44 protein-coding genes (1 of these 44 cut by a window edge) are annotated in these 43,622 nt (G+C 44.3%); 26 read left to right on the forward strand and 18 right to left on the reverse strand.

The annotated features are described in order from the left end of the window. The 4 genes from LZZ85_RS21885 to LZZ85_RS21900 form a co-directional block, all read left to right on the forward strand. Window positions 1-124: the 3' portion of an FG-GAP-like repeat-containing protein gene (locus LZZ85_RS21885; protein ID WP_237875500.1), read on the forward strand. 8,099 nt of this gene lie to the left of the window's left edge; the window shows 124 of its 8,223 coding nt (coding positions 8,100-8,223); its start codon lies off the left edge, out of view; the stop codon is at window positions 122-124. Between the two features lie 627 nt (window positions 125-751). Further along, entirely contained in the window at window positions 752-1,093 is a 342-nt protein-coding gene (locus tag LZZ85_RS21890) for a hypothetical protein (protein ID WP_237875501.1), read from the forward strand. Window positions 1,094-1,262: 169 nt separating this feature from the next. Continuing rightward, window positions 1,263-1,703, forward strand: coding sequence for a hypothetical protein (locus tag LZZ85_RS21895; protein WP_237875502.1), 441 nt, complete (start codon window positions 1,263-1,265; stop codon window positions 1,701-1,703). A 252-nt stretch (window positions 1,704-1,955) separates the two neighbouring features. Then, on the forward strand, window positions 1,956-2,174 hold the full coding sequence (locus LZZ85_RS21900) for a hypothetical protein (RefSeq protein WP_237875503.1): 219 nt from the start codon (window positions 1,956-1,958) through the stop codon (window positions 2,172-2,174). Between the two features lie 51 nt (window positions 2,175-2,225). Here LZZ85_RS21900 and LZZ85_RS21905 read toward each other — a convergent pair whose 3' ends face one another. Beyond that, window positions 2,226-2,555, reverse strand: coding sequence for a helix-turn-helix domain-containing protein (locus LZZ85_RS21905; protein WP_237875504.1), 330 nt, complete (start codon window positions 2,553-2,555; stop codon window positions 2,226-2,228). Window positions 2,556-2,700: 145 nt separating this feature from the next. On the opposite strand from LZZ85_RS21905, the gene LZZ85_RS21910 reads away from it, so the two are divergent. Together LZZ85_RS21910 and LZZ85_RS21915 are read left to right on the forward strand one after the other, a co-directional pair. Continuing rightward, window positions 2,701-2,904 (forward strand): SymE family type I addiction module toxin, encoded by a 204-nt coding sequence (locus tag LZZ85_RS21910; protein ID WP_237875505.1) that lies wholly within the window; start codon window positions 2,701-2,703, stop codon window positions 2,902-2,904. Between the two features lie 1,097 nt (window positions 2,905-4,001). Next, complete coding sequence (locus LZZ85_RS21915; protein ID WP_237875506.1) at window positions 4,002-4,370, forward strand: hypothetical protein; 369 nt, start codon at window positions 4,002-4,004, stop codon at window positions 4,368-4,370. Window positions 4,371-4,545: 175 nt separating this feature from the next. Here the strand turns inward: LZZ85_RS21915 and LZZ85_RS21920 are convergent, their stop codons facing one another. Continuing rightward, on the reverse strand, window positions 4,546-4,785 hold the full coding sequence (locus LZZ85_RS21920; RefSeq protein ID WP_237875507.1) for a hypothetical protein: 240 nt from the start codon (window positions 4,783-4,785) through the stop codon (window positions 4,546-4,548). A gap of 557 nt (window positions 4,786-5,342) precedes the next feature. Here LZZ85_RS21920 and LZZ85_RS28870 point away from each other — a divergent pair. Next, on the forward strand, window positions 5,343-5,531 hold the full coding sequence (locus LZZ85_RS28870; RefSeq protein ID WP_432422778.1) for a DUF1508 domain-containing protein: 189 nt from the start codon (window positions 5,343-5,345) through the stop codon (window positions 5,529-5,531). A gap of 380 nt (window positions 5,532-5,911) precedes the next feature. Here LZZ85_RS28870 and LZZ85_RS21925 read toward each other — a convergent pair whose 3' ends face one another. From LZZ85_RS21925 to LZZ85_RS21940, 4 genes are all read right to left on the reverse strand, one after another. Then, window positions 5,912-7,423: a T9SS type A sorting domain-containing protein gene (locus tag LZZ85_RS21925; RefSeq protein WP_237875508.1), complete on the reverse strand. Its 1,512-nt coding sequence runs from the start codon at window positions 7,421-7,423 to the stop codon at window positions 5,912-5,914. A gap of 466 nt (window positions 7,424-7,889) precedes the next feature. Beyond that, window positions 7,890-8,225 carry a hypothetical protein gene (locus tag LZZ85_RS21930; protein WP_237875509.1) on the reverse strand — a complete coding sequence of 112 codons (336 nt, stop codon included), beginning with the start codon at window positions 8,223-8,225 and terminating at the stop codon, window positions 7,890-7,892. A 478-nt stretch (window positions 8,226-8,703) separates the two neighbouring features. Next, complete coding sequence (locus tag LZZ85_RS21935; RefSeq protein WP_237875510.1) at window positions 8,704-9,012, reverse strand: JAB domain-containing protein; 309 nt, start codon at window positions 9,010-9,012, stop codon at window positions 8,704-8,706. A gap of 188 nt (window positions 9,013-9,200) precedes the next feature. Continuing rightward, window positions 9,201-10,040, reverse strand: coding sequence for a hypothetical protein (locus tag LZZ85_RS21940; protein ID WP_237875511.1), 840 nt, complete (start codon window positions 10,038-10,040; stop codon window positions 9,201-9,203). 158 nt (window positions 10,041-10,198) lie between these two features. Between LZZ85_RS21940 and LZZ85_RS28875 the strand changes: the two genes are divergently transcribed. Further along, on the forward strand, window positions 10,199-10,426 hold the full coding sequence (locus tag LZZ85_RS28875; protein ID WP_432422776.1) for a helix-turn-helix transcriptional regulator: 228 nt from the start codon (window positions 10,199-10,201) through the stop codon (window positions 10,424-10,426). A gap of 86 nt (window positions 10,427-10,512) precedes the next feature. Beyond that, window positions 10,513-11,436, forward strand: coding sequence for an AbiTii domain-containing protein (locus LZZ85_RS21945; RefSeq protein ID WP_237875512.1), 924 nt, complete (start codon window positions 10,513-10,515; stop codon window positions 11,434-11,436). Window positions 11,437-11,535: 99 nt separating this feature from the next. Here LZZ85_RS21945 and LZZ85_RS21950 read toward each other — a convergent pair whose 3' ends face one another. From LZZ85_RS21950 to LZZ85_RS21960, 3 genes are all read right to left on the reverse strand, one after another. Further along, window positions 11,536-12,027, reverse strand: a complete 492-nt coding sequence (locus tag LZZ85_RS21950) for an SPOR domain-containing protein (RefSeq protein ID WP_237875513.1) — start codon at window positions 12,025-12,027, stop codon at window positions 11,536-11,538. 633 nt (window positions 12,028-12,660) lie between these two features. Continuing rightward, the gene (locus LZZ85_RS21955) at window positions 12,661-13,227 is read right to left on the reverse strand and encodes an ATP-binding protein (RefSeq protein WP_237875514.1); all 567 of its coding nucleotides are present in this window, start codon (window positions 13,225-13,227) and stop codon (window positions 12,661-12,663) included. Window positions 13,228-13,372: 145 nt separating this feature from the next. Further along, window positions 13,373-14,377: a hypothetical protein gene (locus LZZ85_RS21960; RefSeq protein WP_237875515.1), complete on the reverse strand. Its 1,005-nt coding sequence runs from the start codon at window positions 14,375-14,377 to the stop codon at window positions 13,373-13,375. Window positions 14,378-14,608: 231 nt separating this feature from the next. On the opposite strand from LZZ85_RS21960, the gene LZZ85_RS21965 reads away from it, so the two are divergent. The 3 genes from LZZ85_RS21965 to LZZ85_RS21975 all read left to right on the forward strand — a co-directional run bounded on the left by LZZ85_RS21965 (window position 14,609) and on the right by LZZ85_RS21975 (window position 16,148). Beyond that, window positions 14,609-15,322, forward strand: a complete 714-nt coding sequence (locus tag LZZ85_RS21965; RefSeq protein WP_237875516.1) for a DUF5131 family protein — start codon at window positions 14,609-14,611, stop codon at window positions 15,320-15,322. Window positions 15,323-15,358: 36 nt separating this feature from the next. After that, window positions 15,359-15,649 carry a type II toxin-antitoxin system TacA family antitoxin gene (locus LZZ85_RS21970; RefSeq protein ID WP_237875517.1) on the forward strand — a complete coding sequence of 97 codons (291 nt, stop codon included), beginning with the start codon at window positions 15,359-15,361 and terminating at the stop codon, window positions 15,647-15,649. A 76-nt stretch (window positions 15,650-15,725) separates the two neighbouring features. Next, window positions 15,726-16,148 carry a GNAT family N-acetyltransferase gene (locus LZZ85_RS21975; RefSeq protein ID WP_237875518.1) on the forward strand — a complete coding sequence of 141 codons (423 nt, stop codon included), beginning with the start codon at window positions 15,726-15,728 and terminating at the stop codon, window positions 16,146-16,148. 169 nt (window positions 16,149-16,317) lie between these two features. Here LZZ85_RS21975 and LZZ85_RS21980 read toward each other — a convergent pair whose 3' ends face one another. Continuing rightward, window positions 16,318-16,494: a hypothetical protein gene (locus LZZ85_RS21980; protein WP_237875519.1), complete on the reverse strand. Its 177-nt coding sequence runs from the start codon at window positions 16,492-16,494 to the stop codon at window positions 16,318-16,320. Further along, complete coding sequence (locus tag LZZ85_RS21985; RefSeq protein WP_237875520.1) at window positions 16,484-17,008, reverse strand: hypothetical protein; 525 nt, start codon at window positions 17,006-17,008, stop codon at window positions 16,484-16,486. The genes LZZ85_RS21980 and LZZ85_RS21985 overlap by 11 nt, the downstream gene beginning before the upstream one ends. 292 nt (window positions 17,009-17,300) lie before the next feature. On the opposite strand from LZZ85_RS21985, the gene LZZ85_RS21990 reads away from it, so the two are divergent. From LZZ85_RS21990 to LZZ85_RS22000, 3 genes are all read left to right on the forward strand, one after another. Beyond that, a complete protein-coding gene (locus LZZ85_RS21990) occupies window positions 17,301-17,690 on the forward strand; it encodes an AAA family ATPase (protein WP_237875521.1) in 390 nt (129 codons plus the stop codon). 479 nt (window positions 17,691-18,169) lie between these two features. Beyond that, a complete protein-coding gene (locus LZZ85_RS21995; RefSeq protein ID WP_237875522.1) occupies window positions 18,170-18,562 on the forward strand; it encodes a hypothetical protein in 393 nt (130 codons plus the stop codon). Between the two features lie 704 nt (window positions 18,563-19,266). Next, entirely contained in the window at window positions 19,267-20,742 is a 1,476-nt protein-coding gene (locus LZZ85_RS22000) for a serine hydrolase domain-containing protein (RefSeq protein ID WP_237875523.1), read from the forward strand. Between the two features lie 178 nt (window positions 20,743-20,920). Here the strand turns inward: LZZ85_RS22000 and LZZ85_RS22005 are convergent, their stop codons facing one another. Then, window positions 20,921-21,814: a pirin family protein gene (locus LZZ85_RS22005; protein WP_237875524.1), complete on the reverse strand. Its 894-nt coding sequence runs from the start codon at window positions 21,812-21,814 to the stop codon at window positions 20,921-20,923. Window positions 21,815-23,054: 1,240 nt separating this feature from the next. Here LZZ85_RS22005 and LZZ85_RS22010 point away from each other — a divergent pair. After that, window positions 23,055-23,333 carry a hypothetical protein gene (locus tag LZZ85_RS22010; RefSeq protein WP_237875525.1) on the forward strand — a complete coding sequence of 93 codons (279 nt, stop codon included), beginning with the start codon at window positions 23,055-23,057 and terminating at the stop codon, window positions 23,331-23,333. 198 nt (window positions 23,334-23,531) lie between these two features. On the opposite strand, the gene LZZ85_RS22015 is transcribed toward LZZ85_RS22010, so the two are convergent. Continuing rightward, window positions 23,532-24,287, reverse strand: coding sequence for an SDR family NAD(P)-dependent oxidoreductase (locus tag LZZ85_RS22015; RefSeq protein WP_237875526.1), 756 nt, complete (start codon window positions 24,285-24,287; stop codon window positions 23,532-23,534). 116 nt (window positions 24,288-24,403) lie between these two features. On the opposite strand from LZZ85_RS22015, the gene LZZ85_RS22020 reads away from it, so the two are divergent. The 3 genes from LZZ85_RS22020 (at window position 24,404) to LZZ85_RS22030 (ending at window position 27,268) form a co-directional block, all read left to right on the forward strand. Next, the gene (locus LZZ85_RS22020; protein ID WP_237875527.1) at window positions 24,404-24,757 is read left to right on the forward strand and encodes a winged helix-turn-helix transcriptional regulator; all 354 of its coding nucleotides are present in this window, start codon (window positions 24,404-24,406) and stop codon (window positions 24,755-24,757) included. 135 nt (window positions 24,758-24,892) lie between these two features. Beyond that, window positions 24,893-25,819, forward strand: coding sequence for a hypothetical protein (locus tag LZZ85_RS22025; protein WP_237875528.1), 927 nt, complete (start codon window positions 24,893-24,895; stop codon window positions 25,817-25,819). 246 nt (window positions 25,820-26,065) lie between these two features. Beyond that, window positions 26,066-27,268: an aminotransferase class V-fold PLP-dependent enzyme gene (locus LZZ85_RS22030; protein ID WP_237875529.1), complete on the forward strand. Its 1,203-nt coding sequence runs from the start codon at window positions 26,066-26,068 to the stop codon at window positions 27,266-27,268. A gap of 183 nt (window positions 27,269-27,451) precedes the next feature. Here the strand turns inward: LZZ85_RS22030 and LZZ85_RS28610 are convergent, their stop codons facing one another. Then, window positions 27,452-28,012 (reverse strand): sugar O-acetyltransferase, encoded by a 561-nt coding sequence (locus tag LZZ85_RS28610; protein WP_432422779.1) that lies wholly within the window; start codon window positions 28,010-28,012, stop codon window positions 27,452-27,454. A gap of 230 nt (window positions 28,013-28,242) precedes the next feature. Then, entirely contained in the window at window positions 28,243-29,151 is a 909-nt protein-coding gene (locus LZZ85_RS22045; RefSeq protein ID WP_237875530.1) for an alpha/beta fold hydrolase, read from the reverse strand. Window positions 29,152-29,697: 546 nt separating this feature from the next. Here LZZ85_RS22045 and LZZ85_RS22050 point away from each other — a divergent pair. From LZZ85_RS22050 to LZZ85_RS22080, 7 genes are all read left to right on the forward strand, one after another. Next, entirely contained in the window at window positions 29,698-30,816 is a 1,119-nt protein-coding gene (locus LZZ85_RS22050) for an alpha/beta hydrolase-fold protein (RefSeq protein WP_237875531.1), read from the forward strand. Window positions 30,817-30,861: 45 nt separating this feature from the next. Further along, a complete protein-coding gene (locus tag LZZ85_RS22055) occupies window positions 30,862-32,028 on the forward strand; it encodes an alpha/beta hydrolase-fold protein (RefSeq protein WP_237875532.1) in 1,167 nt (388 codons plus the stop codon). Between the two features lie 719 nt (window positions 32,029-32,747). Continuing rightward, window positions 32,748-35,897, forward strand: coding sequence for a SusC/RagA family TonB-linked outer membrane protein (locus LZZ85_RS22060; RefSeq protein ID WP_237875533.1), 3,150 nt, complete (start codon window positions 32,748-32,750; stop codon window positions 35,895-35,897). A gap of 29 nt (window positions 35,898-35,926) precedes the next feature. After that, window positions 35,927-37,459, forward strand: coding sequence for a RagB/SusD family nutrient uptake outer membrane protein (locus tag LZZ85_RS22065; protein ID WP_237875534.1), 1,533 nt, complete (start codon window positions 35,927-35,929; stop codon window positions 37,457-37,459). A gap of 165 nt (window positions 37,460-37,624) precedes the next feature. Further along, a complete protein-coding gene (locus LZZ85_RS22070; RefSeq protein ID WP_237875535.1) occupies window positions 37,625-38,203 on the forward strand; it encodes a Crp/Fnr family transcriptional regulator in 579 nt (192 codons plus the stop codon). Window positions 38,204-38,559: 356 nt separating this feature from the next. After that, window positions 38,560-39,156 (forward strand): isochorismatase family protein, encoded by a 597-nt coding sequence (locus LZZ85_RS22075; protein WP_237875536.1) that lies wholly within the window; start codon window positions 38,560-38,562, stop codon window positions 39,154-39,156. Between the two features lie 59 nt (window positions 39,157-39,215). Continuing rightward, complete coding sequence (locus LZZ85_RS22080) at window positions 39,216-39,953, forward strand: pirin family protein (protein WP_237875537.1); 738 nt, start codon at window positions 39,216-39,218, stop codon at window positions 39,951-39,953. 431 nt (window positions 39,954-40,384) lie between these two features. On the opposite strand, the gene LZZ85_RS22085 is transcribed toward LZZ85_RS22080, so the two are convergent. The 3 genes from LZZ85_RS22085 to LZZ85_RS22095 are packed head-to-tail and all read right to left on the reverse strand — an operon-like array spanning window position 40,385 to window position 43,100. Further along, window positions 40,385-40,843, reverse strand: coding sequence for a ferritin-like domain-containing protein (locus tag LZZ85_RS22085; RefSeq protein WP_237875538.1), 459 nt, complete (start codon window positions 40,841-40,843; stop codon window positions 40,385-40,387). Window positions 40,844-40,864: 21 nt separating this feature from the next. After that, window positions 40,865-42,610: an FAD/NAD(P)-binding protein gene (locus LZZ85_RS22090; RefSeq protein WP_237875539.1), complete on the reverse strand. Its 1,746-nt coding sequence runs from the start codon at window positions 42,608-42,610 to the stop codon at window positions 40,865-40,867. A 34-nt stretch (window positions 42,611-42,644) separates the two neighbouring features. After that, window positions 42,645-43,100, reverse strand: a complete 456-nt coding sequence (locus LZZ85_RS22095) for a response regulator (protein ID WP_237875540.1) — start codon at window positions 43,098-43,100, stop codon at window positions 42,645-42,647. Between the last annotated feature and the right edge of the window lie 522 nt (window positions 43,101-43,622).

A 43,622-nucleotide genomic window follows, 5' to 3' on the forward strand; every position in this document is an offset into this window, starting at 1 on the left:
GCGGACCATTGTCAACCAGATGAGTGTGTCGATTGATGTCAGCCAGTTTCCTGCGGGGCTTTATTTTGTGATCATGAAGAAAAAGCCGGAGAAGACGGTTTATCTGAAGTTTGTGAAAAGATAGAAAGGGAGTGTAAATAATCGAGTTGTCTCCAAACTTTTTTAGTTTAGCAGTCGCGTCCGAGATGTCTCGGACGCGACTGTTTTTTTGGGCATTGTGAACGGGGACCAACGGTTTTTTTGTCTGGCTAATTGGCTGAGAGAAGGCGATGAAGGTTACAGCTGTTTTTTGTCCGTTTTATTCGGTAGCCTAAAGCGAGCCCGTATATCCCGCCAAGATACTAAAAGACTGTATGCGCCAGCCCTGGACGGCAATGAACCTTCTTTACAGTGAGAAGCCCGTCCATGTTTTCGGATGTTTCATTTTCCCGCCCTCATTAACCCGAAGGTGGTCGTGCTATTGTTCAGCATGAGTATCCTACCTTGTTTAGATGCTACAAACCATGCATTATATTTTTCGGTTTTACCGTCGGATCGCTTAGTAAGCGATACTGACCAGTCCGTCGTGATGACTGATCCTTTGAACTGCTGTTTATAGGATTGCACATTCCCTGTGGTGCCGTAGCCTCCGTTATTGAAAAGATTGGGATGCTGTTAAAAGTGGGGTTAAATCAATGTGGAATTATCATTCATCTACCCCTTTTAAGCAGCAGATTAGTGAATATATAACTCAGGCAAAAAGCTGGGACAATTGGGCGCAAGCCGTAGAGCTTTCTGTTCTACTTTTTGCTCCCGGAAAGGTAAATACAGCTTTGAAGGTAGAAAATGGAGCAGGGGGGGCATTAAGGCGGCAGGTGCTATCGAAGCGGAAACGATTGCTGCCGCTGGATTAAGAGATCAGTATATTGCTGCAGTTTCTGGATTAAAGGCTATCGGAGACAATCTGCTAAAGTTTGGAATTGAAGAAAAATATGTTGCTGAGGCGCTGAGTATAACAAGGAGGAAACTGGGAGAGGTTTTCAAAGATGCAACTCCGGCAGATCTGCGTGAGTGGATATATAAGTTTAATGAAATAGATATCAAGACAAATTAGGGCCAACTTATGAGTTCCTTAAGAACGTGCAAAAGAAAAGTGATGCATCTATAATAGAATCATCTTCCAGGCCTTTAGGTACAAAGGAACAGTTGGGAGCAGCTCTTTACAAAGAGTTCGGTGAGGCTGTTCGACCTGTACTCGAGAAATACGAAATGATATCCAAAAAATGAAAATAAGAATTTTACAAAAAAGCAGAGCCTCGAGTCAGGCATTGCTTGATCTATCTACAGGGAAGGTTGAGTTTTATATTCTTTCAGTTGATGATAATTCATTGTCAGAATTCCCTGTCAAAGGAGTTTATGAGATAATCAACAATCATTTGGTAATATTATATAAGCCTGAAGTTGATAAAGTATTGTTACGTGTTGACGTCGACGAATTTGTGATTAACGATAAGTTTTCTTTAAAGTATCACATAGAAGGGAATAGGGGAATTCTGATAATTAGAGACCATTCTAAAGTGATTTCTTTGGATATTTTTCTTGGGAACTTATTTCCTGTGAGCACTTTTCATTATTCCGAGGATGAGGAGGATGTGAATTTTTTACTCTGGTTGTCAAATGTTCTGAACTCAAAAGAGCGCTTTAAAATTTTATTAGACACATAGAAAGAAGTTACATCAGCCTGAGGCACTTTCTGCGCAAAGAAATGTATTGAAAGCGACTGCCAGATTGATGATGAAAGATAGAAAAGCTGCTGCAGCTCTTGATAAGAGTGATCCTATTAGACCTTTTCAGTATTACGTTGATAAGTATACACAAAAAGGGTATAGTGGAGAAAACTTGTGGTAGAAAATTATAACGGGGTCTGCAAAACCTAACGCAGAAGTAAACAAGAAGTTTAATATTAACTAGGTAATATGGCTGGTCAACAGGTTTTAGAAGAGCTTAAGAATATAGAAATAAAATGGCATAGAAACAAAAGCCATCATCGTTTTTATTACAGCGAATTAGCCGGGGAACTTCTATTGTTACGATTGAATGATTTTCCAGATGAGCCTCTGTTAACCCTTATTAAAGGACAGAATATTTGGGATATCGATGATGTTCCTGAGAAGTGGAACATTCCCTTTAGGTAGACGTAGTCTATTTCGAATAGCAAAAGCCGCTGAGAACATCAGCGGCTTTTATCATTTATAAGCGATCCTTGTTTTGGCGTGTTGGATAAGTCCGTCCAGGGAGTACATGATATGCGACTTATCTTCTTCGGGGAGCTTCTGAATGGCGATCACTTTCTCCAGGATATTTTTATCAAGTTCTACATCTGTATTGCCGACCAGGTAATCCAGCGATACGCCGAGAGCGTTCGCGATCTTGGCCGCTACTTCGACGGAAGGGGCGGCTTCTTCGCGTTCGTACCGTCCCAGTACATTGGCGTGGATGCCGACCTTATCGGCGAGTTCGGTCTGGGGCATTTTATGTTCTTTGCGGATGCGGTTGATCTTTGTTCCTACACTCATAATCGTTGTATTTAAGGCGGAATGGTTCCGTAAAAAAAAATATAGCCATCGGAAGTGTAGTAAAAATCTTGAAAAGTTTGTTTGAAACAACTAAAGTGGTGCTTTAGCACCTGACCAGTTGTTTTTAAATAAAATTTTTGTGGACATGGAAAAGAGAAAAAGAAGAGCAAAACTGCATGGCCGGTACCGCCCCTGCGACAACAGCACGACGGGTTATAAAGAAGTTCCCTGGCTGAACGTAAGCGGCCAGTGGCTGGCAAAGGCCGGCTTTGGCATCGGCGATGCGGTGGAGATTATCGTGGAAGAGAATGTGCTCACCATTAAAAACGCGGGCCATGTAGATCGCTGAGATCAAACATAAGTTATCGCTGGCGCAGGTGCTGCAGCATTACGGATTAAAGACGGACTAGCATCACCGCTTGTATTGTTCGTTCTATGCGGACAAAACGCCGAGTTGCCAAGTGTGTTATAAAACGAGACCTGTTACTGCTTTTCTGCTAACTGTGCTACGCATACGAAGGCCATGGACGTGATCGATTTTATTTTGCATAAAGAAGGTTGCAGCAAACATGAAGCACTGGTAAAAGCACGGAACTGAACGGTCATTATGAAGGCAAAGTAAAACATCATCAACCGTCAGCAACTGCACCTGTTGCAGCACCAGCAAAACCATCACAGCTATCACAGCGCGTGAACAGGTGCTGCAGAACATCTTCACGTATTTTACCAATGCGGTGAGCAACAGCAAGCCGCCGTAGGAATATATTCCATACAGAGGGCTGGAGTATTTACATGTTGATCGGGATTCGGATAGCGCTGCTAGCGCCCGGCCAGGGTACATGGAGTATTTACAAGCTATCGAACGCGCAAAGTTTAATCCCTTAGTGGAATGTTATGTGTTCAATTTTTTTTAGATTGCCAGAATCCTAGTTTGTTTATGTAATTTCATTACGTCAAAATCTGCACACACGATGGCGGAAAATTGGCGGACAAACCAAATAAAGTTTTGGCTTTTAAATACTTACGAATCCAGTTCTGGGCACATTAAAGCCTTCGTAAGAATTTGAGTATCAAATTTTTTCGAAGGTTTTCTGTTTCATGCCCGATGTATATCCACCGTTTATTTCCGCTTCTGCCCGCTGTTTTTTTGGAAGACAATTGGCGGACAGTTTTAATGATGAAAACGGCATTAATGGCAATCATTTTAACGGCAGACCTGAACCGGAAAGGTGACAAAAATTGGTACACTTTCGAATGGGGGTAAAGGGCGAGGGCAGCGGAGAGCCTCGGGAATTTTCACCTACACCAAACCAAAAGATCAAATCCAGAAACAACACAATGCTGAGGCCAAGCGGCTTCTTGATGTAAAATTGTTGGAGATCACGCTCGACCATCAATCAGTGGGTAGTTCGTTTACCCCGAGCCAGAGAATTAAGGAGAACTTCCTTGCTTTTTTGCATATTATGTAAAGCGAAACCGGACAGCGGGAAATCGGCAGATAAAAGTTACATTTACTTCGATCTGAATGCTAATGGAGATTTCCTACCCAGTAACCAGGAGAAGGGATTTTTCTTCAACGGATACGGATTTGAAAATGTTCCCGAAGACGAAAAAGGAAGTTTCAAAATAGATTATGATAAAGCTTTTATGAAAGCCCGGGAGTTGGGACTTATTGAAACAGACACCTCAAAAGCTTTTGGTTCCTTGCAATGGGAAAGCTTTCGAAAAAACAATACTTTCACCGGGCAATTTCGCTTCTACATCGATATCAAAACAAACGTAATTGAACACACCACTCCCGATGGCTACTATTAGAGCGTCGAATAAATGTGATGTTTATATTTTTAATCCATGGACTGGTGATTTTGTTGAGTTAAAAAAGATGAAAAAAGATCACTGGCGTTATAAAGACCGTAGCAGGTTTACAATGCTTATACCTGATAAAAATTAACGGGTAGATACATGGTTGAAATAAATTTACTAGATGTAATTAAGCACAGGCGATTCGGTATTTAAAGCTTGGTGACGCGAGGCGGATCTCTTTCATTCCTTTTGCTGCGCGGCCGAACTCGGCTGCGTTTTCACGTGTACGTTCATAACGTTCATCGTTTTTGATCCTCTTGCCATCGAGGCCCTGACTGTCGCGAGCCATAAACCCATCTTTGCTTTTGTAATAGGTTATGCCACCGATACGGCCAGTTAATTTGTTGGCAGATTTTTGTCTTCCCAAATTTTAAAAATTAAAAGTGTTAATCAATGCGGGATGTATACCTCCCTGGTTAATCGCAATTGCAACACAAAGGTAAAACCACGAGCAGGGGGCTCCAAGAGAGATGGACGTTTTGGAACCTATTGGTGCGTTTTGACTCCTTTTGGTACCATTTGACCGCAATCGTATGAGTGGAAGATTGCTTAAGCCTGGATAAGTGCAAGCTCAAACGCTTCCAGACGCTTCCCAAACGCTTCCTGAATACTAGCTGAACGAATAAACGACGCTTCCCTAACGCTTACAAGACGCTTACCAGACGCTTGCTCCCGCTGAAAAGAACGCTTCACTCACGAAGAATAACACAAATTCTATCGAAACAGGTTGCTTAGGTATGGGGTTAATTCTTTTTTTGGTGTGCTTGTAATAAAAAGGATTTCTTAAAGACTAACATATGTCGAGAGCTGCTGCCCCTCTGACTTCTGATACGGAGTTCGTTAAAAAAAAGTTTGTGGAGTGTGTAATAAAATCGCTTTTTCAAAGACTAATCTAAAAAGGAATTGTCTGAAGGTTCTCAAGTAGTGCAATGTGAAGAGAAACGCAATTTCAGCCGCCACAAGGTCGACCACAGTAAACATTTTTTCTGTTTGAATGATCCAAAAGGCGACGCAATAGGTTCGAGTCAAGGCTATGTAACTTTTGCCGGGGTCCGGAAAGCAATACGGGCAGTGAAGAAGCATTCTGTCATGGCACAGATTATCAGAGAGTGAGGCGGGTACACAATCTCTTGCAATGCAGTTTCGCCTACGAGGTGAAAGTTCGCAGGGGAGGTGCCTAGGAGGGCGACGCCCCTAAGGACAGATTTGTCGCTACGATCCTCCAACACTGTAGGATTTTAAAAGTAGAATGATTGTAGGTTAGTGGCGGAGTTACCTGAAATCTTAATCTATTATGAACAACAAACTGTCCTGAACAGAAAGGCACTGTCCGCTTGTAGAAAACAACCTGACTCGTATAATATTTATCAATTTTGCTGCAATGAGTGGTATGAAAGGTTTATAAGAAAGAGAACAGGCGAACAAAATTTACTAGATAAGCACCAAATGATGAACGCCTGTTAACTTCAGAATCATGAACGCCCTCTCTCCCTCTACAACTTCAAAAACTGCGCAGACCGGTCATTAACCTTCAGCAGATATTGCCCTTTGGGGAGCGATCGAACATCCAATGAATTATTTGTTGGGATGATTCCTGATTTTACTTGGAGCCCCATAACATTTAAGATCTGGTAAACCGGCGGCGCATCACCAGCGAGGCCTTTAACAGTTATCCAATCATTCGTGGGGTTTGGATAAACGGTTAGTGTGGTGTTTAGCGCTGCATGGAGCATTATCGTTTTTGAATACGCAAATTGTCCATTAATATCTACCTGTTTTAACCGGTAAAAGGAAGTCCCGGCGAGTGGTTGTTGATCGGTAAACCCGTAAGCCGCCCCATTGGCTCCGCCAGGTGAAGCAGGTACAATGCCGATCTTTACGAATGCCTGACCATCAGAGCTTCTTTCAATTTCGAAATGTAGGTTATCGCTTTCAGTGGCTGTCTCCCAGTCTAAACGATTGGTCCCCTCTAATACTCTACCGGAAAAGGAAAGCCATCTCACTGGTAACGGCCCCATCGTACCGGAAGTCATCACGCGTGTTCCATTGGCGGAAGGATTGATCGAGGTGGCTACCCACATACCGTTGCCATAGCCCAGTCCCCGCCACGGATTGTCCGCAGTAGAGGCTCGGCTTGTCCAGGCAATTCCATCCGGACTCGTCATGATGCGATTGCCGGTGCCATTGAGGGAGAGTGCTACAAATAGGCCGCCACCGTACTTAACTACGCGCCAGTTATTATCGACCGGGGTATTGCGGAGTGTCCAGGTGATGCCATCTGGACTGGTCATCACGCGTTGTCCTGTTCCTGCGGCTCTTACCGCGACGAAAAGGTTATTGCCAAAATCGACTCCCCACCATCCGGTTGTACCAGCAATCGCACGTACCGTCCAGTTGATCCCATCTGTACTGGTCACGACCGGCTCTGTCGAAGATTGCGAAACGCCGACATAAGTACCGTTACCGTAGGTGACAGCACCCCAGGTTGCTGCGGGGACACCTGTTCCTGCAGTCCAGTTGATCCCGTCGGTGCTGGTCATTGATCGGAGTGTTCCCAACTGAGCCAGGGCTACGAACCGGCCATTACCATACGTGAGCGCGGTCCATTGACTGCCATTGTCCGCAGACGAGCGAAGAGTCCAAGTGATCCCGTCCGGGCTTGTCATAACAGTATTAGGGCTCGCACTTGCTGTCCCAACTGCTACAAATAAATTTCCGCCAAAAGCCACAGCAGCCCAAACATTGTCGGCAGGCGTAGTTTGGGTAACCCAATTGATGCCGTCTACACTTGTCATGACCCTGTTCCCCGTGCCGGAGGATGCGGTGGCAACAAAACGACCATTGCCGTAAGCAACACTGAGCCATGCGTTCTCTGCAGGGTAAGAACGGGCAGTCCAGGTAATACCTGTTTGAGCACAAATAGAAGTAAATAAAAATGTCAGAAAGAAAATACTGATCAATAATCTTAAAAGTCCAATCTTCGTTTGTTGGTTGATTGCTGTCATAAGAAATGAAAGTTGAATGATAAATAGGTAAGGGTTAACACTGAGAACGATGGGAAAACCGCGTTTCAACGTTGTGTCAGGTGTATCAAAAATAGTGCAAAGCATTGCAAGGCCCATGAGTGCTCTTCTCGTGAGGCAGGTCGATGCTGTCCTCGATCCGCGTGTTGTCATCAAATATTCATGGGTAGGCGATAATAAACACCAATCAATAATAACGGTTGGATCATCTTTTTAATGGATGATAAGAAATGGTACCGAAGAAAAATAGAAGAAGAAAAAACGTCTCTGGTAAAGCTGAAGTCGCGCAACAAAGAAAAGAATTTCACCCGCAGAAAAATCAATCCGGGAAAATAAACACACCGCCGGGGATTTTGCATTGTCTCCTCTGACTTGGTCCGAGATAATATTTTCCACCATCGATAGAATTACTCCGCTTGCTCTTCCGCATAATGACTAGAGGCAGTACTCAATTTTTGAGTGTGTCCAGCCACTGTTTCGACATGGTTCGCAGTTGTTCCCAAAAAGGAGATTCCTGCAATTCTTCCAGGATTGTTTGCTGACTATTCTCCGGAGGGAACTGATCCATCCACTCATTGATCGCACTTAGTTGTTTCCATTGATCTGAACTAAAGGCATCAGGAAAATTTCCCAATATGACCTGGTACCAATTGTCAAAATCAAGCAACAACTCATCGGTCACCACCACGGAAGTTTCGTACAAGGTGGCTTGCTTATCTGCGGGAAGTGACAGAGCGACTACCGATTCTTTTAATAGTCTGATTACGTCTTCGCGAGTGGTCATGGAATGTTTTATCGAAGGTAAGAACGTATTCAGTGAAATAATCAAATTATAGCTGATCAAGCTATTTCATCAGTAACGTTTGTCCGCCATTTTTGTGCAATAATTCAGACAGTGTCGGAAATTATTAGAGGCATCCGTTTTTTGTTAGAAGAAGAGACGACGCAAAAGCTATTCTGAAGAAAGTTGGCCTGCCTGCGGAACTGACAGTTAAAACAGCTAAGTGAATATTTATCAGATTGGGATAAAAGCCATCACCCTGGTGGCTTTGTTGTTTGTGATGATGTGCTCGCCATTACTTCTATACTACGATGAACTAAAGTACAACGCCAGGACTTCATTAGTATGCTGCCTGGGCTGCCTTCTTCGCAGAAATTAATATCACTCTGCGAGAACATTTTTGAACATCATCGATTGTTCTGCAATCAGTATTTCGAAAACTCCTTCATCCATAAAACTGAAATAGCCTTCTCTGAAATGATCAGGTGAAAGCCTGCCCCGGGCTTGACCCGGGGAGCAGTCTGAGATTTACGAATTCACTTCCTTTCATCAATTGTTGCGTGATCGATTTGTCTGCCGGCGATGGTTTTAGCCGGCCGCTGGGATGGTTGTGAATGGCGACAATGGAGGAGGCGTTTTGTTGCAGCGCCAGGCTGTATACTTCACGTGGATCGATCAGTACTTTGTTCTGTGTGCCTAATGCGAGGAGTTCAAGAGCTTGTCCCGGGCAACGACCCGGGATGGCAGACAGTTTGCCCGGGACCGAGGCAGAGGATCCAGAAGTGTTCACGTGCGCGGTCGCGTTTGGAGCAGCGGCGGAGGATGGGCTGCATGAGGTGGAAGATGTCGGCGGAGGATTGGATGTGGATCTTTTGGTGGGGGCGGAGACGGATGGTCATGGGGTGTTGTTTTTGGAGTTAATGAATTGCGTAAGGCCCCCTCTAAATCTCCCCTGAAGGGCGAGATTTAGAGGGGGCTCTACGCCGCAGCAGTTTGCTTCCTAATCCAAATAAAACGTTCCTCCGGCAGTAATGCGTTCATTTGCTGTATGGAAACGGCTGGCTTGTGAATTTGAGTCAGTGTGTGTAACTGTACGTGATCATCTATAGCAGCCAGGCATACGATCTTATCGTGATCAATTCTCGCGAATTTTCCATTTGATACAATAAAGAAAAATCCCTGAATAGTCCCGCCTCCTGTCATGCTGTCTTCGTTACTCACTTCTACCGCCTCATTCGTGCCGGCTTCTTCCGCCGCCGGTATTCTCCCTGTGACGTACAGCAGCCAAACCGCATCCTGCAGGCGATGTAACAGGAGTACGATAAAGCCGATTTGCTTTTCAGACATGGTGGTGTATGGTGAACCTTCGCCTAGCGAGGATTCAAGGAGACCGCTGATAGCATTCTTCCAGTCGTCGATCGGTTGAAAGCGAAAGAATTCTTCGAGAACGGTTTCCGGGTTGCACCATTCATGCGGGTGAAGGTGGGAAGGAAAATCATCCCAATCGTTGAGCAGGGGATAGATGTGCTGGAGTTGTTTAAAGACGCAGGGGCGGTAGGGTGTCACCTGGTGAGGGAAATGCTGGTGAAGCAGGTGAGCGGCATCCAGGAGGCGCTGGAGGTTGTTTTGGCAATGGAGGAGGCGGGCGATATTGGGTGTATAGGTTTCTGTTTCTTCATCGTCGAATTCAGCATCGGCGAAGGCGGCGTTGAAGAAGTTGGAAAGGCGGATGGAGTGGAAATGAAGGGTTTCATCGCCGAAGAAGGCGAGGAGGAGGGAGTGGAGTCGGGTGAGGTTTTTATTGGTGTTGTGTGTCATGATGGTAAGGTTTAATGGTTGAGATTGTTGATAATGTAATCTACATAATAAAGTTTATATATTGTAAAATGCTATATAAATGTTATAATATGATGTATAATTCAGTGTCGCTGAATTTCTTAAAGAATTTTCTTTTCTTTAGATAGATATTGATCACGATGGCAAAACGTATAAGACCTAAGAAACACCTTTATATTAACAGGATAAAAGCGGTTTTAGCAGATAAGAATAAGACCAGCGAGGAATTGCGAGCGCATTTTGGTGTAGCGCAGTCAACGGTTTCGAATTGGGTAACAAATACGATACAGCCGGATGTCTATACGTTTTATGAGATAGCGAAGTTTTTGGATGTAGATATTAGGGAGTTGTTTGTGCCGACGAAGTAGTGTTGAATACCCCTGCCTGAATCTTGCCTAAACAACACGTACTTATCTTCCGAACTAATCTTTACAAATTTTAATTCTAAAAATTAATGGAGATTTCTAAATCAGAACATATAATAAGTCTCGCAAAAGAAATTATAGACGACATAGAATTGTCTCGTTTAGGCCCACAATCATTACTTCTTAAAGCAACAAGACTTGCTCGTTATGCGGATGATGAAGAAACTCGACAGTGGCTACGATTTGAAATGCAAGGTTACAAGAATACGGAATTGTCCTTAAAATATATGACTAAGACTGGAAGATGGACAGATAAAGAAAAAAATGAAGGCTATTGGTCCCCGTTACCGCAAATTCAAGCTAGTGCCGAAGCCCAGAAGCAAAAACTGTCTCTAATTAGAATTCCGGACACTAGTGGAGATCAGGCAGTGAGCGTCATCAACAGAGTTACAAATCAGATGAATGCTGTCACTAGAAACATATCGCAACTTGAGGGGATTATTTCGAGAGTGATCTCATTCATTCACGATTTTGCAACTAACGTGTATTATCAAAAAACATTTGATTTTGTTGCGGAGGGAATTTTTGATAGCTATAAAAAGGATGTTGATAACTTAATTGCTAAAAATTCAGGAGATATATTGGGGCAAATTCCGTCAGTTGTCGGCAGACTGTCTGATGGTGATAAAGAGTCAATTAGTCAAGCTCTGACTACTTGCAGGCGAATTATTGATTCTTTTGCGAATCACATATTCCCTGCTACAGAAGAAACAATAGAAATAGGCGGAAATACTTTATCGTTAAAACAGGATAAGACTCAAAATAGAATAAATGCGTTTATTCATCTGCATAGCAAAAGCGAATCTCAAAAAAAGAAGCTGCGACAAAACCTTTCTAATCTATATGAAAGAGTTTCTGCCGGTGTGCACTCAGATGTTGAATCGGCAGAGGCGAGAAGTTTATTTTTTAACACATATCTTTTGCTTGGAGAAATTTTGACGCTAAAAAAATAGTACTTGCAGCGTCACATCACATGCCGTCGTTGTAGGAAAATTAGTCCCTACTGAATTTCTTTTGGGTTGAGTTTTTTGAGAGTATTTTAAGTTTTACAACTATTGATAATTATTAATATATCGATGAAGTTCTGCAAGCGTTACCGCTTCTGTTAATTGGAGCCAGTCTTTTTTTTGTAAAGGCTTCATTCCTCTATGTATTGCGGTACTCGTTGCCCCTCCTATAAAGATCTGATAATGTACTTGGAAAGGTGGACTTGTGTCATCGGAGTTTGACAAATCTATATATTCGATATGCGGATAAGTCTCTATCGCAAGCGATATGACATCTTTCGCATGTCTTAATGGAAGTTTGTATCCAAGCCAGATACATTTATGATCTTTATGATTGCTGATACCTCTTAGCGGTTCATATATTTCAGCAGAGTAACCTTTTTTTCGCAGTTTCCGCACCAGAGCGTTTGCATTGGCAAAGTTTGAAACATGTACTACCGGCTCTTCATCGTTTTCCCCATCAGTTTCGATTATATCTAATTTTTCTCCCCGGGTTGCCATCGGTTGATTTCTAAATTTTTCAATTTCTCCTTCCATCCTTATAAATCTAGCTTCACTCTCTTCTAGCCTCAAGACGCTTTCATTGAGCATTTTAATTATCTGCTCTTGAGGAACCGATACTTGTACTTTTTCTTGCTTTACTATATCATACTTGAAGATTTTTATGTAGTTCTCTTCGTTGTTGAAATCTGACGGCGCATAAAGCGCTCGGTTATTAAAGTTGAGCGTAATGAAAAATAATATAACTAATATGCTTGGGAAGATTATTAAGAATAAATGAACGTTAATTGGTTAGTTTGTGAAACAAATGGTAACACAACTGTTCCGCAGACTTCAGCTATACCAGCGAATATAGCTATAATCGTAAGCGGGTTTTTAATAGGACCTATCTTTTCGGTCATAATGCTAATTAGTTCTTTTTAAAATTACGGTTTAATGAATTACGTCTGTCCGCATTTGTGCTCATTAATTTTAACTTCTCCAATATTATGCGACGTGATTTTGTGAGAGAATAAACCAATATAAGTATATTTTACTCGATGAAAGACCTAGATCGAAAGCAGAGATTTCTATGACAATTTTGATCATCCGGCAATATCCGGCAATTAAAAGTGAGTACTCTGATTCATAAAAGTTTATTTTACAGCTTATTAGTAAAATTAGTTTTGCCTATCCGGCAATATCCGGCAAAGAAACCTCCATTCGAGTATAAATTGTCTGCATCGCTTCGCCACTTTTACTCACCCATCCACCGTCCACCATACTACGAATATCATCCCGTGCCATCCGTTCTGAAATTGTCTTTTCAGTGAACGATAATTCGTAATCACGACGGGAAAATGATTCTCCAACACGAATAGTTCGCAGGAAACGAATGATCCGTTCGTTCAATTGGATTTTCCTTGCAGTCGAGTAAAGCGTCAAAGTCACAAATCCGTTTTTTACCTTCCACGTTGGCTCTTTCAATCCCAACTTCCCGCTTTCCTCAGTAATAAGTACAGTACCTCTCCCAACCTTTTCAATAATACCATGTACAAACACAGCCATCGTGATGTTAGGATTAGGTGGAAGTGATTCGTGTTTCTTTTTGAGTTGACTGTCACCCAGCGGAAGTGTTCCCCGGTTGATGATCTCGATCCGGTCAGGATAGATGCCGATAAATACTTCACTCGTTGGATCTGAATAGTCACGGTGTATCAACGCATTTATTACGGCTTCATCAAGACTGTTGATCATTTTGTTTGAGATCTGTCTTACCTGTGGCTAGTGGTTTTCTCAAAAAATAAAAGCCCTTGATAGGGCTCTTTATATAAGTGATACTAACTTTCTGATTATCCTTGAATGGATCCGCCAGAGATCTTGATGATATTTTTCATGTCTCTTAATTTTTTATAAAGATAAGGTTAAAGCCTTTTTCTGGCAACAGGAGATCATTATAAACTTTTATTAATTTTTGGCCAACAGCCTCTCCTGTAAATTTCTCATTTCCAATGGGTAAGAAATAGGTTGAAAGGTTGGCGGAATAGTTTATTTCGACTCTCATGTATTCGACCGCGCGCTGGTTATAGTGAGTATAGATATTGTCAAGATCAATATTGTAGGTTAGTCGCGACTTGATTACTAAATTATATTCTTTCTTTCCCTCCAACTTAACGTCTAATTTCTCTTGAATTCTGTTTACTGTTGTCTCGTTTTTCGTTATTGAAGCTAGATCCATGGTTTTGCCATCCACAGAGAAATGATATATCTCAATGAAAGATTTTTGATCAGTTTCTGAGAGCCTCTTTACGTAATAACAAAAGTCGTATTGAAAAGGATCTGTGTTATTTCTTATCATTTTGCTTTCGGTAATTTCTTCAATGCTAAGAAACCCGTGTTCGTCAAGGGAGACGTTTATTGTCATGATGCATGTTCTAAAGAAATGGCTGATGTTATTATTGTGAAAAAATATATTGCTAAGTTTTTCGTTGATCTTATCACTCACTTCATGAGGAAATTCACTTTTGAAGTAGCACCTGGTAACCCGTTTCCAAATGTCCTCAATGTCGCTTCGATTCTGTAGGAATTCGTCAGAATACAATACATTGTTAAATGAATCTTGTAGTTGTTCATTAAACTGACTTGATTTGACAATTTTATGCATTTCCTCTTTGAAGAAGCCCATAAATTGAAACCATTTCAGTACTGCAAGAAAAATTCCACTGCTCAGTATTGCTAGTGCAATTCCGAACATTTCTTTAAATCCGTCAGCGTGGGATATAAAGAAGGTTGAAAAGCCAAGTTTAAAGATGTAAAAAAGCAAGAGCAACGAAGTTGCCAACCCTAACAGGATCGGAAGCATAAATTCCAGCATTCTCTTTTTTGCCGATTGCCAATTGGGTGACATCTTGATTAGGTTAAGGTTTGTTATTTGATAAATCAAAACTACTAACTGTTTGAATGTTTTTAAAACACTTCCTTTTTCTAGTAGAGTTTAGACTTTGATCGATTAATTATGAAGTTGAGATTATGTAGCTTCGGTTGCTTTTTTGCGCTCGCGAATAGCTGTATTCAATATGTCTTTTGTATATAGTGAAGCTGATTTTTGGGTTCGATGAAAAGTGAAATACAAACTCTAATGGCACAATCATCTATAGAATGGACGGAAATGACCTGGAATCCTACAACGGGTTGCAATAAGGTTTCTGCTGGCTGTAAGTTCTGTTACGCGGAAGTTATGACACGGCGTTTAGAGGCGATGGGATTGGAGAAATACAGCGATGGGTTCAAACTCAGAATACATCCTGAAGCGCTTAAAATTCCTTATACCTGGCGGTCTCCCAAGACGGTTTTCGTGAATTCCATGAGCGATCTCTTTCATAAGGACGTACCGCTTTCATTTATCCAGCAGGTATTTGAAGTGATGAATGATAATCCTCAGCACGTGTTCCGGGTATTGACCAAAAGAAGCGATATTCTTTTGAAATATAATTCTCAGCTTAAATGGTCGCATAATATCTGGATGGGTGTTTCGGTGGAAAACGAGAAGGTGGCTTACAGGATTGATGATCTTGCAAAGACGGATGCCAGAGTGAAGTTTCTTTCATGTGAGCCATTGATCGGCCCGATACCCGGTATGAATTTGAAAGGGATAGACTGGGTGATAGTAGGAGGGGAGAGTGGGCGAAAGCCGCGGCCGATGGATGAAGATTGGGTATTGGATATTCTTGACCAGTGTAAGGCTGCGGATGTGAAGTTCTTTTTCAAGCAATGGGGAGGTGCGAATAAGAAGAAGACAGGAAGAGTTTTGCTTGAAAGAACATGGGATGAGATGCCTGTTTTGCAATATTGACATCGGTCTTATAATCTAATGCTAGTAATGTAATGTATGAAAGGTGAAATGACACGCTTTGATATCTGCCTGCCCGAATCCCAGATGGAATTTTTCCAGTACGCTGCCAACCTGGGTGGATACCGCACATTGAGCGAATTTGTCATTGTATCTGTTCAAAGCAAAGCAGAAGAAATAGTGGAGAAGCATAAGGCAATTATTGCTTCAGCAAAAGATCAGGAGATCTTCTTTGATGCAATCATGAACCATCCGGCGCCTTCCAAAAATCTGCGTGCAGCCGTGAAAAAATATAATAAACAGGCAAAGGGAAATGAGTTATTAGTATGAACTTTCAGTCGATTGCTATTAATGGTATACACGAAAAGAAAATTTTCAATGTGGAATACCGCAGCTGGATGACTATTTGCATAAGCAGGTCCGGCAGGATATAAAGCGAAAACTGTCCGCTTGCTTTGTATCAGCTGATCAGAAGATCGTCAAAGGCTATTATACACTCTCTACCGCTTCTCTTGACAGAACACAACTTCCTCCTGAACTTATTAAGAAACTGCCTCTTTCCTATACAAATCTACCGGTGACGCTATTAGGCAGGCTGGCTGTGAGTAAAGACTACCAGCGCCAGGGATTGGGAGAATTGCTTTTAGTAGATGCACTCAAGCGCAGCTACTTCGCTTCTTTGCAGGTTGGTTCAATGGCGGTGGTTGTTGATCCGATCGATGAGGATGCTGTTAGATTTTACGAACGATATGATTTCATTCAGCTGCCGGACAGCGGCAAAATGTTGCTGCCTATGGCCACGATTGCGCAATTGTTCAAAGATGATTGAGTTTAAGGCTTGATTATTTTCTGTATCGGTCTTACAGTATAAACGGGCTATGAGAGGCCGTTGTTTTGATTTTAAGGTAATACAGAGCTATAATCCGCCAAAACTCATATATCTGCACAGTTAATAAAAAAGCCACCCATTAGGTGGCCTTTCATTATAATAAAAGAAATTATTTTGCCTTTGAAAGACGCGGCTTCGATGGACGCGACACGACTTTTCCATCTTTCTTGGCTTTGATATATTTAGCAGTATCTTCCAAATCCTTTTTTATCTGCGCCTTGGATCTATCCTGGGTGCCGATAAAACCTATATTATCCAATCCATAGTATTGTTTTTTATTTGCCATCCAGGTAATTTTTATAGTACGAATTTACTAATTTTTTAGCAGATTTCCCGGAAATGCTCATGCGGTTGCGGAAGATCAATTCTGCTCCCAGTTGTTGCTGATAATGCTGGATTAGTTGCCTTTTCGCTGTGAATGCGACAACGCCGTCGAAGCCGAGATCAAAGCTTGACCGGCAGGCAAATGCTACAAGGTTTCCCGCAACACCAGCAAACTTTTTTGATTTGCCAAAGTTGTGCCTTGCAACTTCGATGAGGTGCATTTCAATAAAATCTTTCAAGCACTGGATGCTGATCATACCTTGAATGACATCGTTATTCTTTATCGCCAGTTTGAATAGTTTATGGTCCGCTTGCCTGAATTCGTTCTTCCAGTTGAAGCGCCATCCATTTTTCTTGAGTAATATTTTCAGATCCTCTTTGGTGATCGATAATACCTCTGTATCGAAATTTTCTCCAGACTTTACTTCTTCAATACTATTGGTTAGCTTATCAATGATAAAACTATTTTGCAGCATCGTTAGTGATTGTTTTTGGACATTAAATTTATCTCATTCTTCAAACAATATTTACTTCTTTGTTCATGTTTCAAAAACAATTCTTTTTTCTAATAGCAACATAGATTACAGTTGATGAATTATGAAATTCGAAGTGTGTAGCTTGCAAGATGTGTTTGTTATTGCCAGCAGTCAGGAGAGAAAGGCGTCATGACATTTCTAACAGTGCGGAATAGTTAGGAGAACGATATGGAAACAAAATTTATATTCCGCCAAAACGGCAATATTTACATCGATTTGGCGGAATATAATTATGAGTTTAATCATCGGACGAGACCCAGAAAAGCAACTGCTCGCAGAAATTCTCACTTCCCGGAAAGCAGAACTTCTTGCTGTATACGGCCGACGCCGTGTCGGCAAAACATTTCTAATCCGGACGTTTTACGCTAAAAATCTTGCTTTCGAATTTACCGGTATTCATAATGCCGGTTTCACTGAGCAACTGGATAATTTTTCCAAAGCGATGCGATCCGCTGCAAAGACCCGCTTTGACCGGCCTGCATCATGGTCAGCCGCTTTTGACATCCTGGAAACCTATCTTACCCCATTGCTCAAACAAAATAAGCAGGTCATCTTCTTTGATGAATTCCCCTGGATACATACACCACGTTCCAATTTCCTGCAGGCATTCGCTCACTTCTGAAATACCTGGGCTTCGAGGCAGTCTAATCTTATAGTCGTTATCTGCGGTTCTTCCGCGCCGTGGATGGTTCAGAAAGTTCTCAATGACCGGGGAGGTCTTCATAACCGTGTTACCAGGCGAATGCGGCTGTTACCTTTTACGGTCGCTGAAACGGCAAAATTTTTCCACCACCGTGGTATACGGCTTGATCAATATCAGATCATAGAGTTGTATATGGCCATGGGAGGAGTTCCTCAGTATCTTAAAGAAGTTAAAGCAGGAGAGAGTTCGGCCAGGCGATCAACCGTATTTGCTTTTCTAAGGATGGCTTTCTCAGGGGTGAGTTTTCAAACCTGTTCCGGTCGCTGTTTGACAATTCGCAATATCATACCGAGGTTGTTCGTGCGTTATCAAAAAAAGCAAAAGGCCTGACCCGTAATGAAATTATCGATGCATGTAGTTTCAGCTCAGGAGGATGGGCAACGCAAGTGCTGGATGAATTGACCGAATCAGGGTTTATCACTCCGTATGTTCCTTTTGAACGAAAGCTGAAGGATAGTATATATAAACTGACAGATGAATACTCGCTGTTCTATTCGAGGTTCATCAAGCCCGCGAAAGGATTTGATAAAGATGCATGGCAACGTATCAGTTCCGGTTCTTCATGGAAGGCATGGAGTGGTTATGCATTTGAAAGTTTGTGTATGAAGCATATTACTGCGATCAAACGAGGGTTGGGTATTGAAGGTGTTTATACCGAAGTATCGGTATGGAGATATGTGGGAGGCAAGGATGAGCAGGGGGCTCAAATAGATCTGTTGATCATTTTACCTTCTGACCTTCTGTCATCAATTTTTTTTTGCGGTTTTCTGGTCCATCTTTCTTTCATTTGAAGAGTGAATGAATCTTGTTGGTATTATTAATGAGGCGCAGCTTAGCAAGAGAATGGCTTGCATAGCGAGCGTTTCATATTAGTGATGCTGTAAATTACTTTGTGTTCAAGACGGTGCGGGTACCTATGTTGAGAGTGACTTGTCTCAGGGGTTAACGGTAGGTTTGGCTGAGTAAGGGATATTCGATAGTGTCCTATAGAAGAGATGCTTTCCGCGATCACTCCGCCCACGATTTCAATCCAATGTCGTTTAGTTTAGCAGCCTCGGTGCGTGCCTCACTACCACGTCAACTTTAGGTTTGCCTGGCGTAGAAGTAACGCGGCGGACGCGGCGATACGCAGCGGACGCAGCGAAAACAGCCATAGAACATCTTGTATTTTCGCCGCGCTCTCCGCGTATCGCCGCGTCCGCCGCGTTACTTCAGGGCTGCTTAACTAAACGACATTGGATTGAATTCGTGGGCTAGGATTTGAACAGTAGACGCTGCAATTTGCTGAATAGATGATGCATGGCTTTTTGATTGCATACGAAAGGGGCATTACGCAAAAGACACCTGGGGTAAAAAAATCCTGCCGTCTTTAAAAGTTCGCGGGAGAATTAAATTAGATCGTCTTTTACGGTGCTCATTTTCTTCAAAACAAAGTAATGCACCTATATCGTCTACGCCTTGTAACCTTTTCATAAACCCGCCCGTTCCAGAATTTATGAAGCAAATTGTTTTATGGATCGCCGGCACCCTTGCTCCGATGCTCACATACGGCCAGTCTGCAGCACTTAAACACCGCCTGGATTCAATAACACAGAACCACCAGTGGGCATTTGATATTCCGGGATATGTTGCGGCCGTGATACAAGATGGCCGGGTGATCCATCTGCGGGCGATCGGCGTGGAGAGTACGGCAACCGCCAAACCCGTCACCACGCGTTCGGATTTTCATATGGCTTCTGTTTCCAAACCTTTCGCAGCTACAGCGATCCTTCACTTGCGTGATCAGGGGAAATTGGACCTGGATAGTCCGCTGGTGTATTACCTGCCGTATTTCCGGATGAAGGAAGAGGAATATATAAACATCACGTTACGGCATATCCTCACTCATTCTTCCGGAATTCCTGATGTGACCGACTATCAGTGGGATCATCCGCAAACCGGGGATGGGAGTGCAGAAGTATATGTGCGTTCGTTCAGTGATAAGCAGCTGGATTTTTCGCCGGGCTCGGAGTTTCGTTATAGCAATGCGGCTTATGATCTGCTGGCGTCGGTAATTGCGGACATCAGTGGCCTTTCATTTGAGGAGTATGTACGGAAGAACATACTCCTTCCTGCTGGTATGAGGTCCAGTAGCTTCCTGTTAGCTGATATTACCGAAGAAGGAAGAGCCGCGCCCCACGAATTCGATGATGCCCTGCAATTGTCGCCTGCCGCTGTATATCCCTACAACCGGATACATGCACCCAGCTCTACTTTACATGCCAATCTCCTGGATATGATACAATGGGCGAGGATATGGTTAAATAAAGGAACGGGCAAAGATGGATCAGTGCTGCAGGCATCCACCTGGGAAGAAATGCTAATGCCACAACGCCGAGTCAACGATGAGTACCAGGTGTGTCTTAGCTGGTTTGAAACGATGATCGAAGGTCACAAAGTTTATTTTCATTCAGGTGGTGATACGGGCTTCCGGACCTTTGTCGGGTTTGCTCCATCGGAAAACGCAGCTGTCATCCTGATGGGCAATAACGATCTCTTTGATGGTGCGCAAGCGGGCTTCCGCTACTTCCGGGCATTATTCAGTGCAGCCCCGGTTGCACCGGTGGTCAAATCAATTCACCTGGAATTGCGAAAATTAATCCTGACCAGCGGTATCATCAGTGTCAAGGAAAGATATGAGCGCGAAAAGCAGAGTGATCCTTTAAAATATGATACCAGCTCAGGAAGTATCCTGCAACTGGCCGGGCTGTTATTTGACCATGGCCATCGAAAAGAAACAACAGACGTACTGCAATGGGGAGCGTCCCTTTACCCCGGCGATGGCAGCTGGCTGGAACACCTCGGTGATGTGCATGCTGCCTGGCAGGATAAACAAGCTGCATTGATGTATTATCGTCGCGCTCTCGTGTTGACCGGAGAGATCCAACGCAAATCACTCGATGAAAAGATAAGAGCTTTGGAGAAAGAATAATATTTACTGCTATCAGTATAGTTTTACATCATCAACAAGATCCTTGAACCAGATCAGCACGTCGGTCGAAAATGAAAATGGCAATCTGGTTTTGAATAGATAGCAGCAATGATAATTATAAACCTGAATTTTTCCTTTAACCGATACGCTATCCGCCATTCTCCATCGGTCATCAAACTCATGAGACTCTTTGTTGTTTTACATAATCAATACTGCCATACTTGCCGCCATAGAAATCCTTATAGGCATTTGCGATGTCCAGTAAAGAGTTCATCACGAAAGGCCCGTCAGCAAAAATAGGCTCCCGGTAGGTGGAGCCGCCAAACAATAAAATTTCGCAGTCTGTTTGCAGCCCGTTTTTCATTTCAATTTCACCGGCGTCTCTGTCGAATTCGACAAATTCTCCGGCTTCAAAAGGAATATCATTGAACATGGCCGATTGATCTGGCAGGAATGCCGCAACTTCCATTGCTTCAGGAAATGCGATGGTAAAGTTAGCCCCCGGTTCCAGGTGGATATGATAAAGGAATTGCTCTGAATACGACGGAATAGCTGACCTTAATTCTTCAAATGATCCGGCTATCACTTTGATCCATCCATTTTGATCGGGGAATGTCTTCACGGGAACGTTTTCGCCGGCGATTGCCATATAAGCCTGGTTCCCTGATTTTATGTCTGATGGAAGGTTGATCCAGAATTGAAATGCATGAACTGATCCAGACGCTGTTCCTGAGTCTGCATTCAATGTTTCGTCATGAATGATCCCATTGCCCGCGTTCATCCATTGAACGCCGCCAGAATGCACCCGGCCGTAATTTCCAGCACTATCGAAATGCTCTCCCTCACCCTGCAGGATATAAGTCAGGGTGGCGATACCTCTGTGCGGATGTGCACCATCCGTTCCGCTTTTATCAATGGATGATTTTATTCCTGGAACAATATGATCCAGAAACACAAATGGTCCAACTGCGTCAGCGTATCGGTTGGGAAGGATCCTTTGTATTACAAGGTTCCCGATATCGGCCCGTTGGCCTTTGTTTGAAAAGCTGCTTTTCTTTTTTGCTGCACACATAACAAATTGTTTTGCTCTTTTTTTAGGCTGACCATATTGCAAGCCCGGCATTCAAAATGACCGAAACATTTTGTTAAAAACAATGATAAATAATAAGTGAAAAGTGAAGTTAATTTCTTATGTGTTTGGACTTCTTCCGCTGGTGATAATGATCAACTGATCGTGCCGGGATGATCAGCCGGCTTGTTCATTGAACCGGCTGTCTTTAAATTGAAATAGTGGACTAAAGCGTTTGTAAAAAAATGCATGCCCGGCAGGGATGAAGGAGAATGATTCGAAACGGCTCCCCATTCAAAATTAATATATAAAGAAGCAGAGAAGTTTAAAGACTTTTCTGCTTCGCTGTTTTTATAAAGATGAATGACGGGTGTTATCGGATCAAGCGTAAAAGTTGTGGGATGGTTGTTTAAGTGTTTAAGTGTTTAAGTGTTTAATGGTTTAAAAGTTTAAAGTTTCTGCTTTTGCTTCGGTCCCTCGCCTGATGTAATCAGGCTTGCCGGTATTCTGCAAATGGGTTATTATCACTTGTTCACTTACAAGTTTTTGAGCGATAGCTGTCTGATCGGGCACAAAAAACGTGAGCACGCCTTGAAGCGATTATGCTCCTTAGATACGACATTCTGGCACGCGAAGCCAGCTGTTGTGTTGACTGATGATAATCATCCAGGGTCAAATTTCGCGTGTTTTTGAAATGCTTGTTAGTCGTCGTTAGTTCGTCTCTTGGTCGTCCTTTGGTCGTCCAAAGTTTGACGTGATCTTAGGCAGTGAAAAATGGTGACAGGTTGACACGCTGAGGGCGATAAATCTTTTGAGCGACTGGCGTAGGTTCCCTCCTCCGCTTCGCTACGGTGGAAGGGCCGCCAGAAGTTTATGCGAGCGATGCTCATCCGGAACATTTCAACCCAAGCCATTTTGTATACCATCCCCCAACTTTTTAACATGATCCCTCCCCATCCCCAACCTTTGTTCCTGATCCGTGTTGTCGCAGGATGTTACTGGATGCAAGGCGCCTCTGTAATATCGCCAAACTTTAATAAAACCGTCGTTAACGTCATTTCGGGAGGGTTTATTGAAGTTCCGTTGCAGAATGCGACGCAATTGACAACATTTTCGCTGTAATATGAGATGGATGAAAATTGTGTCAAAATTAAATCAAGTAGCTTGTGATTGTTGAAGGCTTACTGTTGTTCTCATTAAAACATACAATGGGAGCTTTCGTGATCAAATAAATAATTTCAGTATGAATAAATTACAACAGTTGCAGTTAATGGATAAAATATTGCGTGAACTGCAGGATCTTGAGAACAGCCAGACTTCTGTTCTGAAGAAGGTTGCCCAGATAGAGACACATAATATTACGCTCGATGACGCTTTGCTAAATGATAAGCTTTCCGATCTGCATGAGGAAGTAAGCTCAAGCGTGGAGATCGTGACAGAACTGCTTGAAGCGTTTACAGCCCGAAGAGAAAAATTCTATAGTGAAAACGAAAAGGCTTTGCAGGTTGACCCGACAGCTTAAGGCGACCGGTCTGTTTTTTACTTCCGGCGGTTATCTCAGTTGTCATGTTGAAAGCTTGCTTGATATCCAGTTGCGGATCTTTGTTTCCAGATGATGAGAGAGAGGCCAAGCCGTGTTATGTCAAATTGAACAGTCGTATGAATAAAAGCGAGACTTCGATCGGGTTAGCCGGATCGAAGCCTCGCTTTTGAGTTTGATTTAAAATCCGTAGATACCTCCTGAGACAGAGATCTGTTCTCCTGTCACCCATGCCGCATCATCGGATGCAAGCAGCACCGCAAATTTTGCAATATCATCCGGATGGCCGATACGTCCAAGAGGAGTGCTGGCGATCAACTGTTTTTCAAGATCGCTACCTGTTATTCCCTGGCTATGCGTCCCTTCCGTTTCTGTAGCACCGGGAAGAATGGAATTGATGCGCACTTTTTTTGCGCCGAGTTCTTTGGATAACGCAATAGTGATCGCATCCAATGCCGCTTTTGTAGCGGAGTAGATGGAGCTATTCGCCATTGGGCTTTTGCTTACACCCGAACTGATATTAATGATGCTTCCGCCTTTGTCTCCAAAAAGTTTTAATGCTTCCTGTATAGCCAGCACAGATCCCAGTACATTAATATCAAATTGCTTCCGGTATAATTCCTCTGTTACCAGCTCGATCGCGGCGAACTGATAGATGCCCGCATTGTTGACGAGGATATCCAGCTGTCCGAAAGCCTTATTCGTTTCTTCGAACAGCCTGATCACATCGGACGGCTTTGATACATCGGCCTGCACGGCGATGGCTGTTCCGCCACCCGCTGTGATAGCATTGACGACCCTGTCTGCTCCTTCCTTACTGGAAGAATAATTAACCACTACTTTAGCTCCTTCCTTCGCGAAATGTTCAGCGATAGATGCTCCTATCCCTTTCGATGCGCCTGTCACTACGGCTACCTTGTTTTTTAACTTGCTCATTTTTCTATTGATTTAATTCCTGAGATCAAAGGTAGATAGGTATGATTTATTTTGGTAACTTTGTAACGAAAAGTAACTGTAACGCAGAAGTAATCGAGTAACAAAAAGGTAACCAGATGGATTGTAAAAAGCCTGAGAAAGAAGAACATAAAAAGAAAATGATGGCTATCCAGGATTCAATGGATGTGCTGAGTGGTAAATGGAAAATAGCGATCATCTCCTCCATTTGCCTGTACAATAAAAGAAGGTTCTCCGATGTTTTGAATGATGTTGCCGGCATTTCCAATAAGATGCTGAGTAAGGAGTTAAAGGAACTGGAGATGAATAAACTGATCAAACGGACCGTTCTGGAGACCCAGCCTATCACAGTGCAGTATGAACTGACCAGGCATGGTAAATCTTTGCAAACAATTATCCAGAACCTGACGGACTGGGGCATCCAGCACCGGAAAGTAATTGTTGGTACATAGTATTGGCTTCAGCCTCAGCAGAACGTCAATTACAAAGACGACGCCCGTAATATCGTTAACCGGAAAATGTCTGAATGCGCGACTTTCTGAAAACTGATTCAGGAGCCTTCAGGAGATCCTTTTATTTTTGCTGATATGTTAATTACTCTTCGTGCGCTGATGCTGCCATTTTTCTTGTGCCTGTTACCTTCATTGCTTTATGGACAGACACTGACAACGATGGATTCATCGGCATTCCTGCAGCGTGTCGCTCCGGCTCCCGCTTCCGTGCTGGAATCTTTCCGGGCGGCAGGATTGCAGCCAACCGAACATGTCCTGACAAACCAGGAGACGCGAGCTTTGCAGCGGGCTTTTGCTTTATTGCCACCGGTGTATGCACGCGTGTTCAAAGATCATTTGCATAGCATCAGTTTTCTCGATAACATGCCCAACACAGCGCTTACTTCACCTGTTGCGGGGGCAGATTCAGTGAGGCGTTACAATATTACTTTTCGCGCGGGTATTTTGCAGGAGACAATTTCGGAATGGGCCACCAAAAAGGAGATGACCTGTTATGATACAATTCAGGGCGGCAACCTGCGTCTGCATATCGATGGAGGCTCACTTCCAGCTATCGTTTATGTGCTGTTACATGAAGGAGCGCACGTTATCGATGCTGTGCTGAATATTACTCCTCATCCCGCTGACCGGTCGGATGTTGTTGCGCCCACAACATTTACAAAGCGGATCTGGGAAAAGATGAATCAACCCGGTTCTTCATTTATGGACACACTCCTCGAGCAAACCCGCTTCCGCAGTGGTGGTGTTGTTCCAATAACGAAAGCGCCAGCCGTCTACCGTGCGTTACAACATCAGCCATTCGTATCACTTTATGCTATGGCCAGTCGGTTTGAGGACCTGGCTGAACTCGCCACTATTTATCACCTGACAAAAAAGCTTGATCAGCCTTTCAGCGTTGATCTTTACCAGGGAGATAAAATGATTTTTCAGTATGTTCCAATGAAAAACCCGCTGGTGCAACAGCGTCTGTCAACGCTATCGGTATTTGATCCGGATCTCTGAGCCTTTCTGGTTAATAATTCCAACTGTAAGAACATATAAGGTTATTAAGTATTTATGAAATCGGATCAGCTTACATGAGTTTTGTATAAGTGCCGCGTTTTACCGCGCGTCAATTTGTTTTATAAAACAAATGAACAAACTTCATGGATGGCCGCGTCAGTGTTGAAAAAATCGTGATATTTTCCCGGGATAGATCATCATTATTTATATTTTCATTCGATATTACAAACAGCAAAAGATAGAAAAATGGAACAGGACCGCATCAGTATGGAGGAATTAGCCAGGTATCGTAAGGATACGGCAGGCTGCCAACATGTTGCTCATTTCAACAATGCCGGAGCTTCACTGCCGGCTGATGTGGTAGTAGAAACCGTTGTTCAATACTTAAAAGCCGAAGCGATTTCCGGTGGATATGAGACGGAAGATCTGCATACGGAGAAGCTGGAGCAGGTGTACACGTTGATCGCTGAGCTCATCGGCGGGCATAAAGATGAGATCGCGATCTGCGAAAATGCCAGCACGGCCTGGACAATCGCTTTTAAGGGATTATCATTGAAGCCGGGAGATGAGATCATTACCAGTGAACTGGAGTATGTTTCTAATTTATTAAATCTTTTGGACGCAGAAAGGACCGGTGTGAAAGTGAACGTGATCATGAATGATGAACATGGTCGGTTCCCATTGCAGGCACTGGAAAAGGCGATCAATGAGCAAACGAAACTGATCGCTGTAACGCATATTCCTTCATCGGGTGGAAACATGCTGCCAATTGAAGAGATTGGCTCGATCGCACAAAAGCATCGGATCTTTTATATGGTAGACGCCTGCCAGAGTATTGGTCAATATCCGGTTGACGTGAAAAAGATCAATTGCCAGGTTTTATCGGCAACCGGGAGAAAATATCTGCGCGCGCCGAGAGGCACTGGGTTTCTTTTTGTCAGCAAGTCTGCACAAGAGCAGGTAAGGCCATTGCTGATAGATCAGCATGCAACTTCGTCAATCTCCCTGGAGGGATATTCACTTCGCCCAGATGCGCGCCGTTACGAGCTTTACGAAAAGAACAGGGCCTTGTCTTTAGGATTGGGTAAAGCCGTTGAGTACGTTCTGGATGTAGGAATCGGCCGGGTATGGGAGCGGGTTCGGTCGTTAGCTGCGCTGATACGGGAGGGATTAAGCGGAATCCCTGGTATAACGGTACATGATCACGGAGATCAGTTATGTGGTATTGTAACTTTCACTTCGGAAGCAGTGCATAGCCGCGAACTGCGCGATAAGCTGGCGAAAAGAGGGATCAATGTATCTGTAGGTGGCGCCGCGGCAACCTTGCATTATATGCAACGCAACGGGCTGACAAGTTTGGTAAGAGCATCCGTTCATTATTATAATACGGAAGAGGAGATTGACAGATTGATAACAGCCGTGAAAGAAATTACAGCAGAACTGCAATAGAAGCTCCCTGGTTGAAATGGAGATTACCAGCTGTATTGCGATACACGATACACAGGTCTTACCTGTTAATCTGCTTCGTTTTGGTTGGATTGTTTGGGAACGGGATAAGCTATGTTTCCCTTTGCTGCTTGGCTGAAGATTGTTATTATGTGCGCCAAAGGCAATTTGCCTCCGACGGTAGGCTTAGTTTTCTATCGGCTTCAGCACCTTGCAGGGATTCCCAACGGCAATAACGTTTGCTGGAATATCTTTGGTCACCACACTTCCTGCACCAATGACTGCATTATCTCCGATATTAACGCCGGGCAGCACGACTACATTTCCGCCAAACCACACATTGTTTCCCACACTTATCGGCTTTGCATACTCAAGCCCTTCATTCCTCGTGTGGGCATCGATAGGATGGCCCGCCGTATAAAAATTACAATTGGGGCCGATAAACACGTTATCTCCAAAAGAGACGCGTGCACAGTCAAGGATCACGAGATTGTGGTTAGAGTAAAAGTTTTCTCCTATTTCAATATTATAACCATAGTCACACCAAAAATTCGGTTCGATGAGGAAATTATTCTTCGTACTTCCAATGATCGCCCTGATCAGGGTGTTTCGTTTTTCCATATCAGCGTTTCTGGTTTGATTGTAATCGAAACAAAGGTCTTTACACCTGATACGTTCGTTTATAAGCTCCTGATCATAGTTGGCGTTGTAAAGAAGGCCCTGGGCACATTTTTCTTTTTCAGTCATCATGTTGGGGTAGTTGAGTTTTGCGAAGATAGGGGGAATGGGGAGGTTTCAGAGTTCTATAAGTTTCAGAGGTTCCATAGGTTTCATAGGGTTAAGAAATTATTCTGAACTACTGGTATTAAAAGTTACGTGTTAATGAATACGACATTCGATGTATCACCAGTATCAGACCTCTGGAACCTATGAAACTTATGGAACCTCTGAAACCTCTGCCCCCGAAACGAGAACCTCTATTTACTCCTGGCAAATTTCTCCAGCTCTGTGTTGAATTTATCCATCTCTTCAAAGAAGAGTGCGTGGCCGCTGTTTTCGAATCTGACGATATAAGAGTTTTTGATGCCTTTGTTCAGTTCTTCTGCAAATGCAAAGGGAATCAGTTTGTCTTTGGTGCCCTGGAATATTGCAACGGGGATATTTATTTTAGAGAGTTCAGGACGCAGATCAAGATCGCGTAAGGCTGTGATGGATTGGGTGATCGCAAAGGGAGATGCTTCGAGGTTGATATTCTCCAGCCATTTTTCTACATTCTTTGAGATGCTTGTGCCCTGTGCAGGAAAATCTGCGCCGAATCCGGCGATAAGATCCTGCCTGTTGGTTGTTGTGGCTTTTATTAAAGCCGCGGCGTCGGCCGGTGCTACACCATGGGGAGAACCTTCTCTTTTTATCCATGAAGGAGCTGCTGCTGCGAACAAAGCGAGTTTGCTGATATGCACGGAGTTGTATTTTGTGATGTAGTGAAGAACTACGGCGCCGCCCATTGAAAAGCCACCCAGCACAGCATCCTTTATCTTCAGCTTTTCAAGCACCACTTTGATGTCATCAGAAAAAACATCAAAGTCGTATTTGCCAAACGGTTTATCTGATTTTCCAAAACCGCGAAGGCTGATACCGATCACCCTGAATCCTTTTTGCGCGAAGTATTGGTATTGATATTCATACATAGCGTCGCTAAGCGGCCAGCCATGAATGAGCACGATCGGTTGACCATTGCCCAGGTCGGTAACGTGGAGTTTTACGTTTTTCTCCACTTCGATGTATTCTTCTCTTCCAGCTGATGCTGGTATTCTTTTCCCTTGTGCGTGAAGAGTCTGTGTGAAAAGAGAAACGAGGAAGATGAGTGATAAGATTGTCTTTTTCATGTTGTTTGATTTTATCTGTGGTTATGTTGATTTGATAACACAAAATTGCAGCGAATTGGAGTGCCAGGGAATGGACGTTGGTCGAAGAGTCTTGTACAATTTTCCCTGTTTGTTCTTACAGGCTCAACAGAAGGCCTGTTAAATGGATCGTTCTTCAGGTAAAACGAGCGGGTATTAATATTCACAAAGCGACAAAGCATCACTCGCTTCTTTGTTTTATATGGCGGCTGTAAATATTCTGAGCAGGTGATCTTTTTGCCATGATATCGATTGCGATTAATTGTCTTCGATGAATTTTTCTTTACAGCAGCCGGCGCGGGAATTAAATCGCTGAAGTTTTATAAAGTGTTTATAGCCAACAGTTAATTGTTGAGTTTATCGAGAGTAAAAGAATTCTCTGAATCTTGCAATCGATTTCATTTTTAAGAAAAAAGATTACATTAGCATTATAACAAAGAATGCTGGCAGGGGTGAATTCAATTAAAAGCTGCCTCGTTCCAGCGTTCATCAGCGTTTGCGATTGCCGAAAAATATAACACTTGACATATGAAAATTAAACTGCCTCTTTTTATCGCTGCCTGCACCATGGGAAGCAGCATTTGTTTCTCACAGCAAGGAAGCGCTATCAGAGAAGACTTCGTTCCTTCTTCCTTAAATCAGCCGGGCCAGGCATATCCGCAGGTCAATTCACAGGGTTATGCAAGATTCAAGATCATCGCTCCTTCGGCAGATAGTGTAAGGGTCAGCCTTGGTCTGGGTGGCCGCGGCGGTACCAAACTGGAAAGAGCGGCTGATAGTTCGTGGATGGGAACGACTGAAGGGCCGATGGATGAAGGCTTTCACTATTACAATATCAAAATAGACGGCGGAAAATTCAATGATCCCGGTGCGAAGAATTATTATGGTTCTGTTCGTTGGGAAAGCGGCATTGAGATTCCTGCACACGACCAGGATTTTTATGCGTTGAAAAATGTGCCGCATGGAATGGTTCAGCAGGTACTTTTCCCTTCCCCCAGCACCAATACCTCGCGCAGGGCTTTTGTGTATACTCCTCCGGGCTATGAGACTGATTCAAAGGCGCGTTACCCTGTTCTATACCTGCAGCATGGATGGGGCGAAGATGAAACGGCCTGGAGCAATCAGGGGCATGCAAACCTGATCATGGATAACCTCATCGCAGAAGGGAAAATTAAACCGTTTATCATCGTCATGACCTATGGCATGACCAATGAGATCAGGTTCGGCGGGATCAGGGATTTCAAGATAGAACCCTTCCAGGCTGTGCTGGTTGAAGAACTGATCCCTTATGTTGATGCAAATTTCAGAACGGTAGCCAAAGCTTCTCATCGCGGTATGGCAGGTCTGTCAATGGGCGGTATGGAAACCCGTATGATCACGCTCAATAAACCCGATGTGTTTTCGCAGTACGCGTTGCTCAGCGGAGGCCTTTACGCGCCTGAAGACATCAAAGACAAGTCGAAAGTAAAAATGATCTTCCTGAGTTGTGGCAGCAGGGAAAGACCGGAAGGAGTAAAGAGCGCTGCTGAAAAATTGAAAGCGGCCGGGTTCAACGCCGTGCATTATGTTTCGGAAAACACAGGCCATGAATTCCAGACCTGGAGAAGAAGCCTGCGTGAACTCGCTCCACTGTTATTTAAAAATTAGTACATCGCAAGCGTTGCAATTTTTAAGGGTTATAAAATTGAAAAGATGAAAACAAGATCTTTTGCTTCGGTTTGCTGTCTGTTGCTTTTCGGGCAGCTGTGTTTTGCGCAACAGGGGGATCCGGCGGGGAGCTTTAAGCCGGCGAGTACAAATCAACCAGGAAAACTATTTCCGCAGGTGGATGCAACAGGCCGGGTACGCGCCAGTCTGAACGCTCCACAAGCACAGAAAGTGCAGTTGGATATTGGCGGTAAGAAATACGACATGACCAAAGATGAAAAAGGAGTATGGACGGGGGAGTCACTGCCGCAGGATGAGGGCTTTCATTATTACCAGCTGAATGTAGATGGCGTATCGATCCCCGATCCGGGAAGCAGGTATGTTTATGGTGCAGGACGTTGGGGAAGTGGTATCGAAATTCCCGCAGCGGACCAGGACTTCTATGCACTGAAAGATGTGCCGCATGGCCTGATCAGTGAACAGCTTTATTTTTCGAAGCTGACCAATGCATGGAGACGATGTTTTGTTTATACGCCTGCAGAGTATACCTCGAATCCAACTAAAAGATACCCGGTATTATATCTTCAACATGGAAGCTTTGAAGATGAAACAGGCTGGGCGGTGCAGGGCCGGGCCAACCTGATCCTCGATAATCTGATTGCTGAAGGCAAAGCTGTTCCTATGATCATCGTCATGGATAATGGCTATGCGAATTCTCCAAAGGCAAATGGTGCAGCAGGCAGTAAAGCCCAGCCGGTATCTGTGTTCGAAGAGGTGATCACCGGGGAAGTGATCCCGATGATCGATGCAACATTCCGTACGAAGACAAGCAGGCTGGATCGCGCTATTGCCGGACTTTCTATGGGAGCCAATCAAACCATGCGGATCATCCTGAACAGGCAGGATAAGTTTTCTTACATCGGTGCATTCAGCGGCACCCCTAATTACCCCAGTTCGGATGCGTTGGATCCGGCTGTTTTCCTTGAAGGAAAATTCAGGGATGGAGGCGCGATCAATAAGTCATTTAAACTCATCTGGCTGGGTTTGGGAACGAAGGAACCGGATCCATTCCCCGGATCGATTGGGGCCTTTCGTACGATGTTGGATAAACAGGGGATCCGTTATACATGGTATGAATCCAAGGGTACGGCACATGAATGGTTGACGTGGAGAAGAAGTCTGCGGGAATATGCCTCACTGCTGTTTAAATAGACAGGTAAATTTTTGTTCAATGCTCAAATGCGTGAAGGGTTGTTTGGGATCCCTACGCCAATCAATTTTACAGTTTGCTACCAACTGACTTCATTGTCTTACGATCCTGCCAGTGATTAACATGTGTAATATAAATCCTGCCTGAACTTGCTTTACCTGAACCGGGAGAGGATTTGCAAATAGTTTTAAAGGTCATCGTAGCGTTCAACCCACTGAAAGATAATTTATTAGGAAGCTTTTAGCCTTGCCCGCAGACTAAAATTCCTCCTACATGAATTAGTTAAATATTTCAATCGTTTTCATAGGCTAAAATGAGCATAAAAAGCCCTTTTTTCCACAATTTTAATGCAATCGTTTGCAATTCCTGAAAACTACCTATATTAGCTATACGGGCGATGTATATTCTGAGGTACCTCCGACGCCTTATTTCTTCTCATTTATTTTTCGCAGAATATTTTTTAGGTGACCCTTCTGATCTAGTAGCACTGAATTATTGAGGCAGACCATACTGCTGTATTTAGTACGTAAAACGATGTTGCTATGCCATTTTACAAAATGAAATGTTGCCCCGTTATGGGCACAGGTCCCCCTGTATTTATTCCTCCTTATTTCATTAAGTCAGTTATTCCCATTTTGATTCGTCTTGAACAAATAGAATAGCCTGATATGATTTTGCTTTAGTAAACCTTTCCTTTTTAATACCTAAATCTTCTCTGCTTATGTCCAGAAAAACGTTTCTGCACTTCAGGGTCTCGTGCTTATGCCTGTTGCTGCTGCTGAACACCAGCTTATTTGCACAGAATAAGGTCACCGGTAAGGTGATCAACCAGGCCGACAATCAGCCCATTGCCGGGGCTACGGTCCAACAAAAAGGCAATCCATCCAATTCAACGCAAACCGCGGAGGATGGAACATTTTCGATCACCATTCCTGCGGACGCAACACTTGTTGTGAGCACTATAGGATATACACCGCAGGACATTAGTGTAGGAGGACGTGCTAACCTTACTGTCTCCCTGCAAACAAACATCGGATCATTGGATGAAGTGGTAGTGGTAGGTTATGGTACCCAGCGACGCACGCGTGTTACCGGCGCCATTTCTACTGTCTCCGGTAAAACCATCGGTGAACTGGCTGTTCCAAGTGTATCGGAGGCTTTACAAGGCCGTGTTGCCGGCGTGCAGGTAACTTCGAATGGTAGTCCCGGCACTCCACCCATCGTTCGTATCAGGGGGATCAGTTCGATCAGCTTCGCATCCGATCCGCTTTATGTAGTGGACGGATTCCCCACGGGAGATCTCGCGGCTATTGATACAAGAGATATAGAGTCAGTGGATGTGTTGAAGGATGCTTCTGCCGCTGCCATCTATGGATCCCGTGCCACCAATGGTGTGATCATCATCACCACTAAGAAAGGTAAATCAGATGGAAAGATCCAGGTGAGCCTCGACTCTTATTATGGGATACAAAGGATCACAGACAGGCTGGATCTGCTCAATACAGAGCAATTCATGCAGTATGCACTGGCCTACCGTGGCTCGCAGATCCCCCGTTTGACCGCGCCGATGATCAATGAACAAATATATACAGGCGCCAACCAGACTTATGGTCAGACAAATACCAACTGGCAGGATGCTTATTTCCAGAATGGAAATCTAACTCAGCATAATATCGGTGTGTCCGGTGGAAATGATAAATCCCGCTTCTATACTTCGGCTGGTTTTATGGATCAGAACGGCACTACTCCTTCCGTAGGTTATCGCCGCTATAATTTCCGTGTTAATTCCGAACACCAGATCAGCCGCATGTTCACGTTTGGACAGAATTTATATGCTGCGTTTTCCGATCAGGCTTATGATGCCAATGAACAGGGCTCCCGTTCGAACCTGGTCAATGTGATCCGTATAATGCCTCACATGCCTGTTTATGATCCCACAACTGTAGGCGGTTATCGCGGTGTGAACAGTGTACTGGATGGCGGTGATCCTACTAACCCCGTCGAAGATGCTGCCTTAAAGAATCCGGCAAACCGCAAGACAGTTAAACTACTGGGTACTGCATTTCTGGATATCAAATTCACCAGCTGGCTGAAGTTCCGCTCTACATTCGGAGTGGATTATGCAAATGGCCTCGACTATCGTTTCCAGCCGATCTTTGATGATAAAGGTACCATTGCCGGTTCAAATGCCACGCAGGCTACTATCACGAACAATCGCGGTATTTCAACGGTGTTATTATATACTGAACAACTTTCTTTCGATAAAGTATTCGGTGATCATCATATCAACGCGATCGCTGTATATGAACAGCAAAGCCAAAGAGGCATTTCAGAAAATGCAAGAGGCAACCAGGCTTCCAACAATCTCCGCACGCTGAATAACGCGACCAACGTATCGGTGACTTCTACTACCGGGGAGAATACACTGATGTCAATTCTCGGTCGGGTGAACTATGACTTCCAGGGGAAATACCTGGTGAGTGGTGCGATCCGCCGCGATGGTTTGTCGGTTTGGGCGCCTGGAAAAAAATGGGCAACCTTCCCTTCAGCATCGGTTGGCTGGAGAATAGACCAGGAAAACTTCATGAAGAATGTAAAACTGATCTCAGAGCTGAAGGTGAGAGCTGGTTATGGTATCACTGGTTTGAATGGTACCGTACTGGGCAATACACCGTGGCTCGTGAGTGTGAATGCCAACAGTGCGGTATATCCATTTAATAATAATAATGGTAATGGTCCGGCTTCTTCTATACCCGGCCTTGGTAACAAGGAGCTGGAATGGGAGAAGACAAAACAGTTGAACATCGGGCTTGATCTCGGTATACTGAACAATAAAATCTCCCTGACGGCCGAATATTTTAAACGTAATACGGATAACCTTATCCTGGATGTGCCGCTGCCTCCTTCCTATGGGTTTATCAATACCACGGTAAGGCAGAACGTAGCCGGCATGCAAAACAGTGGTTTTGAGTTCCAGGTAACTTATGCGGAACGCCAGAAGGAATTCAAGTGGAATATTTCGGCGAACCTGACGGCTATCACAAATAAAGTAACCCGTCTGGCAGAAGGTGTATCAGGTATCGAACGTGGAGGGGACGCTGATTTTGGAACCTACAATATCACGAATACGGTAGTAGGCCAGCCTATCCAGGCTTTCTATGGCTGGATGGTGCAAGGCATTTTCCAGTCTCAAACGCAGGTGAATGGTGCTGCGGCACAGGTGAACCCGAATGCATCACAAACGTATAATCCGGCGCTTCATACTTCGGCAGGCGACCTGCAGTTCGTAGATACGAATAAGGACGGAGTGATCGATGTGAAAGACCGGGTATTCCTGGGAAGTTATCTGCCCAAGTTTACCTATGCATTGAATCTTGGAGCGAACTATCATGGATTTGATGCTTCGATCTTCTTCCAGGGAGTGCAGGGTAATAAGATCTTCAATGCCACTAGAGTGATCACTGAAGGCATGGTCCGTTTCTTCAATGCCGGTACTGCAGTGCTGAATGCATGGACACCTTCAAATACGGCAACAGATATCCCGAGAGCTGTATCAGGTGATCCCAATCAGAATGCACGGCCTTCTACGCGTTTCCTCGAGAATGGTTCTTACCTGCGCCTGAAGAATTTGTCGATCGGTTACCGGATCCCGGCCACCGCGTTGCAATCACTCACAAAGGGTACGGTTGGCAGCTTGCGTATTTACTTCTCCGGTCAGAACCTGCTGACGTTTACCAACTATTCCGGTTTTGATCCGGAGGTTGGGAACAGAACTCCGACGGGAAATAATGCTGCGCTGACAAATGGGATCGATTTCGCTGTGTATCCTCAACCCAAAACTTATCTCATTGGCCTGCAAGCCACTTTTTAATAAGAGTGTTTTGCATTAAAACTATTTATATGAATAACAACATCATTAAATTCATCGCAATGAGTTTCGCGGGGGCGACACTGATCGTTTCCTGCAGTAAGAACCTTGACACTACTGATGAAAATAACCCGACGCAGGAAAGCTATTTCAAAACTGCCAGTGAATTGCAGAATGGAGTGAATGCGATCTATTCCTCCCTTCGTTCCGCCAACCTTGTAGGACGCGAATGGTTTTTCATTCATGATATGCGTGGCGGAGAAACCTGGACAGGCGGTTCGCAATTGGAGCCACCTAGAGCAGAACTGTTGAAACAGGCTTCCCCGGCCGCTACGAATGCTGTCATGACCAGTGTGTGGACCGGCAGCTATCACATGATCAACAGGGCAAACGTGATCCTCAGCAAAGCTGCTGAAGTAACGGACAATACTGCGCTCAGAGATCGTTTGGTCGGCGAAGCGAAATTTCTTCGCGCCTGGGCTTACAATGAATTGGTGTCCATGTGGGGTGATGTGCCGCTGTATCGTGAACCAGTCGCCGGCGTATCGGATTTCAAAGCAAAATCACCAGCTGCTGAGGTATATGCTTCTATCATAACCGACCTGAAAGAGGCTGTGGCAGCACTGCCGTTGAGTTACGGTGGTGGTGACCTGGGCAGGGCAACGAAGGGTGCCGCCAATACACTGTTGGGAAGAGTACTGATGCAGAGCAATGATTATGCTGGCGCGAAGACCGCCCTTTTGCAGGTGTATAATTCAGGACAATACAGCCTCGTTTCGAATTATGCTGAAAATTTCACCGGTGATGTAAAAGATGGAAGTGCCGTGCTTACACTCGGAAATGAATTCAATGCTGAATCGATCTTCGAAGTGGCGTTTGTAGACAGGGGCGACGATGACTTCAACTGGGCTTATATCGGGGAAGGCGCCACTGCCGCCACAACAACCGTAAGAAACCAGGAGTATGGTCCGGTTTGGGGTAATGTGATCCCTTCCGATGCGCTGCTCAATGAATTTGAACCGAATGATCCACGGTATAAGTTCACTTTCTGGGAGATAGGAGATAAGATGCTGACCAAAGGCGGCACAGTACCAGGTGTCACCATCACGCCTGCCGACCTGAACGTGGATGCAAGCATCCGCAATGGTGTGTCTATGAAAAGGATCTTCAAAAAGTATTCGATCCTTGACTGGAGAAATCCATCCTACCACCCGGGTGGTGTTAATCAGCGTTTGATGCGCTATGCTGATGTATTGCTGATGCTCGCTGAATGTGAGGCAGAAGTGGGAACACCCGGCCAGGCGGCGATCTATATCAACATGGTGAGGGCAAGACCAAGTGTGAGCATGCCCGGTGTAGTGTTGGGTTCAAAACAACAGGCTCTTGCAGCTGTAATGCATGAGCGTTTAGTGGAGCTGTCCGGTGAAGAGGTGAATAATATTGACATTCTCCGTTGGAGAGCGAAGAATTATTATCCATCGATCAGACCTGATCCGAAAGCAGGACAGGTGAACCTGTTCCCGATCCCGTTTGCGGAAACATCAACTAATCCGAAGATCCAGTAGACAAGTTGTTTTCTTATTGCAAGGCCATTATATGCTACAAGCATGTAATGGCCTTTTTATTTTCATTTCCCTTTTTTTCATTCTGCGGGTGATGAAAGATGTTTTTTATTTTCTTCCGTGCTATATTTAATGATATAGTTTTGCATATCTCAAGCATGAAAGATTATGTACGAAGCCCTTTTTGATTATATTACCCGCTACAGTGGTCAAACGCTTACGGAAAAAGACCAGGAGATCATCCGTGGCGCAATGGAGCCAAAGAAGCTGCGGAAAAAACAGTATTTCCTTGAAGAAGGCAAGGTTTGCAAGTACACCGGTTTTATTTTAAAAGGAGCGATGCGTCAGTTCAGCGTTGATGACAACGGCACTGAGCATATACTGCAGTTAACCATCGAAAACTGGTGGGTGGTAGACCGGCAAAGTTTTATGAATCAAACACCTTCCCGGTATTTTATAGAGGCCTGGGAAGACACTGAATTATTACTGCTGCCAAGGCCGCAGCTGGATACAATTTTAGCCATTCCCGCCATCAACGCGATGTTCTGGCAAATGAGCGAGAATAATCATATCGCATCGCAAAAACGTCTGGACGATACGATCAGCCTGAATGCTGTCAGCCGGTTTGAGAACTTCCAAAAACAGTATCCGGAGATAATGCAGCGTTTCCCTTTACACCAGATAGCTTCTTACCTGGGAATTGCCAGGGAGACGCTAAGCAGGATAAGGAGACCGGATGCGCATTGAGTTGCTCTTCGATCCATTCATACAGCTAATCGTTACCCAAATTTTCAGGCTTGCGTAGGTTCCCGCAGATTTCGCAGACAAATCTCTGTCAACAGCGAATTATCCGCGTGTTCCGCGTATTCGAATAAAGAAATATTCATTGGCAAAATGATATTCGAATCATAGTAAGCGCCAAATCTGCGAAATATGCGGGAACCTTACGCCCTTTATAAATTCGGATAACGATTAGATCCATACAAGAAGGCTTGCTGTGACTTTTGTCACGAACCGATTGTGACAAAGGTCATCGTCTTACCCTTCATCGCAGAAGTAGTTTTGTTCTGTAATCAACAATTACTCAACAAAAACTATAAAAGATGAAAAAGTTCGCAATTAACAACACCGTTATTTTATTGATCGATCACCAGGAAGGAACGCTCAATTTTTCCGCTAACCGTCCGCATGAAGTGATCATTTCCAGAGCGCGTGCGCTCGCAAGAATTGCCAAAGATCTTGATATTCCCGTTGTGCTCACAACAAGCCAGGAGGATATGGTGCAAGGCCCGCTGATCAAAGATCTCCAGGAGATACTGCCTGAACAATTTGCAAGCAGGGTGAAACGAGCCGGCATTACCAACGCCTGGACAGATCCTGCGTTCCGCGAAGCGGTATTAAAAGCAGCTGATGGAAGAAAGAACGTGATCATGGCGGGCTTAACCAATGATGTATGTATCGTTTGGCCAGCTATCTCCATGCAGGAAGAAGGCTTCGACGTACAGGTGGTTATTGATGGAGGTGGTTCTCCCACCCAAATCGCGGAAGATGTAGCACGTGATACCTGGGAATCACAGGGTGTAAGAACCACAACGATCAATCAGTTCGTATCAGAGCTTGTGCATAGCTGGGCAACTCCGGAGGGAGAGAAAGTAAAACCTATTCTGGCGGAAGAGATCTTTTCCCTGCTGTTCAAATAAACTTCCTGTGCCGTGCCGCTGGCAGGCACGGCATAATCAATCTATTTAATTCATCAATCATGTTACAGAAAATTTCCAACAGCGCATTCAAAGGGCACGGACCGATCCAGGTGTTATATCCCGGACTGAGTATGGCTGATAACGATTCAGGAATTGGAAGCATTGGCCGTATTGATCATGCACACTTCGAAGGCAAATTTCATATCGCCATGCACCCGCATATCAATGATGAGATCTTATCCTATTTCAGGACAGGTAAAGTACGTCACCTGGATTCAGAAGGCTTTAGTGAAACCATCGGCGGTAAACGCCTGATGCTGATGAAGGCTGGCCGCCGGTTCTATCATGAAGAAGATATCGACGGAGAAGCGGAGGCTCAGGAAGGTCTGCAAATTTTTATCCGGCCTGGCGAAAAAGATCTCGAACCAAAGGTCTTATTCGAAGACCTGGATGAACTCTACAGCGAGAATGAATGGCGGCTGCTTGCGTCGCCGGAACCTGCCAGTGAATTGCAATTCAGCAGCAAAACATGGATCTATGATATCAAATTGCATAAAGAGGTTGTTGTTCCGCTGCCGTCACTGCCGGCAAAGGATCTCACGGGGTTGTTATACGTATTCAATGGAAGTGTGTTGGTAAATCAAACGGTCGGACTGAATAAGAAAGAAGCAATTATTTTCCGGCAAGAAGAGCTTTCCATCCACGGCGATACTGACACGGAACTGGTGCTATTCCTGACTGACGAAACTGCTTCGATCTTCAAACGGGGAATGTATAGTGGCAACCAGGTACATTGACTAAAAACGGATCCTGCGAATCATCTCAGGAAACAAAAATACAGGGCGGCCCAAATACCCAATATGAATATGCCCGGCATTACTTCTGAATGCCACTTTTCGCGGAAGTTCTTTCTAATAAAAATGAGAAATAAAACATAACCCAAAAAAGCTATGGTAAGACCGATCGTAATAAACGGGAATAGCATGTTGTATTAGTTTTAGAGATGATCAAGATAGTATTTTTTAAGACCTGACCGCCATGTTCTGCAAAATATCGGATCCGACCGCGGTATCATAAGCGATAAAAAATAACAATCATATCCTTTACTGCAACTAAGCTTAAATCTTCCCGCCTCACAGGTTTTTTGGATGGTTACAGGACCAGTTAAAAAAAAGCGACGGATCAGCCTTATAAAAATGCTGATTCGTCGCCCTCTATTACCGTAAGGTTATGCCACTGAGTCGCGGAGCATTTTGATCTTATCATGTGCCGCCTTGATCTCTACCGCCTGTTGAGCTACCAGGGTTGCTGCGCTGCCGATCAATTTTCCTTCTTTGATCGCTGTTTCGTACGCTTTCTTGATCGCGTCTTCACCGCGTTCTGCTTCCGCAAGAATACTTTTGCGATCGTTTCCGCCGAAAAGCGATTTGATATCGATCCATGCGCGATGCATGGTGCCTGCAAAACTGTTATCTGTTTCTGGCTCACCACCGCCGGACGCAACTGCTGCGGTAAGTTCCTGTGAGAACTTGCGGCTCTGTGTTGCATATTCCTGGAAAACTGCTTTAAGGTCTATATTTTCGTCTTTGATATCTGCCATTGCTTTTTCAAATCCGGCAATACGATCGTTGTTGATCTCAATGAGGTCATTGAGCACACTGTTTTTTGTTTCTGTCATTGTAGCCATAAAAAAATGATTTTGTATGTATCAAGAGGCAAGTAGCATGCCACCATGTTTTTTCATCTCCGCTACTATAAGATCTGATGCTTTATCACAGAAATCCAGACCTGAATAATCCGGGTTGTAGCCACCCATAAAAGGCACAGCCATCATAAAGATGCGGTCGCTCGGTTCGCCCTTTTCACTGATCACCTGGAAGGCATCATTAATAGCGATACCTGCAAGGGATAAAAAGCAGCAGGTCTTTTGTGGCTGAATTTTTTTATGACCCTGTTCGTATAATGCGAAGCCTGCCTCGGGATCCCTGAACCTCACTTTGGCCCCCGAAACGATCTGGTCTTTTACGAGGCTCGGAAACGGTAATTCCTCCCGGGAAAGATGCGGTTGTCCAATGCTGTCAACGAAGTAATCAAACGACTTTTCGATACGTTCATCGTTCAATTGATAAACGATCGTTGCGCCTCCTTCTGAACGCGGGATCACTTCACTGTCATCACCTACGCTGATAAGTTCGAGCAGCCCCGCATTATGTAATGCAAGCATTTCTTCAACGGAGCTTTGAGGTATATAGGCGATCACGATCGATATAAGCGGGAGCAGGGTTTTATGCAGCCGCTGCATGTCTTCTCCCGAAAAGTATTTTGCGGGATAGTTCATTGTGAAGCTTAAAGAGCCGAGCATTTCCTTCCAGTGAATGGATTTTTTTTGCCGGATCGATTCCTCTGCTTCGTCGTATTCTTTTTTCAGTAGTTCAAACGGGGGCATATTTTCCCGGTAGTTCATCACATATTCCACAAAGTCTTCCATACTCATGTGTTCTATTTTTTTATAGAACGATGGATTGGCTTCAACGAGTGGTTGTTTAAAATTTCTTTCAAATACCTCGTCAAGCGGAAGAAATCCATTGTTTGCTTCGCGGATGAGATCAACCTGATCTTCCGTCAGTGTATTGCCTCGATGGAGTTGTGAATCTTCCAGGTGGAACCTGACGGCCGGAAGCAAACCGGAGCGGGAAAATAGAGTGATACGAAAACCGTTGTATTCGGGTTCTGGTGTATATGTACAGTTCTTTCTATCACGTGTATAATGAAACGCGCCATTTGCTCTTGCCAGGGTACGTATGGCATCGATCGCAGTCAATGACGATCCGCGAATGGCAACCGGTTTGCCAGTCAGCCCGCGCAGTTTGGCGGGAGGATAGGGGGAGTCAAAATAACCGGGTACTTTCCCTTCATGACTAACAGGCCAGTAATGCCCCGAACAAATAACGACCTTATCAAATGTCAACCAGCCATCGTGATCAAGCTGTATGCTGACGCGTCCTGAAATCTGTTCGTCACGTATGTCGGTTACATTGACACCTGTATGTGTATTCACTTCTATTCCTTTTTGACGGCCCTGCTCCAGCCATTCTTCAAATTGCGCAGACAGGTAATGGCCAAACAGTAATCGCGGTAACACTTTATATTCATGAAATCTGGCCGGATCGATGTCGAACTGCTTCAGCCATTCATGGTCCTGCTGTTTGACCCAGGCTTCAAGCGATTCCCGGAGATCAGGGATCTCATTCCCGGAAACATTGGTGATGTGTTCGTAGTCTGCCCCTTCTTCACTGTAAGGCATTCCCATTCCAAGTGTCTGCTTTCGTTCGAAAACATGAACAGCAATGGAGAGTGTTGACTGTTGAACCAACTTTTTTAACATATACAGCGCGCTTGGCCCGCCGCCAATGAGTGCTATGTTCAGAATACGGCTGGTGGAATTATGGCTCATCGTTTAAAATGCTTTGCGTATCTCCCGCAGATTTCTATATAATATTGTTGGAATTTTGATGCGTGATCATCTTTATACCTTCCCTGGATCTGGCAGATCTGGTTCGGTGTTGTGAATGATCTGGCAGTGTTCGGGCGATGAATTGCTTAAGCATGCTGTCGAATGCTGCGCCGTCATAAGGCTTGTGCAAGACCGCGTCGGCTTTGCAGGCAGCTGCAACCTGATGGATATTGTCATTCCCCGAGAACAGGACTACGGGAATATGCTGAGTGCAATCAGACGTTTTCAATAGCTGACAAAGGGTGCCGCCATCCACTCCCTGCATACTGATATCCATAAGGATCAGGCCGGGCTGCAACCTGATCACATTGTCAAGTAAATGTGCAGCATTTAAACTTGTAGATACTTCATATCCTGCGCGGGACAGTTTTGCTTTTAAGAGAATAAGCACGTCCACTTCATCATCCACTAATAATATCTGGGTTTGCATGTCAGCTATACTTTAAAATTGCCTGTACGGATCATGGTATTAATTTATCAACAACTCCGCCAGTTATTCAACACTTCGTGTTACCGGCAAAAATCACATAACCTTGTAAGGGCCGGTCCCTGAAAAAATGATGATTGTGTTTAAAAGAAAAGGCGGCGAGGCTGAATGGGCCGGCGGTTCGCTTTAAAAACGTTACATGAACAGGGAGAGATGAGGAAATGTGTTCCATAAGGGGTGCCCGTATGGGAAAAAACATACGCTGACCGAAAGTTTCCGGCTGGAGAAGCGTAGCCTTATGTTCAATGGCTGTTAGCAATTGATGCATTGACAGACTGCTGATCCGGCAAGTCTGAAAGACGGGAAAGAATAAGGAAATGCTCCCTAGTGACGCTAATTGGTACCCAAATTTTTCGCCGGGCTGCTTCCTTCAGATAGTTTAAGTTCCTCCGAAGGAGCGCGGCGGACGCGGCGATACGCGGCGGACGCAGCGAAAACAGCCATAGGACGTCTTGTATTTTCGCC

It is taken from the genome of Terrimonas ginsenosidimutans, from assembly GCF_022012415.1.
Taxonomy (GTDB): Bacteria; Bacteroidota; Bacteroidia; order Chitinophagales; family Chitinophagaceae; genus Terrimonas_A; species Terrimonas_A ginsenosidimutans.

Bases quoted from the DNA above. Each gene is read 5' to 3' on its own strand.
- LZZ85_RS22050 (WP_237875531.1), top strand. From the start codon at position 29,698: ATGAAAATTAAACTGCCTCTTTTTATCGCTGCCTGCACCATGGGAAGC.
- LZZ85_RS22090 (WP_237875539.1), bottom strand. From the start codon at position 42,610: ATGAGCCATAATTCCACCAGCCGTATTCTGAACATAGCACTCATTGGC.
- LZZ85_RS21940 (WP_237875511.1), bottom strand. From the start codon at position 10,040: ATGACACACAACACCAATAAAAACCTCACCCGACTCCACTCCCTCCTC.
- LZZ85_RS22085 (WP_237875538.1), bottom strand. From the start codon at position 40,843: ATGGCTACAATGACAGAAACAAAAAACAGTGTGCTCAATGACCTCATT.
- LZZ85_RS22000 (WP_237875523.1), top strand. From the start codon at position 19,267: ATGAAGCAAATTGTTTTATGGATCGCCGGCACCCTTGCTCCGATGCTC.
- LZZ85_RS21950 (WP_237875513.1), bottom strand. From the start codon at position 12,027: ATGGAAGGAGAAATTGAAAAATTTAGAAATCAACCGATGGCAACCCGG.
- LZZ85_RS21980 (WP_237875519.1), bottom strand. From the start codon at position 16,494: ATGGCAAATAAAAAACAATACTATGGATTGGATAATATAGGTTTTATC.
- LZZ85_RS21910 (WP_237875505.1), top strand. From the start codon at position 2,701: ATGGAAAAGAGAAAAAGAAGAGCAAAACTGCATGGCCGGTACCGCCCC.
- LZZ85_RS21905 (WP_237875504.1), bottom strand. From the start codon at position 2,555: ATGAGTGTAGGAACAAAGATCAACCGCATCCGCAAAGAACATAAAATG.
- LZZ85_RS21990 (WP_237875521.1), top strand. From the start codon at position 17,301: ATGAGTTTAATCATCGGACGAGACCCAGAAAAGCAACTGCTCGCAGAA.
- LZZ85_RS21925 (WP_237875508.1), bottom strand. From the start codon at position 7,423: ATGACAGCAATCAACCAACAAACGAAGATTGGACTTTTAAGATTATTG.
- LZZ85_RS21960 (WP_237875515.1), bottom strand. From the start codon at position 14,377: ATGTCACCCAATTGGCAATCGGCAAAAAAGAGAATGCTGGAATTTATG.
- LZZ85_RS21930 (WP_237875509.1), bottom strand. From the start codon at position 8,225: ATGACCACTCGCGAAGACGTAATCAGACTATTAAAAGAATCGGTAGTC.
- LZZ85_RS21965 (WP_237875516.1), top strand. From the start codon at position 14,609: ATGGCACAATCATCTATAGAATGGACGGAAATGACCTGGAATCCTACA.
- LZZ85_RS22020 (WP_237875527.1), top strand. From the start codon at position 24,404: ATGGATTGTAAAAAGCCTGAGAAAGAAGAACATAAAAAGAAAATGATG.
- LZZ85_RS22030 (WP_237875529.1), top strand. From the start codon at position 26,066: ATGGAACAGGACCGCATCAGTATGGAGGAATTAGCCAGGTATCGTAAG.
- LZZ85_RS21955 (WP_237875514.1), bottom strand. From the start codon at position 13,227: ATGATCAACAGTCTTGATGAAGCCGTAATAAATGCGTTGATACACCGT.
- LZZ85_RS21985 (WP_237875520.1), bottom strand. From the start codon at position 17,008: ATGCTGCAAAATAGTTTTATCATTGATAAGCTAACCAATAGTATTGAA.
- LZZ85_RS22070 (WP_237875535.1), top strand. From the start codon at position 37,625: ATGTACGAAGCCCTTTTTGATTATATTACCCGCTACAGTGGTCAAACG.
- LZZ85_RS21900 (WP_237875503.1), top strand. From the start codon at position 1,956: ATGGCTGGTCAACAGGTTTTAGAAGAGCTTAAGAATATAGAAATAAAA.
- LZZ85_RS22065 (WP_237875534.1), top strand. From the start codon at position 35,927: ATGAATAACAACATCATTAAATTCATCGCAATGAGTTTCGCGGGGGCG.
- LZZ85_RS22055 (WP_237875532.1), top strand. From the start codon at position 30,862: ATGAAAACAAGATCTTTTGCTTCGGTTTGCTGTCTGTTGCTTTTCGGG.
- LZZ85_RS22045 (WP_237875530.1), bottom strand. From the start codon at position 29,151: ATGAAAAAGACAATCTTATCACTCATCTTCCTCGTTTCTCTTTTCACA.
- LZZ85_RS28610 (WP_432422779.1), bottom strand. From the start codon at position 28,012: ATGACTGAAAAAGAAAAATGTGCCCAGGGCCTTCTTTACAACGCCAAC.
- LZZ85_RS22025 (WP_237875528.1), top strand. From the start codon at position 24,893: ATGTTAATTACTCTTCGTGCGCTGATGCTGCCATTTTTCTTGTGCCTG.
- LZZ85_RS22010 (WP_237875525.1), top strand. From the start codon at position 23,055: ATGAATAAATTACAACAGTTGCAGTTAATGGATAAAATATTGCGTGAA.
- LZZ85_RS22015 (WP_237875526.1), bottom strand. From the start codon at position 24,287: ATGAGCAAGTTAAAAAACAAGGTAGCCGTAGTGACAGGCGCATCGAAA.
- LZZ85_RS21970 (WP_237875517.1), top strand. From the start codon at position 15,359: ATGAAAGGTGAAATGACACGCTTTGATATCTGCCTGCCCGAATCCCAG.
- LZZ85_RS22095 (WP_237875540.1), bottom strand. From the start codon at position 43,100: ATGCAAACCCAGATATTATTAGTGGATGATGAAGTGGACGTGCTTATT.
- LZZ85_RS28875 (WP_432422776.1), top strand. From the start codon at position 10,199: ATGGCAAAACGTATAAGACCTAAGAAACACCTTTATATTAACAGGATA.
- LZZ85_RS22080 (WP_237875537.1), top strand. From the start codon at position 39,216: ATGTTACAGAAAATTTCCAACAGCGCATTCAAAGGGCACGGACCGATC.
- LZZ85_RS21945 (WP_237875512.1), top strand. From the start codon at position 10,513: ATGGAGATTTCTAAATCAGAACATATAATAAGTCTCGCAAAAGAAATT.
- LZZ85_RS21895 (WP_237875502.1), top strand. From the start codon at position 1,263: ATGAAAATAAGAATTTTACAAAAAAGCAGAGCCTCGAGTCAGGCATTG.
- LZZ85_RS22075 (WP_237875536.1), top strand. From the start codon at position 38,560: ATGAAAAAGTTCGCAATTAACAACACCGTTATTTTATTGATCGATCAC.
- LZZ85_RS22060 (WP_237875533.1), top strand. From the start codon at position 32,748: ATGTCCAGAAAAACGTTTCTGCACTTCAGGGTCTCGTGCTTATGCCTG.
- LZZ85_RS22005 (WP_237875524.1), bottom strand. From the start codon at position 21,814: ATGTGTGCAGCAAAAAAGAAAAGCAGCTTTTCAAACAAAGGCCAACGG.